Source organism: Ruegeria sp. CE8, assembly GCF_056537465.1.
The window spans coordinates 170,895-225,015 of record NZ_JBQFRP010000004.1; the positions used below are offsets into that span (position 1 = coordinate 170,895).

Consider the following 54,121-nt stretch of genomic DNA (forward strand, 5'->3'; position numbering starts at 1 on the left):
GGTGCAGGACCTGACCTATGGAGTAATCCTCGAAAAAGCGGCCCGGATTGGTTTTTGCCATTATTGCTGTCCCAGTTTCATGTCAGGTAAATAGTCGGCCTCGACCTCTTTGGTCACAGCCTGTGCGCAGCGCATCATGCGGCTGTTTTCGTCATAAGCGTAGGATGGGTCGCCATACAGCTCCCACCCTTTTGCCAGCGCATCTGACACTTTGTGGCAGAAAGCGGATGTGTCTTCCTCGGTCAACAGACGATAAAGTTTTGCCATGATGTCAAATCCTTACGAGGGGAACGGTGACGGACCGACCAACCCGTGAATGTATCCGATAACGCCCAGCAGCACGATCGAGGCCACAAAGAACATTGCGTCCTTGCCATAGGTTCCGGCTTCGCCGGGCGTCCAGTCGGGCTCGGCGCGGTTGATTGTGATCACCTCAACCACGGCCCAAGCCAGAAGGCCACCAAAGAGGATGATCGAGGCCAGATCGCCATTAACCAGCAAATGCGCGAAAGCCCACAACTTGAACCCGCCCAGCATTGGGTGGCGGACTTTGTTCAGCAAGCGTCCTTTGGTTCCGGCGGGGCTCATCATGAAGATCGCGATCAACACCAGCAGGTTGTTGATGTGAATCATGAAGCTCGGCGGTGCCCAGACGTAGATGAAATCGGTCATACGATAACCGAAGATCATCAACAGGATCGACGCCACCAGCGCCAGCGCGACCGCGCCCTTGCCTGCGTCGCCCATTGCCGCGCGCTGCGCTGGCATCACGCGTTTGAACAGATGTGCGGCCCACCATAGTGCCACACCAAGAATGAGAAGAACAAAGCCCATGCTGGCTTACCCCGCTTGCAAAGCTGTAATCGCCTCCGCTTTTGCCAGAATTTCTCGGGCAGTTACAACGTGCAGGTTTTCAACGATTTTGCCGTCGACCACGGCAACGCCCTGCCCTTGCGCTTCGACCTCTTCGAACGCGGCGATCTGGCGGCGGGCCAGATCAATCTCAGTCTCGGAGGGCGCATAGGCTGCGTTGGTCACGTCGACCTGCGCGGGGTGGATCAACGTTTTGCCGTCAAAGCCCATGTCGCGGCCCTGCGCGCATTCGGCGGCCAGACCTTCAGCGTCTTTAAATGCATTATATACGCCGTCGACGATGATCAGCCCCTCGGCCTTCGCAGCCAGCAGGCACAGGCCCAACGAGGTCATCAGCGGCAGGCGATCCGGACGGAAGCGCGTTTGCAGTTCCTTGGCCAGATCGTTGGTTCCCATGACAAAGCCTGCCATTAACGGATGGGCGGCGATCTCGGCGGCGTTCAGCATCCCGCGCGGGGTTTCCATCATCGCCCAGATCGGCAGGTCTCTGGTAATGGCAGCCAACGCGTCCACATCCGCAGCAGAATTCACCTTAGGCAGCAGAACAACGTCGGCGTCCATCTCACGCACAGCCTCGGCATCGGCGCGGCCCCACTCGGTGTCCAGCCCGTTGATGCGGACAATCTTAACCCGCTCGCCATAGCCACCCGCAGCCAGAGCCGCCTTGAGCGTTTCACGCGCATTATCCTTTTCGTCAGCGGCCACCGCGTCTTCGAGGTCAAAGATGATTGCGTCCACAGGCAAAGAGCGGGCCTTATCCAGCGCCCGGTCTTTTGAACCGGGGATATACAAAACAGAGCGATAGGGGCGCTGGCGCGGGTCCATTGGCTTCTCCCAGAGAAATAAAGTTGCGCGGAATGGGGCATTTTTTGTCGGAAAGTTCAAGCGCAAAATCGCCGCATTGCAGCATTTACGACGCAACGTGCGCTCACTTAACCGAATTTCGGCCTCCGGTCTCCACCCTGATCGCAGGTGGAATCGGAAAGGTTCAGAGATGAAAAAGACGCTGTACAAGATGACAATGGGCCTGGGAATCATGGTTTTGGCCGCGCAACAGGTTCACGCTCGCAACTGTGCGCCGCGTCATGAGGTTGTAAAACGGCTGACCGAGACCTACGGCGAAACGCGTCAAGGTATGGGCATCGCACGCCAGGGCGCCGTGATGGAGGTCTACGCTTCGAAACAAAGTGGTAGCTGGACCATCACGGTGACGCTCCCCGACGGGATGACATGCCTTGTGGCATTGGGACAGACCTATCAAGCGATGGCTGAAGCCTTACCGGCAAATGTCTGATCAGGTCAGCGCGTCCCAGATCAGTTTGCTGCCAGTCAGGGTCAGCAGAACATAGGCAATGCCGAAGAACACGCGTTCGGGCAGCATGAAATGCGCCCGGACGCCCAGCCAGGCACCAAGAACTGCGAAGGGTGCCAACAATAGATCAGCCCACGCAGTGTGCCATGTGAACATGCCGAGATACGCATAGGGCACAAATTTCGCGATGTTGATGACCCAAAAGACCAGAACTGTACTGGCCTGAAACTCGGTTTTCGACAGGCGCTGCGACAGTAGATACACGGCGGCGGGCGGACCGCCCGCATGGCTGACAAAGCTGGTGAACCCGGCGACAAGGCCCGCAAACAACCCGGCAGGCGGCGGAAGGCGATTAGCAAAACCACGAACCCAGCCGTTAGTCTGGGCGACATGCCACACGACAAAACCTACTGAAATGCAGCCAATAAGCAGGCGCAGCAGATCGTCATCCGTGGCGCGGAACAACCACGCCCCCAGAACTACGCCCGGAATGGCACCCAGCATCAGAAGGCGTGAATCCGGCCAGCTCCAGCGTTTCCAGTAGGGTCCAAGGGTGGCGACATCGATCACCATGAGGATTGGCAACATCAGGGCAAGCGCCTGCCCGGGATCCAATATCAAAGCCAGAATCGAAGAGGACGCAAAGGCCACGCCCGAGCCAAACCCGCCCTTAGAGATACCAGCAAAGATCACCGCCGGGATCGCCACAGCAAAAAACATCAGGTTCAATTCGAACATGCGGCGTCCCGGTTTAGGCTTGTGTCACTGGCCGTTTAGCGCAATCAGACCGGCCTGCGCAAACTGTATGCGGTTGCATGCCGCGCCGCTGAACCCTTGCGCGAACGCCATTTACCGAATAGCACAACCGCGATTCCAATTCCGACCGGAGATTTTCCAAATGGCCAGACCCAAGATTGCGCTGATCGGCGCGGGGAACATCGGCGGCACGCTTGCGCACCTCGCAGCTGTCAAAGAACTGGGTGACGTTGTCCTGTTCGACATCGCAGACGGACTGCCGCAGGGCAAGGCGCTCGACATCGCTGAATCCGGCCCTTCGGAAGGGTTCGACGCCGCTATGTCCGGCACCAGTGACTATGCCGATATCGCAGGCGCGGACGTCTGCATCGTGACCGCTGGCGTAGCCCGCAAACCGGGCATGAGCCGCGATGACCTGCTGGGCATTAACCTGAAAGTCATGAAGTCGGTTGGCGAAGGCATCGCAGCCCACGCACCCGACGCGTTCGTGATCTGCATCACCAACCCGCTGGACGCGATGGTGTGGGCTCTGCGCGAATTCTCGGGCCTGCCGCACAACAAAGTCTGCGGCATGGCAGGCGTTCTGGACTCGGCTCGTTTCGCACACTTCCTGTCGGAAGAGTTCAACGTTTCTATGCGCGACGTCACCGCCTTCGTTCTGGGCGGCCACGGCGATACCATGGTTCCTTCGGTTCGTTACTCGACCGTTGCTGGTATCCCGCTGCCCGATCTGGTCGAGATGGGCTGGACCACGCAGGACAAGCTGGACGCTATCGTTCAGCGTACCCGTGACGGCGGCGCCGAGATCGTTGGCCTGCTGAAAACCGGTTCTGCCTACTACGCGCCTGCGACTTCGGCGATCGAAATGGCCGAAGCGTATCTGAAAGACCAGAAACGCGTTCTGCCTTGCGCCGCCTATTGCAGCGGCGAGCTGGGAGTCGACGGCCTCTATGTCGGCGTTCCAACCGTGATCGGCGCCGGTGGTGTTGAGCGTATCGTCGACATCAAGCTGAACGAAGACGAACAGGCTGGCTTCGACAACTCGGTCAACGCCGTTAAGGGCCTGATCGAAGCTTGCAAGGGCATCGACGCCTCTCTGGCCTGATCTACCTGTTGCCAAACAATGGAACCCGGTTCACCGTAAGGTGGGCTGGGTTTTGTTTTGGATAATTGCTATGTCGCCTCAGGGTTTTGTAATTGCTGCTAGCGGTGAGCAGTACATAGAAACCGCGGTTGAAGCAGCGGTGTCGCTGAAGGCTGCGATGCCCGATGTTCTGGTCGACCTGTTCACCGATATCGAAGGCGCACCCGGAACCGAAGTGTTCGACCAGACCCACTTGCTGGAGAAAAGTTGGTTCCGCCCCAAGTTCGAAAGCCTCGTGCGGTCACGGTTCGACAAAACGGTCTATCTGGATGCCGATGTCCGGTGCCTGGCCGATATGTCCGACATCTTCACTGTTCTCGACCGCTTCGACATTGCGATGGTGCACGATCCTCTGCGTAATTCACCGCATGCGCAACGCATTTGGAAAACCGCCCTGCCCAACGCCTTTCCGCATCTGAACGGTGGCCTCGTTGGTATTCAGGCGTCAGACAGCGTTCTGGAGTTTCTGAGCGACGTGCAGGAGACGATCATCGCCGAAGATCTGAATTCCGATCAGGCTCTGATCCGCGAGAAACTCTTCGACAGCGACCTTCGTCTGGCCGTTTTGCCTCCGGAATACAATTTCCTCGACTACCGGCAAGCCGAGATGTTCGGTTTTTTGCACAGCGCCCCGCGCCTGCTGCACCACTACAAATTTCACAGCCGACATGACAAACGTCTCGATAGCGCGCGCTCGGTTGTTGGACTGGTTGGGCCCGATCTCGAACGCCACTTGCGCGCGTTGATCGCGGCAGATGCCCAATTGACACCGGGAACGACGAAAAAGGTGCGCCCATTGGTCGACAAAGGCGTGCTGGGCAAGTTGCGTAAACTGATTATGGCGGTCAAAAAGGGAATCGTGCGCTTGCGACGCAGCTAGGATTTAGTTTAGCGCTAGCTGAAATCTGTCTTTATTCTAAAGGGCGTTGACCGCAACGAATCAAGAGACGGTCCCCTCACGCATTTTGTGATCACACGCGAAAAAACTGTGATCACAAACAGTGAAAATCTTCGTGAAATACCGCTCTCCTTTCAAAAAAGCCTTTAAACTTGCCCCCTACAAACCCCTATAACGGTTTAATCGTAGTCAGACAGGACAGTTTCGATGAACATTCACGAATATCAGGCCAAAGCGCTTCTTCGCAGCTATGGCGCTCCGGTCTCCGAAGGTCGCGCGGTTCTGCGCGCCGAGGAAGCCAAAACCGCAGCCGGTGAACTGGATGGCCCTCTGTGGGTTGTCAAAGCACAGATCCACGCAGGTGGCCGCGGCAAAGGCTCGTTCAAAGAGGCCGACGCCGGTGAAAAGGGCGGTGTCCGTCTGACGAAATCGGTCGAAGAGGCCGCCCAAGAAGCCAAGAAGATGCTGGGCCGCACTCTAGTCACCCATCAGACCGGCCCCGCAGGCAAGCAGGTTAACCGTATCTATATCGAGGCCGGTTCGGGTATCGAGCGCGAGCTGTACCTGGCTCTGCTGGTTGACCGCCAGACCAGCCGCATCTCGTTCGTGTGCTCGACCGAGGGCGGCATGGACATCGAAGAAGTGGCCGCAGCGACGCCCGAGAAAATCCTGTCCTTCTCGGTCGATCCCGCGACAGGCTATCAGCCCTATCACGGCCGCCGCATCGCGTTCTCGCTGGGTCTGGAAGGCGCGCAGGTCAAGCAATGCGTCAAACTGATGAGCCAGCTCTATGCAGCCTTCGTCGAGAAGGACATGGAAATGCTGGAGATCAACCCTCTGATCATTTCGGACAAGGGCGACCTCAAGGTGCTGGACGCCAAGGTCGGCTTTGACGGCAACGCGGTTTACCGCCACCCCGACATCGCCGAACTGCGCGACACGACCGAGGAAGACCCCAAGGAACTGGAAGCCAGCAAATACGACCTGAACTACATCGCGCTGGATGGTGAGATCGGCTGCATGGTCAACGGTGCGGGTCTTGCAATGGCGACGATGGACATCATCAAGCTGTATGGTGCCGAGCCTGCCAACTTCCTCGACGTGGGCGGCGGCGCCACCAAAGAGAAAGTGACCGAGGCGTTCAAGATCATCACCTCGGACCCACAGGTCAAAGGCATTCTGGTCAACATCTTCGGCGGCATCATGCGCTGTGACGTCATCGCCGAGGGCGTTGTCGCCGCGGTGAAAGAGGTCGGTCTCAAGGTTCCGCTGGTCGTGCGCCTGGAAGGCACAAATGTCGAGAAAGGCAAAGAGATCATCAACACCTCTGGCCTGGACGTGATCGCGGCGGACAACCTGAAAGACGGTGCCGAGAAGATCGTGAAGGCCGTGAAGGGCTAAGCCCAATTCCGTGGAGTGGGTTTCGCCCCACTATTCCGAAGAATTCTGGCAGGCCTTGGCCCGCCTAAAACAGGAGAACGCCAAATGGCAGTCCTCATCGACGAAAATACCAAAGTGATCTGTCAGGGCTTTACCGGCTCGCAGGGCACATTCCACAGCGAACAGGCCATCGCCTATGGCACCAAGATGGTTGGCGGTGTGACCCCAGGCAAAGGCGGGATGACCCATCTCGACCTACCCGTGTTCAACTCGGTTCACGAAGCCAAGCATGTGACCGAAGCCAACGCGAGCGTGATCTATGTGCCACCGCCCTTCGCAGCGGACTCGATCCTCGAAGCGATCGATGCCGAGATGGAAGTGATCGTCTGCATCACCGAAGGCATCCCGGTTCTGGACATGATGAAAGTGAAGCGCGCGCTGGAAGACAGCAAATCGCGCCTAATCGGCCCGAACTGCCCCGGTGTCATCACGCCCGACGCCTGCAAGATCGGCATCATGCCCGGCCACATCCACAAGCGCGGCTCGGTCGGCGTTGTCTCGCGCTCGGGTACCCTGACCTATGAGGCCGTCAAGCAGACCACCGATGTGGGTCTGGGCCAGTCCACCTGCGTCGGCATCGGTGGCGACCCGATCAAGGGCACCGAGCATATCGACGTGCTGGAATGGTTCCTGGCCGATGACGAAACCGAGTCGATCATCATGATCGGTGAAATCGGTGGCTCGGCCGAGGAAGAAGCCGCACAGTTCCTGGCGGATGAGGCCAAGAAGGGTCGCAAGAAGCCGACCGCCGGTTTCATCGCAGGCCGCACAGCCCCTCCGGGCCGCCGCATGGGCCACGCGGGCGCGATCGTCGCCGGTGGCAAAGGTGGTGCCGAGGACAAGATCGAAGCCATGCGCTCGGCTGGTATCGTCGTGGCCGAAAGCCCGGCGCAGCTGGGTGAGGCTGTGTTGGAAGCGATTGGGTAAACACTCAATGCCAAAGAGTACGCAAGCATTCAATTTGACGAGGGCAGCCTTTGGGTCGGCCTTTGGATGCTTGCGTACAGTTTTCTTTTCTGCATTTTTTTCAGCGTTGAGCAGCGTTGCAACGGCTGAAGAGTTTTCGCTATCCGAACTAGAAACCTTGATCGACCTTTGCGTCGATGAAACCGATCTAAACTTTGAAAATCGTCCCGGTCTGCGGTCGCTAGATAGCAACTCCAAGTTTTCGGAAGTGCTATTGGACGAAGCCGAGCAATTCGCTGAAACGAGTAAAGCAAAATTATTGTTTCCAGAGGTAAGATGGCTCTTTGATCCTGAAGTCAGCAACAGTCTTCGGGCAGATATTCCCGAAGCAATGGCCAGAAAACTCCAACTTGATCTGGCTTTGGAGTACAACCTCAAAAATGTTAGGCGGCAGATTGAAGCCCACGCCAAGCTGAAAAGCTCTAATTCGCGCGATGGAGAGTGGAATGACTTTGGCATCGTTGGAGGCAGCGCTTGGTGGTATTCGAAAGAGGTCTCCGTCATTTGGAAAGACAGCGGGTTTATTGTCCCCGGCTCAGTTTGCGAAATTTTTGGCGTACCTGCTCAAATTGCGCGAAAATTTGTGGATGGCACAGAATGGCGCTTCGAAACCGAGAACCGGGGGCCTTTCACCTTATATACCGCGACAAAGAAGGCGTTCGCTCCCACGTCTCGAACGCTTGTCAGGTTAATTACTGGTGTTGGGAAGAAGCACCGTCTTCCTTCAGCCATAGTTGCGGCGATAGAGATCGAACCGGGGTTCGCGTCGGAAACGGATTCGGGCGAATGGGTTATCATAGTATCGGACAGCAGATATCATGACCTTCTCTGACGCCATACGCACCTGTTTCTCCAAGTTCTTCACCTTCTCGGGTCGTGCCTCGCGGCCCGAATACTGGTTCTTTTTCCTGTTCATCGTGATCTGGAACATCATCGCCGGGATCATTGACTGGCAGTTTTTCACGCAAGTCTCGGTCAGCCCGAGCGATGAGGTGAAATCCGTCACTGCCACGTCCTCTGCGCCGGTGCAAAGCATCGTCGGCCTGATCGTCTTTTTCCCGCATCTGGCCGTCGCGTGGCGGCGGATGCATGATACCGGGCGCAGCGGGCTTTACGCTCTGTTGCCGATCCTGCTGATCGTCGGGGCCGCTGGTGTTCTGATCTTTGGCATTGGCCTTGCCTCCAGTTTTCAGCACGGCGGCAATCTGGACATCCTGTTCACCCGCGCCACTTTGCTGGTCGTCCTTCCGACACTGCTTGTTTTGTTTGTGTCGCCCCTCCTGGTTCTGTGGTGGCTGACCCGCCCCAGCCAACCAGGCACCAACCAATACGGTCCCAACCCACATGAGGTAGCCCAATGACCGAACATACGCCCAACTCTGCCTTTCATGCCTCAAGCTTTATGCAGGGGCACAATGCGGAATATCTGGAGCAGCTCTATGCCCAGTATACCAAGGACCCGAACGCGGTGGATGCCGCCTGGGTCGAATTCTTTCGGGCGATGGGTGACGCCACACCGGATGTGCAGCGCGAGGCTGAAGGGCCGTCCTGGGCGCGGAGCGACTGGCCTCCGATGCCAGCGGATGACCTGACGGGCGCGTTGACGGGCGAATGGGCCGAGATTGACGCCAAGGCGGCGGGCAAGAAGATCAAGGACAAAGCGGCGGACAAAGGCGTCGCGGTCAGCGAAGATCAGGTCAAACGCGCAGTGCTGGACAGCCTGCGGGCCCTGATGCTGATCCGGGCTTATCGGATCCGCGGCCATCTGGCCGCCAATCTGGATCCGCTGGGTATGCGCGCCGCCAGCACACACCCCGAGCTGGACCCCAAGACCTATGGCTTTACCGAAGCCGACATGGACCGGCCGATCTTTATCGACAACGTGCTGGGCTTACAGATGGCCAGTATGCGCCAGATCGTCGAGATCGTGAAGCGGACCTACTGCGGTACATTTGCGCTGCAATACATGCATATCTCTGATCCCGAACAGGCCGCGTGGCTGAAAGAGCGGATCGAAGGCTACGGCAAGGAAATCGCCTTCACCAAGGAAGGCCGCAAGGCGATCCTGAACAAGATGGTCGAGGCCGAAGGTTTCGAAAAGTTCCTGCACGTCAAATATATGGGCACCAAGCGGTTCGGTCTGGACGGCGGTGAGGCCCTGATCCCCGCGATGGAGCAGATCATCAAGCGCGGCGGCGCCTTGGGGATCAAGGACATCGTCATCGGGATGCCGCACCGGGGCCGTCTGAATATCCTGGCCAACGTGATGAGCAAACCTTACCGCGCGATCTTCAACGAATTCCAGGGCGGCAGCTTCAAGCCCGAGGATGTGGACGGGTCGGGCGACGTAAAATACCACCTTGGCGCGTCCAGCGACCGCGAATTCGACGGCAATAGCGTGCACCTATCTCTGACTGCGAACCCCTCGCACCTTGAGGCGGTGAACCCGGTGGTTCTGGGCAAGGTCCGCGCCAAGCAGGATCAGCTGAACGACACGGACCGTACCGCGGTGATGGGCATCCTGCTGCATGGCGACGCGGCCTTTGCCGGCCAAGGTGTAGTGGCCGAAGGCTTCGGCCTGTCGGGTTTGCGCGGTCACAAGACCGGTGGCACCATGCATATCGTGGTCAACAACCAGATCGGTTTCACCACCGCGCCGCACTTCTCGCGCTCCAGCCCGTATCCCACCGATATCGCGCTGATGGTCGAGGCACCGATCTTCCACGTGAACGGCGACGACCCCGAGGCCGTGGTCCACGCCGCCAAGGTCGCGACCGAGTTCCGTCAGAAGTTCCACAAGGACGTGGTCATCGACATCTTCTGCTATCGCCGGTTTGGTCACAACGAGGGCGACGAGCCCATGTTCACCAACCCGATCATGTACAAGAAGATCAAGACACATAAGACTACGCTGTCTCTGTACACCGAACGCCTGGTCAAGGATGGCCTGATTCCGGAAGGTGAGATCGAGGACATGAAAGCCGCCTTCCAAGCGCATCTGAACGATGAGTTCGAAGCCGGCAAGGATTACAAGCCCAACAAGGCCGACTGGCTGGACGGGCGCTGGTCGCATTTGGACAAGAACAAAGAAGAATACGTGCGCGGCGAAACCGCGATCACTCCTGACACTCTGGCCGAGATCGGCAAGGCTCTGACGCACGCGCCTGAGGACGTTGCCTTGCACAAGACTGTGGGTCGTCTGCTGGATCACAAGAAACAGATGTTCGACAACGGAAAGGGCTTTGACTGGGCGACCGGTGAAGCGCTGGCCTTTGGCTCTTTGCTGACCGAAGGCTTCCCGGTTCGCCTGTCCGGTCAGGACGCGACACGCGGCACGTTCAGCCAACGCCACTCGGGCTTTGTGCACCAGGAAAACGAAGAGCGGTATTACCCACTGAACAACATCCGCGAAGGTCAGTCGAAGTACGAAGTCATCGACTCGATGCTGTCCGAGTATGCAGTGTTGGGCTTCGAATACGGCTACTCACTGGCAGAACCCAATGCACTGACCCTGTGGGAGGCGCAGTTCGGCGACTTCGCCAACGGCGCACAGATCATGTTCGACCAGTTCATCAGTTCGGGCGAAAGCAAGTGGCTGCGGATGTCCGGTCTGGTCACCCTGCTGCCGCACGGTTTCGAAGGGCAAGGCCCCGAGCACAGCTCGGCCCGTCTGGAACGGTTCCTGCAGATGTGCGGTCAGGACAACTGGATCGTGGCAAACTGTACGACGCCTGCGAACTACTTCCACATCCTGCGCCGTCAGCTGCATCGCACGTTCCGTAAGCCGCTGATTCTGGTGACTCCAAAATCGCTGCTGCGTCACAAATTGGCGGTCAGCACGGCCGACGATTTTACCACCGGCTCCAGTTTCCACCGGGTGTTGTGGGATGACGCGCAAAAGGGCAATTCGGACACCAAGCTGGTCAAGGATGACAAGATCAAGCGCGTCGTAATGTGTTCCGGCAAGGTCTATTATGACCTTCTGGAAGAACGTGACGCACGTGGTATCGACGACGTCTATCTGCTGCGGATCGAGCAGTTTTATCCCTTCCCGGCGCATTCGCTGATCAACGAACTTGAACGTTTCAAGGGCGCAGAGATGATCTGGTGTCAGGAAGAACCCAAGAACCAGGGTGCCTGGACCTTTATCGAGCCGAACATCGAGTGGGTTCTGACGCGCATCGGTGCCAAGCATACACGGCCGCACTATGTCGGCCGCGCCACATCGGCTTCACCCGCGACGGGTCTGGCCAGCCAACACAAAGCCCAACAAGAAGCGCTGGTCGACGAAGCGCTGAGCATTGAAGGAAAATAATCGATGTCCATTGAAGTTCGAGTTCCCACGCTTGGCGAATCGGTCACCGAAGCCACGGTTGCGACATGGTTCAAGAAACCCGGCGACGCCGTTGCCGTGGACGAAATGCTCTGTGAGTTGGAGACCGACAAGGTCACCGTCGAAGTCCCCTCGCCCACCGCTGGCGTGATGGGCGAGATCGTCGCCGCCGAAGGTGAAACCGTTGGTGTTGATGCGCTGCTGGCGACCATTGCTGCTGGTGAAGGCGCCGCGCCCACCCCTGCAGCTGCCCCGGCCCCGGCGGCTGCGGCGGAACCAGCCGCCTCCGGCGGAAGTGTCGACGTTATGGTGCCTACGCTAGGCGAATCCGTGACCGAGGCCACCGTTTCAACATGGTTCAAGCAAGTTGGCGACAGCGTCGCGCAGGACGAAATGCTATGCGAACTGGAAACCGACAAGGTTTCGGTCGAAGTTCCTTCTCCGGCTGCGGGCGTACTGGCTGAAATCGTGGCACCCGAAGGAGCCACAGTGGATGCGACGGCCAAGCTGGCGGTCATCTCCGGCGCGGCGGCAGGAGCAGCAGCGGCCCAGGCGGCAGCTACAGCAGCACCGGCAACGGCGGCCAGCACCGGCAAGGACGTTGCCAACGCGCCGTCCGCCGAGAAAGCCATGGCAGAGGCTGGTCTTTCGGCAGATCAGGTTACCGGCACTGGTCGCGATGGCCGCATCATGAAAGAAGACGTGGCCCGCGCGGTTGCAACGGCAGCGGCCCCGGCGCCTGCTGCAGCAGCACCCGCGCCCGCCGCACCGACACCGCGCGCTCCGGTCGCGGCAGAAGATGCATCGCGTGAGGAACGCGTGCGCATGACCCGTCTGCGCCAGACCATCGCTAAGCGTCTGAAAGATGCTCAAAACACCGCCGCGATCCTGACCACCTATAACGAGGTGGACATGACTGAAGTGATGGCTTTGCGCAATCAGTACAAGGACCAGTTCGAGAAGAAGCACGGCGTCCGTCTGGGCTTTATGTCCTTCTTCACCAAGGCTTGCTGCCACGCGCTGAAAGAGGTTCCCGAGGTCAACGCTGAGATTGACGGCACCGACATCGTCTACAAGAACTTCGTACACATGGGCGTTGCTGCCGGTACACCGCAGGGTCTGGTGGTTCCCGTCATCCGTGACGCCGACAGCATGTCCTTTGCCGCCATCGAAAAAGCGATCGCCGAAAAGGGCAGACGTGCCCGCGATGGCAAATTGTCCATGGCGGAAATGCAGGGCGGCACCTTCACCATCTCGAACGGTGGTGTCTATGGCTCGCTGATGTCCTCGCCGATTCTGAACCCCCCGCAGTCGGGTATTCTGGGCATGCACAAGATTCAGGACCGTCCGATGGTCATCAATGGTGAGATCAAGATCCGCCCGATGATGTATCTGGCGCTGTCCTATGACCACCGGATCGTGGACGGCAAAGGCGCCGTGACGTTCCTTGTCCGTGTAAAAGAGGCGCTGGAAGACCCGCGCCGCCTGCTGATGGATCTGTAATCATGGCGACACATGTACTCTGGCAGGCCGATGTGGCCGATTTCGATGCCTGGCTGAAAGTGTTCCGCGAGGACAAGCCGATGAGAGAGGCCGCGGGCATCCGCGACCTCCACATCTGGAAAGACCCGGATCAGAAAGATCACGCGGTTGCCATGTTCGAAGTTGCGGATCTGGACCGGGCCCAGGACTTTATGGAGTCTGAAGAGCTGGCCATGCACCACGAACGCGGTGGTGTGGCGCATATCCAGGTCAAGGTACTTCAACCTGTTTGATATTGGGTTCTGCGCCCCGGCTGGGGGGCGCAGAACCTACTGGTAACCTGATGCCTTTGGCGAACTCAAAGGAACCCCCCGGATGAACACGGAATTGACCGTCTTGTCCCTTGCCGCATTGCTTTGGGTCGCACAATTCGTGGCCTATCTGGTTGCCGGGCATGGGAAGATTGACCTTGGTCATGCCATCGGCCCCCGCGATGTACCTTTTGACAAGCCGGGGGTTTCCGGACGCTTGCACCGCGCTCTTTGCAATCACACCGAAGGCTTGGTTCTTTTTGGAATTGCTGCGCTTGTTCTGACGGTTTCCGGCCAGTCGAATAGTTTCACCGCCACCTGCAGCTGGGTCTATCTGATTGCCCGGCTTCTCTACGCTCCCGCCTACGCATTCGGATGGACGCCTTGGCGGACCGTAATCTGGATCGTCGGACTGGCGGCTACCACTGCAATGCTGCTGGCTACGCTTCTTTGATTCCGTCGCCAGCATAGATTAACAAAATGGGGAACGGCCCCGGCGCAAATAAAAACTGTCGCCATCCCCGCAAACGATAAGGACCTGACATATGGCAAACTATGACGTTATCGTAATCGGATCCGGCCCCGGCGGCTATGTCTGCGCCATCCGTTGCGCTCAGCTGGGCCTGAAAACCGCCTGTGTCGAAGGACGTGACACGCTTGGCGGCACCTGCCTGAACGTGGGCTGCATCCCCTCAAAGGCACTGTTGCACGCGTCGCATCAGCTGCATGAGGCCGAGCATAACTTTGCCAAGATGGGCCTGAAAGGCAAAAGCCCCTCGGTCGATTGGAAGCAGATGCAGGCCTACAAGCAGGAAACGATCGACGGCAACACCAAGGGTATCGAATTCCTGTTCAAAAAGAACAAGATCGACTGGTTGAAGGGCTGGGGTTCGATTCCTGCCGCCGGTCAGGTCAAGGTGGGGGATGAGATCCACACTGCTAAGAACATCATCATCGCTTCCGGGTCCGAGCCGTCCTCACTGCCCGGTGTTGAAGTCGACGAAAAGGTCGTCGTGACCTCGACCGGTGCGCTGTCGCTGGGCAAGATCCCGAAGAAGATGGTGGTCATCGGCGCGGGCGTGATCGGGCTGGAACTGGGCTCAGTCTATCAGCGATTGGGGGCCGAGGTTACGGTGATCGAATTCCTCGACGCAATCACTCCGGGCATGGACCCCGAAGTGCAGAAGACCTTCCAGCGTATTCTCAAGAAGCAGGGCCTGAAATTCGTCATGGGCGCGGCGGTTCAAAAGACCGAGGCGACCAAGACAAAGGCAAAAGTGACTTACAAGCTGCGTAAAGATGACAGCGAGCATGTGATAGACGCCGATACCGTGCTGGTCGCAACGGGCCGCAAACCCTACTCGGACGGTCTGGGTCTTGAGGCTCTGGGCGTCGAGATGTCGCCGCGAGGTCAGATCAAGGTTGGTGCCGACTGGCAAACCAACGTTCCGGGTATCTATGCAATTGGTGACGTAATTGACGGCCCGATGCTCGCCCATAAGGCCGAAGATGAAGGTATGGCCGCAGCCGAGCAAGTGGCAGGCAAGCATGGCCATGTGAACTATGGCGTCATCCCGGGTGTGATCTACACGTGGCCCGAGGTCGCCAATGTCGGCGAAACCGAAGAGACGCTGAAAGAACAAGGCCGCGCCTACAAGGTCGGCAAGTTCATGTTCATGGGCAACGGCCGCGCCAAGGCGAACTTGATGACGGACGGGTTTGTGAAAATCCTGGCCGACAAAGAGACGGACCGCATTCTGGGCTGTCACATTATCGGCCCAGCTGCGGGTGAACTGATCCACGAGGTCTGTGTGGCAATGGAGTTCGGTGCCTCGGCCGAAGATCTGGCTCTGACCTGTCATGCCCACCCAACCTATTCCGAGGCCGTACGCGAGGCCGCTTTGGCCTGTGGTGATGGGCCAATCCACAGCTGATAAGTTGACCCCGGCGGCCTTCAGCTGGCCGGGGTCAACCACGCATCAAGATAGATTTCCAATCTGTCCTTAAAGCTCTGGGATTCGTGCAGGGCGCAAAATTTCAACGACATCGACTGAATGGCGAAAGCCTGAACGCCCTCGGCCAGCAGGTCGGTGGAAATGTCTTTGCGGACTTTGGCGGTTTCCAGCCAGCCGGCGACCATGCGCACGTAACGTTCAAAGCACTGCGCGATCGGACCCACTTCGACGATTGCCGCAGCGCCTGAATAGCGAATGATCAGGTCAAACACGTATCGCTCCGAAGTCATGAATGTATGGATTGGTTCCAGCGCGGTTGCGATTTCCGGTGCCGTATGCGGAACTGGCCCCTGCTCGACCTGGTCAAAGCAGGCAACCAGCTTTTCTCCAATCAGGCGCTCCATCAAAGCGTCCTTGTCGCGAAAATGCGCGAAGAAGGTACCTTTGGCGACACCTGCTGCCTGAACCACTTCTTCTACCCGAAGCGCCTGATAGCCGTTCTTACGAATAACGTCCTCTGCAGCTTCGATCAGACGTGCGCGCGTTTTGAGGGTTCGTTTTTGAATTGTCTTTTGCATACACCCTGTTCGCATATTTTTTGACCACGGTCAAATTTGATATTGACCGTGGTCATTTTTTTAGCCTACAAAATGACCACGGTCACTTTTAGGAGATTCCCGATGCAAACTAAGAAAATACTGATCCTCGACGGACACCCCGGCGAAACCAGCCTGTCCCGTACTTTTGCCGAAACCTATGCCGATGCCGCGCGACAAAAGGGGCATGATGTACGCATGATCCATCTGAGCGAATTGCAGTTCGACCATGACTTTGGTCAGGGCAACTACGAAGATTTCAAACCGCTGGAGCCGGTGTTGGAGCACGTGCTTCAGGACCTGGAATGGAGCGAACACCTGGTTCTGACAGCACCGATGTGGTGGGGTGGCCTGCCCGCCAAACTGAAAGGTTTGATCGACCGGACATTCATCCCCGGGCGAACCTTCGACACACGGAACACGACCAAGATCGGCTTTCCGGCACCAATGCTGACCGGGCGCACGGCCCGGGTCATCCTGACATCGGACACGCCCGGCTGGTTCATGCGTCTGATTTACCGGCAAGCTCTGATCCGGCAGGTTCGCGACCAGATTCTGGGATTTGTCGGCTTCAAACCAACGCGGTTCACCTATTTCGCAGGTGCCAGCTATCCAAAACCCGGCAGCGTGGAGCGTTGGATTTCAAAGGTGGCCAAGATCGGCGCTGCGGCGGCCTGATCGCGGTGCTTACCACATTGTCTTCTCGGCGCGCGCGCCCCATTCCCGATCATAGCGCGCGCCACCTTCCTCACCATCGGACGCCTCGGCAAGGATTTCACCCACGGTGGGCAGATGTTCCGTCTCATCCCCGCTCGTCCAGGTGCGCGCTCGCATCAGCGCGCGAGCGCATTGCGTGTAAACCTCAGAGATCTCTATGACGATGACAGTAGCCGGGCGTTTGCCCTGCTTTTCAAACCGGGCTCGCAAGGAATCGTCGGTAGTAACGCGAGCGGCTCCATTCAGGCGCACCACATTGTTCGAACCCGGCACCATGAACATCAGCGACACTCGCGGATCGCGCACGATATTCCGCAAGCTGTCCAGCCGGTTGTTTCCGCGCCAATCCGGCATCGCCAGCGTTTGCGGATCAAGCTCCAGAACAACCGGGCCGTCATCGCCGCGCGGGCTGCTATCAACGCCCTCGGGGCCCACGGTAGAAAGCACGCACAGACGCGAGGCCATAATCCATTTGCGATAAAGCGGCGTCAGATGCCGCGCCACCTTTCGCAGCGAAGGCGCACCGGGCTTGCCGTACAGAGCTTCGAGCGTTTCGATGTCCTTAACGAATTCCATCCGGATCAAACCCCACTTCGCGCATCAACTCATTGGACCGCGTTTCGATAACGTCTTCGAGGCGCCCAAGAAATGCATTCCGTGCGATCCCCGGTTCGATTGGATCCAAAAAATCGACGATCGCCAGACCGGGTTTGCGCATCACCCCCGTCCGGGGCCAGAACACACCGGCGTTTGTGGCAACAGGAACGCAGGGAAAACCCAACCCCTCGTACAGAACCGCAGTCCCGACCTTGTACGGTTTATTCACCCCGGGCGCGACGCGCGTACCCTGCGGATAAATCACCAACTGACCAGGTTCCGAAAACTCTTTGGCCACGTCCTTGACCATCTTGGCCACTGCTGCACCCTTTTTGCCGCGATCGACCGGAATGCAGCCAAGGCGGCGGGCATAGAGGCCGATGATCGGCGTCCACAGCAACTCCTTCTTCATGATGAATTTACCGTGTGGAATGGCGTCGAAGATCATGATGATATCGAGGAACGACTGATGCTTGGCTCCGATCACGACCTCGTCGACAGGTGCCGTTCCACGCACTTCGCATCGGATACCCACCATCCATCCAGCCATCCAGATCGTCGTGCGCGCATATGTCTTGCAGGCCTGCAAGGCCCCGCGTTTGTTGAACAACGCATAAGGAGCAAACACGATACCCAGTATCAGCATCCACGCATAAATCACGATCATGAAGATCAATGAGCGGACCCATTGGATCGCTGTAGCCATCAGGAAAGCTCCTTTAATTTACGCGCTGCGGCTGTCCATGTGGCCAAAAACGCCACCGCAGCCCCCAGCAGGGGTATCAGCGCAGGCAACAGCCAGCCACCCCCCTGAAATCCCAACCCGGTCAGAAAGCCGCCCTCTTCCGCGGCTTCGGGCAATAGCAAAACGCCGGTCATGCCGAACAGCACCCCAACCAGAGAGCCAAAGAACGCACGGTAGGTGAAACGACGTACAAATGCACTGGCGATAAAACGGTCACGGGCTCCGACAAGGCGCAGCACCTCGATAATCTGCGCGTTGGCGGCAAGGGATGCATTGGCGGCTAGCGTGATCATGGCCGCCGTTGCGCCACCGATCAGCAGAATGGACACCCAGCCCAACCGCCGCAGTGAGGTCGCCGCATCCACCAGCGGTTCGCGCCAGCGCGAATGGTCGTCCAGCACGGCCCCCGGCACCTCTGCCCCCAGTCGCAGGCGCAGACCTGCAGCATCCAGACCCGGCGCACCCTCTACGATTTCAATCAGTTGTGGAACCGGCAGCGTGTCCAAGGGCAGATCGGGACCAAACCACGGAGACAGCAGGGCGACCTGTTCTTCCGCGCTTAACGCGCGGGCCGAAGCGACACCGGGCGTTTGGGCCAGAACTGTCAGCGCGGCCTCGGTCTGGGCGGCAAGCTGTTCAGCTGGCGCATTGATACGCAGTGTGGCGGCCCCGGCCAGTTCCGATGCCCAGCGGTCCGCAAGACGGCCCGACGCCAATGACAACGCAAGCGCAAAAACGGCCAGAAACGCCATCGCGCCCGCCACGAATAATGTCAGTTGCGCCGTATAGCCCGACGGCGGCACAACCCTGTCGGCGCGCTTGTCCCGGGTTAGCATGCTGCGGATGGTGCCCTTGCTCATAGGTCCGCCCCCGCCAGTTGAATCTGGCGCTGCGAAATACGCAAGACGCGGGCCTGAACCTGACTTTTTGTGGCTCGGATCAGGCTGAGGTCATGGGTCGCGATCAACACGGTCTTACCCATCTTGTTCAGTTCGACCAGCAGCCGCAGAAGGCGCTGAGACATCTCCCAATCGACATTGCCGGTCGGTTCATCTGCCAACACAACGTCCGGTGACAGGATCACCGCACGCGCCAGCGCCGCGCGTTGACGTTCGCCGCCAGACAGCTCGGGTGGGAGCGCATCAAGCCGTGTGCCCAGCCCCACCCAGCTCAGCAACTCCAGCAGGTCCTCTTTCTGGGCGTTCTCACCTTTTCCTGAAACCATCAGCGGCAGAGAGACGTTTTCGGCCAGGGTCATGTGATCCAGGAAACGACAATCCTGATGCACGACCCCGATCCGGCGTCGCAGCAATGCCATCTGGTCGCGGTCAAGGCGCGCAATGTCCTGTTCAAAGGCATTCAACCGCCCCGACGTGGGCAACAACGCACCGTAGCACAGCTTGAGCAGAGTGGTCTTTCCCGCACCGGACGGCCCGGTCAGAAAGTGGAACGAACCCGGCTGCAACTGAAGCGACACATCGCTCAGCAATTCACCATCACCATAGGTGTAGCTGACGTTTTCCAGCTCGATCACAGGGGCCCCCGTTCTTGTTGCCGCTCTTCTTGCCCGAGCGCGGTCGTGGTTTCAATGCCTGCACCGGGTCGAATTGGTGACACTTGCCGTGTGAAACCGAAAACACCCTTTGCGGTCAGGTCTTAACGGAATATCATCCCTGAAAAAACTATTATCAGGTCGACACCCCGACCGGGAGGCAGCATGCGTCTTACTTGTCCGAATTGTGGCGCTCAGTACGAAGTACCAGACGAGGTCATTCCCGAGGAAGGCCGCGATGTGCAGTGTTCCAACTGCGAAAAGACCTGGTTCCAGGCAAAGCATCCCGAAACTGAGGCTGAACCGGTAAAAACGGAACCTGCAGCGCCAGTTGCTGAACCCGCGGAAAAGGCTGCAAAGCAGGAACCAGAAGAAAAGCCCGCTGAAGACCCCAAACCAGCGCCCGAGCCCGCCGAGGCATCCTCGACCGGGAATGTCGATCCCGCTGTCGCCAATATCCTCAAAGAGGAAGCCGAACGTGAGGCTGGCCTGCGCGCGCAAGAGGGCGGTAGCCTTGAGACGCAGACAGATTTGGCCCTGGACGCTCCGCCCGAAGCGGAAAAAGTCGCCAAGGACCTGATCGCCACAGAAACCGCCAAGGATTCAGGTCAGAAGGACGCGTTGCCGGATGTCGAGGCGATCAATTCCAGCCTGCGCAGCGACGAACCCATATCGGAAGTGGAAGAGGATGAGCCTCTGCCGCGTAAATCCGGAGGCTTCCGGCGCGGATTTCTTTTGGTCCTGATTATCGGTGTGGTCCTGTTTCTGATCTACGGCAATGCCCAAAAGATCTCCGAAGCGGTTCCGCAGGCCGATCCAGTGCTGAACAGCTATGTCTCGCTGGTCGATCAGGCGCGCGTCTGGCTTGAGACGCAGGCCGGTACCAGCACGACATCGAACTGACGGAAGCGATCAGAACCGCTCCAGCAAGCGTTTGAGGTATTCCAACTCGATCTGGGGGCGATCCGTTTCACCGGTACGGCGGCGGATTTCATCCAGCAATTCGCGCGCACGGCGATAGACGTCTTCGCCCTGCAGCAGGTTTTCATCGGTTGAGATTGACCCGTTCGCGCCCGGGCTGCGTCCCAGAGGGTCGCGGTTGTTGGCCTGCATATCGCCGTCCTGTGATCCCTGGCCCGGCTGGTTTTGCTGGTTTTGCGCCAGCGCTTCGCCCAATGAGCGCATACCTTCACGCAGGGCCTCCATCGCCTCGGATTGGCGGTCGATGGCTTCGGCCAGATCGTCACTTCGCAACGCCTCTTCGGCACCATCCATGGCCCGTCCCGCACGGTCCAGCGCGTCGCGTGCGGCATCACCTTCGGGGGTTCCGGCGCCAGGCAGACCTTGTTGCTGGCGGCTCAGCTCATCGCGCAAGGCCTGTTGGCGATCCGCCAGTGATCCCTGACCCTGCTGACCGCCACCGCCTTGTTCCGATCCCTGACCCTGATTGCCCTGTCCTTCATGGCTTTGCCCACGGCCCTGACCGCCCGAGCGCCCTTCGTTGCCCTGGCTTTCACCAGCCTGCGCACCGGGGTTGAACTGTTCCTGCAAGTCGCGGAACGCCTGATCGCTCAGACCCTGCTGTTCGCGCAGAGTTTCGGCCAACCCCTCCATCGCCTGCTGGCCTTCTGATTGCTGGCCCTGGCCCTGACCTTGGGTGACGCGCATGTTTTCCATCATCTGCTGGAACTCTTCCAGCGCCTGCTGCGCCTCGGCCATGCGACCCTGTTCCATCAGCTCTTGAATGCGGTCCATCATGCGTTGCAGATCATCCTGCGTCATCTGAATGGACTCGCCATTCTGGCCCTGTTGGTTCTCGTCGAATTCGCCGTTCTCCTGTGCCAGGCGCTGCAGTTGGCGCATATAGTCCTGCGTTGCCTCACGAAGTTCCTGCATCAGTTCGGCGATCTCTTCGTCACTTGCACCGTTCTTCATCGCTTCGGACAGACGTTCCTGCGCACGGCGCATCCGTTCAAGCGCATCCGCAAGCGTGCCGTCTTCGATCAGAACGCCAAGCTCCCACAGGGCTTCTGCGATCTCCGCCTGTTGCTCTGGCTTAAGGCCGTAGTCGTTGAACGTCTCCAACCGGCGCAGGATCACGCGCAGACGCAGATAGGCGGTATCGGAACGGAAAAGGTCTTCGGGCAGATGCGAAACCGCGCGCAGGATCTGAGCAACCCGAGTGGCGTTATCGCGCGTCCACAGAAGATCCCGGCGCTGTTCAATCACGGCCGCCGCCAGCGGGTCAAAGAAGCGACGTGCGGGCAGCGCGGTCATATAAGGTTCGGATTGCCCTTCCTGATCAGCGGCATCGCGAGTCAACAGGGTGATTTTTACAGGCAGATGCGCCCATGGGTGCTGAGAAAAGTCTTCGATCAGGTCCTCGCTGAAATCAGCCCGGTCGCCCGTAATGGGCATCGGCAGCTCGACCTCGATCACCTCGCGCGACTCAGGGGCGGTGGTCAGACCATAACGGCGGTCCACAGATGGCAGATCAAGCTCAATCAGTGCGGAACCGGACACAACGCCATAATCGTCGCTGGCGGCAAAGGGCAGTTTCATTTGTCCACCGGCTTCAGCCTCGGCCACACCGGCGACACCGACTTTAGGCGGCATATCCGCCATCACGTTCAGCGCCCAGTTGCGGCCGGATGGGCCATCGATCGTCAACTGCCCGGTCTGTTCGGCGACAAAGTCCTGTTCCGGCTGGGTCGCGCCATCAGTTCCCAGAGGCGTAATTGTTTCCGTCAGGCTGTGCGCGCCGACCTCGCCGTAGAACCGCAAAGTAATTCGGCTGCCTTGCGGGACCGTCAACGTCGGATCGGATTGATCAGCCAGATAGAGCGTCGGCAACCCGGTATATCTGGGTGGCTCGACCCAGCCTTCCCAGCTTGGCCCCTGCCCTGCCACTGCAGCGCCCGGAGTCATTTCAGCCACCGAACCAATCCGCCAGAACGAGCCGAACATCGCGGCGATCACCAACGCCAACAAAGCTGAATAGCGCAGTGCGTAAGGATCGCGACTGGCCAGCCGCAGGTCCGGTTTGACCGGTTCGGCCTTAGCGACACGCTGCGCCATTCGGTTCTGATGCGCATGCCACAATGCCACCGAATCCGCGTCCATCGCGCCGATGGCCTGTTCATCCATCAAGGCCTGAATGGGCCGCCCCGGAAGGGCCGCATCCAGCCGCATCAGCGCCTCGGCCCGCGTGGGGAAATGGAATCGCCTTGCGCCGACGAACAGCGCGGCGACCAAGCCCAACAGCGCCAACGCCCCGAAACCCCAAACGATTTCAACCCTGACTTCGTCCTGCAAGCCCAGCATCAAAGCCGCCAGAATTGCCATCAAAACCGAGAAAAACGGCCAAAATGCGCGCAAAACCTGCTCGGCCAGCATCCCTGCGTGCGTCAGCCACAGGGACAGTCTTGGGATCGGCAGGTTCTGTCTTGCGCTCAAGGCGGGCCTCCTGACCGGGCCCGCGCGCCTATCGCGTCAAAGCCACGTAGGTATGGTATCGCGGTTTATGATTTCGTCAAAGCTTGGGCGTTCACGAATAACTGCAAATTGATCCCCATGCACCAGAACCTCGGGGATCAGGGGGCGCGTGTTGTATTCGCTTGCCATCACCGCGCCATAGGCCCCGGCACTGCGGAAAGCGACCAGATCGCCTGGTTCCAGCGGTGGCATATTGCGTTGTTTGGCGAAGGTATCGCCGGTTTCGCAGACCGGACCCACAATGTCATAAGGCTGTTGTTCCGCGCCCGGTGCGGGTTCCTGCACGGCGACGATGTCGTGATGCGCCTCGTACATGGCAGGACGGATCAAGTCGTTCATCGCGCCGTCGAGGATCAGGAAATCGCGACCTTCGCCTGATTTCACATATATAACCTTGCTGACCATCAATCCGGCATTGCCGGCGATCAGACGGCCGGGTTCGATCTCGATCTCGCAATCCAGATGACCCAGCGTTTTCTTGATCAGCGCTCCGTACTCAACGGGCAGCGGCGGCGCATCATTCGAACGCGTGTAGGGAATCCCCAAACCGCCGCCCAGATCAAGTCGACGGATATTGTGCCCTTCTGAGCGCAGCTTTTCGGTCAGTTCGGCCACTTTGGTATAGGCCAGCTCGAACGGCTCCAGCTCAGTCAATTGTGAGCCGATATGGACGTCGATCCCGATCACTTCCAAACCCGGCAGGCTGGCAGCGTGGGCGTACACCTCGGACGCGCGGGCGATGGGGATGCCGAACTTGTTCTCGGACTTGCCGGTCGCGATCTTGGCGTGGGTCTTGGCATCCACGTCCGGGTTCACCCGCACGGTGATCGGGGCAACCACGCCCAGCTCCAAGGCAACGGCATTGATCACTTCCATCTCGGGCTCAGATTCCACGTTGAACTGGCGGATACCGCCAGTCAGCGCGGTGCGGATTTCGTCCGCCGTTTTGCCAACGCCCGAGAACACGATCTTTTCGCCAGGTACTCCGGCGGCCTTGGCGCGCAGGTATTCCCCACCCGACACCACATCCATCCCCGCGCCCGCCTGTGCGAGCGTTTTCAGGATCGCCTGATTGCTGGCCGCCTTCATCGCATAGCAGACAAGATGATCGGTGCCCTCCAGCGCATCGTCGAACAGCTGAAAGTGCCGCGACAACGTCGCGGTGGAATAGACATAGAACGGAGTTCCGACCGCGGCTGCGATTTCGGAAATCGGGACATCCTCGGCGTAAAGCGCGCCGTCGCGGTAGAGAAAGTGATCCATGACTGCGCGCTTAGACCAAAATGGCCTCGCGGATCAATGGATTCTGCGCGAGTCGCGGTGTTGCATCAGTTGGACGTTGAGACGCCAACGCGGCCATAGCCCGATACTTTGATGCCGGATCCGCTTGATGTGTCCGAAGGTTCAGGACTGGGTTTGTACGAAGGGTCGCAAGCCGCCAGAACAGCAAGGGAAAGAATCAGGCCGATGATTTTCATTTTTTGGTCTTCTTTTCAGAACTTGGCGCAACGCCGTTACGCCCGGTAAATGGGCATAACCACAGCGAAATGCAAATTTTCGATTACAGCCCCAGGAAAACGCCAAACCCGCCACGCTGCAGGCCCACGCCGACGCCGCCATAGGTGCCGCTGCTGCCGACACCGATATTGGCGCTCATCGAGGGCTGAATGGGTTCGCCATCCACACCGCACCCGGCCAGGGCAATCCCGGCCGAGATCAGAAGGACCACACGTAGTAATTGCATCACACCAGCGCCTTCCATCGCTCAATCTGGGCGCGGACCTGATCGGGTGCCGTGCCACCATAGGATTGGCGGGAGTTTACTGAATTTTCCACGGTAAGGACAGAATAGACATCATCGGTGATGTCCGCATGAACCGATTGCATGTCTTCCAGCGTCAGATCCGGCAGATCGCAGCCCTTGCTTTCGGCCATCGCCACCAATGATCCGGTGACATGGTGCGCATCGCGGAACGGCAGCCCCAGCACCCGCACCAGCCAGTCGGCCAGATCGGTCGCGGTCGAGAAACCCGAGCCCGCTGCCGCAGCAAGACTGTCGCGGTTGGCGGTCATGTCCTTAACCATGCCTTCCATCGCCGCCAGCGCCAGCATCCAGTTGTCGGCCGCATCAAAGACCTGTTCCTTGTCTTCCTGCATGTCCTTGGAATAGGCTAGCGGCAGGCCCTTCATTACCATCATCAGCGCGGTATTCGCACCGTAGATCCGGCCCACCTTGGCGCGGATCAGTTCCGCCGCATCGGGGTTTTTCTTCTGCGGCATGATCGACGACCCGGTTGAGAATCGATCGGATAGCGTCACAAACCGGAACTGGGCCGAGGACCAGATCACCAGTTCTTCGGCGAAGCGCGACAGGTGCACGGCACAGATCGAAGCCGTCGACAGGAACTCCAACGCAAAATCGCGGTCGCTGACCGCATCCAGCGAGTTCGCGGCGGGGCGGTCAAAGCCCAGCGCTTCGGCTGTCATCTGACGGTCGATTGGGAAAGACGTTCCGGCCAACGCCGCAGCACCCAACGGGGATTCGTTCATCCGAGCGCGAGCATCGCGGACGCGGCTCAGGTCACGACCAAACATCTCGACATAAGCCATCATGTGGTGGCCCCATGTCACCGGCTGCGCCGTCTGCAGGTGGGTAAAGCCAGGCATGACCCAATCGGCGCCTGCTTCGGCCTGCGCCAAAAGCGCGCGGATCAGGGCCAAAAGGCCTGATTCCGCCGCGTCCAACTGATCACGCACCCACAGTTTGAAATCGGTCGCAACCTGGTCATTCCGCGACCGACCTGTGTGCAAACGGCCTGCCGGCTCGCCAATGACCTCTTTTAGCCGCGCCTCGACATTCATATGGATGTCTTCCAGCGCGGTCGAAAACTGAAATTCTCCGTTCTGGATTTCTGACAAAACGGTGAGCAGCCCTTCCCGAATAGCCTGCGCATCACTATCAGTTATAACGCCTGTGGCCGCGAGCATGGCGGCATGGGCGCGCGAGCCTGCGATGTCCTGGGCTGCCATCCGCTGATCGAACCCGATCGAGGCATTGATCGCCTCCATGATCGCGTCTGGACCAGCGGCAAAGCGGCCGCCCCACATCTGGTTCGAGGATTGATCGGTCATGTTGGAAAACCCGGAGTTGATATGCGCCTATTTCGTCTGATCCCCCTTTATATGGCCCTTGCGCTGGGTGCAAACGCGGCTTTGGCCACGGATGCCGAAACTCTGGCCCCGCTGCGCGACGGCACACTGAAGCGGCTGATCCTGCACAAAGAGCCCAAACCCGTCGAAGCGGTAGATTTCCAGCTTGAAGATGATGGCGGCGTTGCGACGCTGGAGGATTACAAGGGTAAGTATGTCCTGCTGAACTTCTGGGCCACATGGTGCGCACCCTGCCGCAAGGAAATGCCTCAGATTGCGGAACTGCAGGAGGAATTCGGCGGCGACAAGTTCGAAGTTCTGACGCTGGCAACCGGGCGCAATTCGCCAGCCGGGATCAAGAAGTTCTTCGAGGAAAACGGCATCGACAACCTGCCGCGTCATCAGGACCCCAAATCGGCCGTCGCGCGGGAAATGGGTGTTATCGCCTTGCCCATCACGGTCATTCTGGACCCCGATGGCAATGAAATCGCACGCCTGATCGGCGACGCCGAGTGGAATTCGGACAGTGCCAAGGCAATCGTGGCGACCCTCGTGGGCGCTGAAAGCTAACCTACCAGCGAAACACGGCGAATGGTGGTATCCTCCTGGCGTTTTAACCAGGAGGATTTTTATGAGACGCTTGAGCGCTGTGGTCGTGCTGGCCAGCCTTTCTTTGATCGCTGCCGGATCTGCCGGGGCGAAAGATCTTCGCAAAGAAAATCAGTTTATGGAGGCTGTTGCCGGGAAAAAACTGGTCAGTGGCGACACCTGGCTGGTCATTACCCCTGACGGGAAAATTGACGGTGTTGGCCGCAACAATGCCAAGCGTACCGGTGCGTGGGTGTGGAACAAGAGGTTCTTTTGTCGAAACGTTGTGGTCGGTCAAAAGGCGTTTCCCCAAGACTGCCTGACAGTTTCGGTCGACGGCAACCAGATGCAGTTCAAAAGGAACAAGGGCAAAGGTGACGCCATTGTCTATACCGTCTCCAACTAAGGCGGCGGCACAGTTTCTTTTTTTGTGATACTCTGAAACCGGCCCCAACGGGCCGGTTTTCGTTTGCGACTTGAAGGAAGGGAGAGTGCGATGAAACCGGTAGTTCTGTTGATTGGGAAACTGCCCAATGTAATTGGAGATGTCGCGCGCCAACTGGATCACCTGCCGATTCAATGGCTTGGTGCGCACGATCAGGAAGAAGTCAGGCGACAATTGGACGAAGAACCACGCATTTCCTGTGCGATCATGGGCGCCGGACTTGACGACAAGGTCCGCGGAGAGATGGTGGGTATCATTGCGGCACGCAGGCCAGATATCTGCATCCACCTCAAGGATCGCGCCTCGGGCCCGGATGGGTTGGTGCCCTTTGTCCAGCGCGTTGTTCAGTATGAGATTTTGGACAGTCTCGAACATAGCTGACGCCACGCCACCTTTGACAGTTTGCCTGCTGCTTTGCACTCTGCCGGGCGGGAGGACGGAATGCCGCTTGAAATTCTATTGGTTCTGGTGGTCGGAGGTATCGCCGGGATAACAGTGATGTTGCATCTGACGGGCAAATCGCGCTTACGCGTGCTGACACCCGAAAGTGCGCGGTCGGAATGGCTGCGCCACGCGCCCGATGACGCAGTCATCGACGTCACTGTTTCGCATGACGGTCATGCGGCATTGATCCGAACCGATGCCGGTAACGGGCTGCTGTGGTCTTTCGGCGCGGACACCGTCGCCCGGCACCTTCTGGATTTTGATTTGCTGGAGCATCCGCAAGGTTTTGAGGTTCAGTTCCACGAATTCGGAACGCCCAAAGCGATCATCCACCTCGACGAACTCGAACGCCGCCATTGGCAGCACCTGATGGAGCCCGCATGACGGACCAAGTGACTTTCCCGGACGCCGTGCAGTGGGCTGTCCCTTTCTTCATTGCTGCCATTCTGGCCGAGTTTCTGTGGATCGCCGTCAAAGGCAAAGGCGGGCGGTATGAGACGCGGGACGCCGTAACTTCTCTGATTATGGGCGCAGGCAACATCGCCTCGGGCTTTCTGCTGGGCTTTATCGCCTACGCGTTCTTCATGTGGCTATGGCAGATCACGCCTCTGAACCTGGGCACGTCGATCCCCGTCATCATCTTGTGCTTTGTACTGGACGATCTGCGCTATTACTGGGTGCATCGCTTTGGCCACCGGATCCGCTGGGTCTGGGCCAGCCATGTGAACCACCACAGTTCGCAGCATTACAACCTGACCACGGCGCTGCGGCAGACATGGACCTATACGTTCACATTCATGATGGTTGTCCGCGCGCCGTTGATTCTGTTGGGTTTTCACCCCGCGATGGTGCTATTCTGCGGTGGCCTGAACCTGATCTACCAGTTCTGGATCCACACCGAGGCCATTGGCAAGATGCCCCGCTGGTTCGAGGCTGTGATGAATACCCCCAGCCATCACCGCGCCCATCATGGTCGCAACGCCCGGTATCTGGACTGCAACTATGCCGGCGTGTTCATCATCTGGGACAAGATGTTCGGAACTTTTGTACCCGAACAGGAAGATGACCGCGTCGACTATGGCCTGGTACACAATATCGGCTCGTTCAACCCGCTGCGTGTGGCCTTCCACGAATGGGTCGGTATCTGGCATGATGCGACGCAGCCGGGTCTGACACTGCGTCAGCGGCTGGCCTATTGTTTTGCGCCTCCGGGCTACAGCCACGATGGCAGCAGGGACAATTCCAAGCAGATCAAAGCCAAGCATCTGGCCCGCCACCCCGAAGATCGCGGAACGCCCGGATTCGAGCAATGTGAGGCCAAACAGCCCAATACACAGGCAAAACAGGCCTGATCCCGCCGAGCCGTCCGACCCGATTCTTGAAATCCGGCCCTCACGCCCCATATCCACCCGATGTGCAAAGTGTGAGTAACCGGAGGCCCAGATGACCAGATTGACAACCCTGTCCACCGTTATGGGTCTGACTGGTATGGTGCTGGCCATGCTGACGGCTCTGGCCAGCGGCGCGGCTGCAATTGTCGCATTGGGCTTTGGCATGATGCTTTTAGGCTTCATGGGCGCAGTTGTCGGCGGGTTCGCCGCACTCGGACGAATTTGGGAAACATCCCGCTAATCCGACGCATCCACCTGCAACTGAGTTTGTCTTAACCGCAGATTCATACCTTTCCCCTGAAATCGTCACCGAACCGGCGACATATAGGGAAACGGGTTGCGCATGCGGAAAAAGGAACTGGCAGATTTGCCCGAAGGTGGGGACAGCCCGCTGAACGCGGCCGTCAAATCCCGCGACGCATCCACAGTCGATATGGCGACCGAGGCCGTAAAGCACAAACAGTGCAAACTGGCCTTCCAACCGGTCATGCAAGCCAACGCTCCACATGAGGTCGCCTTTTATGAGGGCTTCATACGCGTTCTCGACGAAACCGGTCGGGTCATCCCCGCGCGTGAGTTCATGCCGCAGCTGGAAAATACGCCCATCGGTCGCGAGCTGGACTGCGTAGCGCTTGAAATGGGTCTCCGCACACTCACCAAAAACCCGGACATTCGCCTGTCGATCAACATGTCTGCCCGCTCGATCGGGTATGCCCGCTGGTCGCGGGTTCTGGAACGGTTTCTGAAAAAGGACGCCGGAATAGGCGAAAGGCTTATTTTGGAAATCTCGGAAAGTTCGGCCATGACGGTGCCGGAATTGGTTATCGATTTCATGGATCGCCTGCAGCCGCGCGGCATCGCCTTTGCTCTGGACGACTTTGGCGCCAGCAATTTCAGCTTTCGCCACTTCCGCGAGTTTTTCTTTGATGCCGCCAAGATCGACGGCCAGTTCATCCACGGTATCAGCGAAAACCCGGACAATCAGGCTCTGGTCCGGGCTCTGATCGCCGTAGCGCGCGAATTCGAAATTCTTGTCACCGCCGAATCAGTCGAATCCCGACAGGATGCCGAATTCCTGATCGCCAACGGTGTAGACTGCCTGCAGGGCTTCCTGTTCGGCGCCCCAACTGTATCTGCCCCGTGGAAGGCGGAAAACCGCAAGCGTACAGCCAGTTAGAGTGAATTTCCCGGTCCACAACCCGCCTGAGACAAGCTGACCGTTGCTGCAACTGCAGCGTTGCGTTATTCCATGAGGAGTTGGAGCGGGGAACATGAGGCGCTCTTGCTATCACAGGGCTCTCTCTGTGCGATCCGCGCCGTCGAATATCCCGCAGGACCTTGACGGTAAAGGATTGTCTAAATGACCAACGTAGTAATCGCATCCGCCGCGCGTACCGGTGTCGGCAGCTTTGGCGGCTCGTTTGCAAACACACCCGCGCATGATCTGGGCGCCGCCGTGCTGGAGGCCGTGGTCGAACGCGCAGGCGTGGACAAGGGCGAAGTCAGCGAAACCATTATGGGCCAGGTGCTGACGGCCGCTCAGGGTCAGAACCCCGCCCGTCAGGCACATATCAATGCAGGTCTGCCGCAGGAAAGCGCGGCCTGGGGCATCAATCAGGTTTGCGGTTCGGGTCTGCGCGCTGTGGCTTTGGGCGCACAGCACATCCAGTTAGGCGATGCCGACATCGTCGCTGCGGGCGGTCAGGAAAACATGACGCTCTCGCCCCATGCCGCTGCTCTGCGCGCGGGTCACAAGATGGGCGACATGAAGTACATCGACACGATGATCCGCGACGGTTTGTGGGATGCATTCAACGGCTATCACATGGGCCAGACCGCCGAGAACGTCGCCGAGAAGTGGCAGATCAGCCGCGACATGCAGGACGAATTCGCCGTTGCATCGCAGAACAAAGCCGAAGCCGCACAAAAAGCCGGCAAATTCGCAGATGAGATCGTGCCCTTCACCATCAAAACCCGCAAGGGCGACATCGTGATGGACAGCGACGAATACATCCGCCACGGCGCGACCATCGAAGCAATGGGTAAACTGCGTCCGGCCTTCGCCAAGGACGGCTCGGTCACGGCCGCAAACGCTTCTGGCCTGAACGACGGCGCCGCGGCAACTTTGCTGATGTCCGCCGAGAACGCTGAAAAGCGCGGTATTGAACCTCTGGCCCGCATCGCATCTTACGCCACCGCCGGTCTGGACCCGTCGATTATGGGTGTTGGCCCGATCTACGCGTCGCGCAAAGCGCTGGAAAAAGCAGGTTGGTCGGTTGACGATCTGGATCTGGTTGAAGCCAACGAAGCCTTTGCAGCACAGGCCTGTGCTGTGAACAAGGACATGGGCTGGGACCCGTCGATCGTGAACGTGAACGGCGGCGCTATCGCCATCGGTCACCCGATTGGTGCTTCGGGTTGCCGCGTTCTGAACACGCTTCTGTTCGAAATGAAGCGCCGCGACGCTAAGAAAGGTCTGGCGACCCTCTGCATCGGTGGCGGCATGGGCGTTGCCCTGTGCGTGGAGCGCGACTAAGTGCTTTGACAACCAAATAGAAAAGGGCGTCCGCTGGGCGCCCTTTTTTGTTACATTGGGGTTCCACCCCTTAGATGCGACGATATTGCTAACTGGAATTTTTAGATTCATGACGAAACAATATTGCGCACGATCACCTCTCAAAGTAACAGCATTACCAAGACGACTTAAATTGGAGGATTCCTAAATGGCACGTACAGCACTCGTTACCGGCGGCTCCCGGGGCATCGGCGCAGCAATTTCCAAGGCGCTCAAGGCCGAAGGGTACAACGTTGCAGCCACCTATGCGGGGAACGACGAAGCCGCCGCGAAGTTCACCGAAGAGACCGGCATCGCGACCTACAAGTGGAACGTCGCCGACTATGACGAGTCCAAGGCCGGAATCGAAAAGGTTGAGGCCGAGGTGGGCCCGATCGACATCGTCGTGGCAAATGCCGGCATCACACGCGACGCGCCGTTCCACAAGATGACACCGGAACAGTGGCATCAGGTGATCGACACCAACCTGACCGGCGTGTTCAACACCGTGCACCCCGTCTGGAACGGCATGCGCGAGCGTAAGTTTGGCCGCGTCATCGTCATCAGCTCGATCAACGGTCAGAAAGGCCAGTTCGCGCAGGTGAACTATGCCGCGACCAAAGCGGGCGATCTGGGCATCGTGAAATCGCTGGCGCAGGAAGGTGCGCGTGCAGGCATCACCGCAAACGCCATCTGCCCCGGCTACATCGCGACCGAGATGGTCATGGCGGTTCCGGAAAAAGTCCGCGAATCCATCATCGGCCAAATCCCGGCTGGCCGTTTGGGTGAGCCGGAAGAAATCGCCCGCTGTGTGGCGTTCCTGGCGTCCGATGATTCTCAGTTCATCAACGGTTCGACGATCTCGGCCAACGGCGCGCAGTTCTTCGTCTGATCCAAGGCGCAGTAAAGACAACGGGCCGGTCCTTGCGGACCGGCCCTTTTTTATCCCGTAAGAACGCGCGCGCTGCGCTCAGCGGGAACCGAAAAGCCAATTCAGGGCTTGTTTGATCATCTTTCCGCGTTCGGCATGGGCCCGCTGAAAGGCGCGGGCGGCGGCTGGGTTGGTCGTCATCTCGATCATCGCAGTCCTCCTTTCAGTTCAGCTTTGTTTGACTTGCACCCAATATGAAGCTTATCAATTAAGGCGGCAAACGAGCTTTTTTCCGACTTCAGTTAAGAAAAATTTACGCAACATGAGCGACTATCTCCCCCCTCTTACCGCCTTGCGCGCCTTTGATGCCGCTGCGCGCCATATGTCCTTTGCCAAGGCTGCGGAAGAGCTGCACGTAACCCCCGCCGCACTTTCATTCCAGATCAAATCGCTTGAGGAACATCTAGGCCGCCCTTTGTTTCGTCGCCTGAATCGGGCGGTGGAATTGACCGAAGCCGGCCGCGCCCTTGCCCCCGGAGCAGCAGAGGGTTTCGGCGCGCTGCAGACGGCCTGGCAAGCCGCAAGGCGTCAGGGCAACGACACCAGCCTGACCGTTACCGCAGGGCCTGCGCTAACGGCGAAGTGGCTGGCTCCGCGTCTGTATGAGTTTGCGAGGGCGCATCCCGAGATCGACCTCAAGTTCTCGGCAACGTTGCGAATCATGGACCTTGAACGGGACGATGTGGATGTCGCCATCCGGTTCGGCTATGGCGGCGATGAGGGGCTGTATTCCCTTCCGGTCCGCAAAGAGTGGCTGACCCCTGTGATGACCCCGGAACTTGCCGCCCAGTTCCCAACTCCGGAGAGCCTGAAAGAAGCCCCCCTGATCTTTGACGATTCGATCGCTTTCCTGCAGCCCCCCAGCGACTGGCCAACTTGGTTCCGGGCCGTGGGGGTGGACTTTGCGCCCACGCACGGTGCGCATTTCTCGAACGCGGATCATGCCATTGACGCCGCTGTCGCAGGCGTTGGGGCGGTGCTGGGCCGTCGGGCGATGATCATCAAGGACTTGACCGAAGGTCGCCTTGTCGCCCCCTTCAAAACGGCTATCGAAACGCAGGGCCGGTTTCGCTTTCTGTGCCTGCCGGGTGCGGAAAACCGGCCACAGATCGCGGCATTCCGTAACTGGTTCATGTCCGAGATTGAAAAGACCGCACATATCTCGGATGAGTTCGACATTATCCCGGTGGAACAGGTTCCGGCCCCATGACCAGAACGCGCGCTACCGCCATCGGATTTGTCGCCGTTTTGCTGTGGTCTCTGCTGGCGCTGTTTACTGTTGGTTCCTCGCCAACGCCGCCGCTGTTGTTGAATGCCATCTGCTTCTCAATCGGAGGCACACTGGGTCTGATTTGGACCTGGAATACCGGCGGCCTGCGCAAGTTGCGCGAGGTTCCGTGGACCACCTATCTGTTTGGCACTGTTGGCCTGTTTGGATACCACGCGCTGTATTTTTCTGCGCTGCGAATGGCTCCGGCAGCTGAGGCCGGATTGATCGCCTATCTCTGGCCCCTGTTGATCGTGCTGTTTTCGGGGCTACTGCCGGGAGAGCACTTGCGCATCGGACATTTGATCGGCGCATGCCTGGGTTTCGCCGGAGCTGCCGTAATCATCGCCGGTGGCGGCACAGGGTTTCAGATCCAGCATCTGCCGGGATATGCGTTGGCCTTGCTGTGCGCCCTAACGTGGTCTGGCTACTCGGTCCTGTCGCGCCGTCTGGGCGATACACCGACCAGCTCTGTAGCTGTATTCTGCATTGCCACGGCAGTCGCATCCGGTGCACTACACCTTGCCATCGAAGACACCGTATGGCCCGACAGCGCCTTCGGCTGGGCATCGGTCATTGCATTGGGGCTGGGGCCTGTTGGGCTGGCGTTCTATGTCTGGGATATCGGGGTAAAGCAGGGTGACATACAGGTCTTGGGCACGGCTTCTTACGCGGCACCCCTGTTGTCTACGCTTGCTTTGGTTTTGGCCGGGATCGCCGCCCCGTCGTGGGGTCTGGCGATCGCGGCCTTATTGATAACTGGCGGCGCGGCGATTGCCGCGCGGGCTAGTATGGAACGCTAGTTAGACAGGCGCTCGATCTCTTCCTTCAGCTTTAGTTTTTGCTTTTTGAGTTGAGCGATATGGAGATCATCGATGCCTGGCGAGCGTTGGGCTTGTTCAACTTCAAGACCGAGATTTTCGTGCTTTTTCTTCAGTTCGGTCAGGTGTGCGCTCACGCTCATGGCGATACTCCTTTGTTGGTGTCTGAGTTTCACGTAGGAAGTTGACCACATCGTTTCCACCCTGTCACGCCGCAGACGCACAGAATCTGTTATAAATCCGACAATTTCGGCTGGTTAATGCCTATTGGTTGAAAAAACCGGGTAACGCTGCCCCCTCACGTAGTACAGCCGATACCCGTGGCGCATAGCTTTCGCCGTCTTTTTCATGCCGGTCCCCGCTGTGCAAAATCAACGGCGCGTGCAACTGAAACGCCGCTTTTCCCCCTTTTTTGGCGCGTAAAATCACCAATTCAGCCTTTCGACCGGTCCGGGCAGCAAGAGGCAAGACCTCGACCGACCCCAAGCGCCCGTCGCATGCTGTTATCATATCGGGCAGACGGTCGGCTTTTTGAATCATGTGCAGATACCCACGCGGCGCGAGACGTTTGGACGCAGCGTCGAACCACTGACCCAGCGGCGTTTGTTCGCCCAAAGCAACACTGCGCCCTGTGTCAGAGGCTGAACTGTGCGCCCCCGCACGATAATAGGGGGGGTTGGCAATCACATGGTCGAATTGCCGCTGTTTGAGGTCTGCAGGCAGGGCACTAAGGTTCGCCTCGACCACCTCCAGATGTGCTGTATTCTCAGCAGCGTTTCGACGCGCCAGATCGGCATAGTCCTCCTGAAGTTCGACCCCGACACCATGCAGCCCCGGAACGCGGGCCATCAGGCACAGGATTGCGGCACCGGCACCACAGCCCAGCTCCAGTATGGTGTGACCACGTGTCGCCGGGACCGCAGCCGCCAGCAAGACCGGATCGACTCCGGCACGATATCCCGATCGCGGCTGCAGCAGTCGGACGCGCCCGCCCAAAAAGTCGTTTCGGGTCAGTTCATTGTCGGAAAACAGGCTCATCTGCCCAACGGGATGTCGTTGTCGCGCATCACCCTTTCCGCGCGGGTCAAGTCATCCGCTCGCACCATCAGGCGCCGCGGGAAGATTCCGATGCCTCCTTCGAGGATGCTCATATTTACGTCCATCTGAAAGCAGTCTATATCCTCGCCTTCAAGAAGGGCGGATGCAAAGGCCAGGATCGTCGGATCGGTGCTGCGCAAAAGTTCTTTCATGGGGATGGATGTAAGGGCAAGGTGCGCAGGAAGTCGAGCCTTGTATCAGGAGTGTGATGAATATCGACACGATCTCGAAACCGCATGAACGACTGGCAGAAATTCTGGCTGGCGAAATGGATGCAGTTAATGAACTGATCCGCACGCGGATGGCCTCGGAGCATGCGCCGCGCATTCCTGAAGTGACTGCGCATCTGGTCGAGGCGGGCGGCAAGCGCCTGCGCCCCATGCTGACGTTGGCTGCTGCACGTCTGTTTGGATACGCGGGCGATCACCACGTACGTCTGGCCGCGACTGTCGAGTTCATTCACACAGCGACCCTTTTGCATGATGACGTGGTCGACGAAAGCGCCCAGAGGCGCGGTCGACCGACGGCCAATCTGTTGTGGGACAACAAATCCAGCGTTCTGGTGGGCGACTACCTGTTTTCCCGTAGTTTCCAGCTGATGGTTGAAACCGGATCCTTGCGCGTTCTGGACATCCTGGCCAATGCGTCGGCCACGATCGCCGAGGGCGAAGTACTGCAGATGACCGCAGCCACCGATCTGGGCACGACCGAAGCGATCTATCTGCAGGTTGTGCGCGGCAAGACCGCAGCGTTGTTCTCTGCCGCGACCGAGGTGGGCGGCGTGATCGCCGGTGCCTCAGAGCCTCAGGTCAAGGCACTGTACGACTATGGCGATGCTTTGGGTATCGCGTTCCAGATTGCCGATGACCTGTTGGATTATCAGGGTGACAGCAAGGCGACCGGAAAGAATGTCGGCGACGACTTCCGTGAACGCAAACTGACACTGCCGGTGATCAAGGCCATTGCTCAGGCAACTCCGGACGAGCACGCGTTCTGGGAACGCACAATCGGTCGGGGGCGTCAGGAGGATGGCGATCTGGACCATGCGCTGAGCCTGATGAACAAGTACGGCACGCTTGAAGCCACTCGGTCAGATGCGTTCGGCTGGGCAGCCAAGGCCAAGGTCGCATTGGACGGGTTGCCGGACCACGAAATCCGCACCCTGCTAAGCGATCTGGCAGATTACGTGGTTTCGCGCCTCAATTAAGCTGCGTCGCGCGGCACCACCAATCCGGATGGGCCGCGCCAATCTCATAGGCGGCAAAATGCGCCGCCTTAATCGTCGGATATAGCGCGAAACAGGTTGAGCCTGAACCGGACATGCGGGCCAGCAAAGCGTCCTTTGTATCCGTCAATTCATCCAGCACACTGGCCACCTCTGGGGCGAGACCTTTTGTTGGGGGCTCTAGATCGTTACGCTGCTCCCGTAGCCAATCCGCGCAGGTTTGTGGCGTCTCAATAGGCGGAATATCGTCGGGCATGGGCGGGTTGTCGCGGCACTTCAATGCCGAAAAAACCGCTCCGGTCGGAACTTCGACACCCGGATTGACCAGCAGCGCGGGCAATTTCGGCAAACCAACCGGCTCCAGTCGTTCGCCAATTCCGCGCATTCGGGTGGCACGCGCAGCCATACATACGGGGATGTCCGCCCCCAGAGACAGGGCGGCCCCCTCTGGAATCGCAATACTCTGATCCGCAATCATACGCAGCGTGGCGGCTGCATCGGAAGAACCGCCACCTATCCCCCCGCCATGCGGCAGAACTTTGTTCAGGTTGATATGCCCTGCCCAGCCGGCTAACTCAGCCGCCTTCCAGACCAGATTTCGGTCATCTGCCGGGACGCCGGCCGCATGCTCACCCGTGACGGTCATCGATAGCTCTGACCCCGGCGCAAAATCCAGCGTGTCACCGACATCCGCAAAGGCCACCAGGGAATCCAACAGATGATAACCGTCATCGCGTCGACCGGTCACATGCAGGGTCAGGTTGATCTTGGCGGGCGCGAAGGCCTTAATTGCCATCGGCGACCTTCAGCGGCTCGGCCCCTTCCTCGGCCAGAACCGCGTCCAGCCCAATCTCAAGCTTGCGGCGGATGCGGTCCGGGTCGGCCTCGCCGTCGGTATCCGAGGGGTCGACGAAGGAAAGCGCACGTTTCCACTGGAATTCAGCCTCACGCGCGCGGCCTACAGCCCAGTACACGTCGCCCAGATGATCGTTGACCACCGGGTCGACGGGCATCAGTTCAACCGCGCGTTCCATATGGCCCACGGCCTCGTCATAGCGGCCCAGACGGAACAAAACCCAGCCAAGACTGTCGACGATGTACCCACTGTCAGGGCGCGTCGCGACGGCCCGTTCAATCATGTTCAGGGCTTCATCCAGTTTTTCCTGACGCTCGACCAGCGAATAGCCCAGGTAATTCAGCACCTGTGGCTGATCGGGATTCAACTCCAGCGCGCGTCGGAAATCAGCCTCGGCCAATTCCCAATTCTTAAGACGCTCATGCGAGATTCCGCGGGCATAATACAGAAACCAATTGCCGCTGACCCCTTGTTCGGTCAGTTCGATGGCAGTGTCATAGGTCGCCACTGCAGCGGTGTAGTTTTCCTCACGCCTTTGCAGATCGGCCAACGCCACATGGACGCTAGGCAAATTGGGGCTTTGCGCTGCAAGGTTCTGCAGAACTTCCGCCGCAGCATCCGTTTTGCCGGAACGACCGAGAACCTCGGCCCGGCCCAGTTCGGCCGCGTGATAATCAGTGCTGGTATTGGGCACCATCCGATAGGCTTCCACGGCCAGATCATATTGTTCCAGCGCATCCAAAAGCTCTGCGCTCAGAAGGATTGCGTCCACATGGTCCGGTCGCAAGAATGCGGCAATCCGGGCGTAGAGGAGAACATAATCCTGGGACGCCTCGCTGCTGAGCGCGGCACCGACGGAAAAAAACACCTCAGCCATGCCATCCCGCGCCGACTGAACATGCGTAAAGGGCAGCGTTTCGCCAGCCTGCAGACGGGCTACATAGCCTTCGATGGACGGGTCACTGCCTGCCGCGAACACGTCATCGAGGTATTGCAGCGCATCTTCGTTGCGGTCCAGCTGGGACAGGACCTCGGTCCGGGCCAAAGCGGCGCGGCGCGAGAACCGGGAAACGGCACCATTGTTGGCCGCAAAAATCTCTTCGGCGCCTTCGAAGTCACCAATCGAAGCCAATGCCAACGCCTTGTGGAACATGGCGAATTCACGCAGCCCCTCTTGCGTGCTGACCTCGTCGAACTTTTCCATCGCTTTGGTCATGGCACCCTGCGCCACGTGAACCCAGCCCAGGATCAACCCGTCGACCAACGGCCCGACGCCTTGTGTTTCCGGATCGCGCGCCAGCAATTCATCCAGCTTATCGTCAGCGATCAGGTTGGCCATGATGATCATTTTCGCCGCCTGACTTGGCAGCTCGAGCGCTTCGATCGATTGGGCGACCGGCAGCGCACGTTCAATCTCGCCTAGCGCAAGACGTGCGACGACGACGTTTTCAAGCAACTTGCCATTTTCAGGGTCGGCACTCAGGGCCTGCGCATAGTATTTCTCAGCGGAAATATAGTCGCTCTGGTAGATCGCCTGACGTCCAGCCAGATAAGCCCCAGATCCAGTATCCGACAGGACCGGGAGTGCAAATGACGAGGTTAACAGCACAGCCAATGCCGTGCGACGAACGAGGGAAGCCACCAAAATCCTGCCTTGCTATCGTTGACTGGGCAACAAGCTAGGGCTTTGACCACAAAGAGGCAATGGCAGAGCCTTCACGACCCTGCCATTGCCCATGATTTCGCTTACATGTTGGGGTAGTTCGGTCCATCCCCACCCTGCGGCGTGGTCCAGGTGATGTTCTGGCTGGGATCCTTGATATCGCAGGTTTTGCAGTGGACACAGTTCTGGAAGTTGATGACGAATCGCGGACCGTCTTCGTCCTCGACCATCTCGTACACGCCTGCCGGGCAATAGCGCTGCGCCGGTTCGTCGTACTTGGGCAGATTCACTTTGACCGGGATTTCCGGGTCCGCCAGCTTCAGGTGGCAGGGCTGGCTTTCCTCGTGGTTGGTCATCGCGAAGGACACGTTGGTCAGGCGGTCAAAGGACAGCGTGCCATCGGGTTTCGGATAGTCGATGGGCTGATGCTTGCTGGCCTCTTCGGTCGACTCGGCATCGTTCTTGCCATGGCCCAGCGTGCCCAGCAGCGAGAAGCCCAGCGTGTTGGTCCACATATCCATGCCGCCCAGCACCAACGAGGCGGTCAGGCCGTATTTCGACCACAGCGGTTTGACGTTGCGCACCTTTTTCAGGTCGTCGCCGATGGCACCGTCGCGCACGTCGACTTCGTAGGCGGTCAGTTCGTCACCCGAACGGTCTGCCTTAATTGCGTCGTAAGCGGCCTCGGCTGCTGCCTTACCCGACAGCATCGCGTTGTGGTTGCCTTTGATGCGCGGCACGTTGACCATGCCCGCTGAACAACCCAGCAGCGCCACACCGGGCGCGACCAGTTTCGGCATCGACTGCCAGCCACCTTCGGTGATTGCACGCGCGCCATAGGCCACACGCTTACCGCCTTTCAGCAGGTCGGCCACCACCGGGTGGTGCTTGAAGCGCTGGAATTCCATGTAGGGATACAGGTGCGGGTTCTTATAGTTCAGGTGAACCACGAAGCCGACATAGACCTGATTGTTTTCAAGGTGATAGATAAACGATCCACCGCCCGCGTTGCTGCCCAGCGGCCAGCCCATCGTGTGCGTGACGCTGCCTTCCTTGTGCTTGGCCGGGTCGATCTCCCAGATCTCTTTCATGCCAACGCCGTATTTCTGCGGCTCTTTACCGGCAGACAGGTCGTACTTGGCAATGACTTCCTTTGACAGCGAACCGCGTACACCTTCCGACAGGAAGACGTATTTGCCGTGCAACTCCATGCCCGGCTCGGTCTGCGGACCATATGATCCGTCGGGCTCCAGACCGAAGACACCAGCGACAACGCCTTTGACTTCGCCATTGTCGCCATAGACCAGTTCGGAACAAGCCATGCCGGGGAAGATTTCCACGCCCAGCTCTTCGGCCTGCTCGGCCATCCAGCGGCAGACATTCCCCATAGAGACAATGTAGTTTCCGTGGTTGTTCATCAGCGGCGGCATCGGGAAGTTGGGGATGCGGATCTTGCCCGCCTCGCCCAGCATGTAGAAGTTATCTTCATGCACCGGCACGTTTAGCGGCGCACCTTTTTCCTTCCAATCCGGGATCAGAGCGTCCAGACCGCAGGGATCCAGAACCGCGCCCGAAAGGATATGCGCGCCCACTTCCGAGCCCTTTTCCAGAACCACGACATTCAGGTCGGCATCCAGCTGTTTCAGACGGATGGCCGCCGACAGGCCCGCGGGGCCTGCCCCCACGATCACCACATCGTATTCCATCGCTTCGCGTTCAATCTCGGCCATCGCGGGCTCCTTAGCTAACTTTCCGAATTGGCGCTTTCACTGCGTGGTCTGCGCAATATTGTTTCACGGCTGATTACATGGTCACAAAGACCTTGGTCAATCAAAACACGGCGTAACATTGCTGCAATGCGGCAGTTATGTATCCGGAGCGTCACCCATCAGGTATCTGGGACCGCTACCATGCGACTTGGCGCGGTCATCGGGGTTGTAAAGGGCGCATTTCGGCAGGCTAAGGCACCCGCAGCCGATGCAGCCGTCCAGATTGTCGCGCAACCGCATCAGGGTGTCGATTCGCTGGTCCAGATGCGCCCTCAGCCCTTTGCTGATATCTTGCCAATCCCGCGGTGTGGGTGTGCGGTTACCGGGCAGTCCTGAGAGCACTTCGCGAATCTCGGGCAGGGTCAGACCGAATTGCTGCGCGATCATGACAAAACTCAGCCGCCGGATGTCGGCGCGCTGATAGCGCCTTTGCCCGCCTGCATTACGCCAGGGCGCGATCAGACCCTGCGCCTCATAGTATCGAATGGCTGAAACCGCCAATCCGGTACGTTTTGCTAATGCGCCGATTGCCAGTCCTTCGGAAGCCGCCATTTCAACCTCGTAGAAAATTACCTTGACCTAAAGTTAGGTTTAGAAATTACGGTGAGTCGGGACAAGCCTCAAGACCGAAAAGGAGATCCCATGATGGCGACACTTGAACATACCAATTTCACCGTACGCGACCCCAAGGCTTCGGCGGCCTGGATGCAACAGGTGTTCGGATGGAAAACACGTTGGGAGGGCCCCGCCATCGCAGGCGGCTATACGGTCCATGTCGGCAGCCAACACACCTATCTGGCGCTTTATGCTCCCAGTGATCCGCAGCCATCCGGCGAAAGCAGTTATGATATCGTCGGCGGGCTGAACCATGTGGGCGTTCTGGTCGAAGATATCGACGCGACTGAGGACAAAGTGAAAAAGGCCGGGTTTACCCCTAAGTCCCATGCGGATTATGAACCAGGGCGGCGGTTTTACTTCAATGACGACAATGACATCGAATTCGAAGTGATTAGCTACGACTAGGCCGTAATCCGCGCGTCGCGCGACCAAGCCCCCTTGCAATTCACGCCTCATTTGGGTCAGGTATTTGACGACCCATCAAATCGCCCCGACGCTTGTCTCATGCGGCGGGGCGAAACAATTTATGCGTGGACGACAAGAACATGGAAAAAATTCCAATGACGCCTGCGGGCAATGCCGCTCTTGCGGCGGAGCTGAAAAACCTCAAGTCGGTCGAGCGCCCGGCGATCATCGAAGCTATTGCCACAGCGCGCGAACTGGGCGACCTGAAGGAAAACGCCGAGTATCACTCGGCCCGTGAAAAGCAGGGCTTCATCGAAGGTCGTATCAAAGAGCTGGAAGGCATACTGTCACTGGCTGACGTGATCGACCCCGCCAAGCTGACCGGCGCGATCAAGTTCGGTGCCAAGGTCACGTTGGTGGACGAGGACACGGACGAGGAAAAAACCTGGCAAATCGTTGGAGAGTACGAGGCCAATATTGAAAACGGCCTGCTCAACATCAAATCACCAATTGCACGCGCCCTGATCGGCAAGGAAGAGGGTGACAGCGTCGAAGTGCGCACTCCAGGTGGTGTGCGTTCTTATGAAGTTCTAAGTATCGAGTACGCCTGACCGGAGCGTTGACAATGTCAGAGCCCAAGCCAGAACAGGAGCCCGAACGGCCGACACCGCTGGGCATATATGATAAGCCAGCACAGCCTTCGGTGACCGCGATCGAGATCGTAGCCATTGCGCTCAGCCTGGTGTGGCTGATCGTGTCGGTCGTGTTTCTGGTACTGCCTGACAACGTCGATGGCGGAGGGTTCGTCGTGACCCTGCTGGCCGTGTTCATGCCAGTGGCGATGATCTGGGTCGCCGCTACCGCCATGCGCGCCAGCCGCGTCATGCGCGAGGAAAGCGCCCGGTTGCAAACCGCGATCGACGCGATCCGTCAGGCCTATGTCATCCAGCAACAGCGCTCGGCCAGTTTTCAGGAACGGGGCGTCAGCAAAAAGCTGGACGAAATCGCCGAAGCCACCAAAAAGACCGAAAGCGCACTGGCGACGTTTTCTTCGAAACGCACCGAGCCCGTACGCGATGGCGTTCCTGTCGAAGCCGGCAACCAAACATCTTTGGAGTTGGGAACCCCGGCTGAAGACATTGCGCCGCCCCTGACGACCGACATCTTTATCCGCGCGCTGAACTTTCCGGAAACGCAGGATGATACTGAAGGGTTCGACGCATTGCGGCTGGCGCTTCAGGATCGCAAGGTTGCGCAACTGGTGCAGGCCTCACAGGATGTTCTGACACTGCTGAGCCAGGAAGGTATCTATATGGACGATTTGCGCCCGGATATGGCCCGCCCGGAGATCTGGCGGCAGTTCGCGCAAGGTGGCCGGGGACGCGCTGTAGCAGCGCTGGGTGGGATCAGGGACCGGTCCTCGCTGGCGCTGACGGCGGCACGGATGAAGCAGGACCCGATCTTCCGGGACGCGGCGCATCATTTCCTGCGCCGCTTTGACCATATGATCGTCGAGTTCGAACCGGATGCCAGCGATGCCGACCTGACGGCCTTGGGCGACACAAGAACTGCGCGGGCCTTCATGCTTTTGGGGCGGGTCGCCGGGACCTTCGATTAACTAAAGCCCAAAGCTGCCGTACGGAATGAACCGGACCGGATCACCCGGCTGTATGTGACGCGCGCCATCCTCAATCTCGACCAACCCCTCGGCCCAACTGAGGCCGCTGATCCGGCCCGATCCTTCTGAAGCGAATACCTCGACCCGCCCATCGCGGACACGAGCACGCAGATATTCGCGCCGCCCCGGTTTCTTACGCTTTTCGAAATTGGCCGGCAGGTCGAAGCCCATCGGTTCGGACCACCCTTCCCCCGCCATCAGGCCCAGTGCCGGGCGGGCAAAGATCAACGTGCAGACTTTGGCGGCCACCGGGTTCCCTGGCAGGCCGAAAACGGGCGTGCCATCCCACATTCCAAGTGCCAGCGGTCGACCAGGTTTCAGCGCAATCCGCCATTCCTGCATTGCTCCCGCTTCGCGCAATAGGGCCGAGACGTGGTCTTCATCCCCAGCTGACGCTCCGCCACTGGTCAGGATCACATCCGCCAGTTCCGCCGCTTTGTTCAATCTGTTGCGCAGGTCCTCTCGGTCGTCCGAGACTCGCCCCATATCCACGGGCTGGAACCCCATCCTCTCCAACAAAGACAGCAACATCGGGCGGTTCGCGTCGAATATCTGACCGGGTCCAGCGGCGTCACCGGGCTCCACCAGTTCGTCTCCGGTCGAAACCACGGCGACCCGCAGCGTTTTGCGCAAAGGTACGTCAGAAATCCCCGTCGCTGAAAGCAACGCCAGATCGGCCGGGGTCAGCCTGCGCCCGGCTGGCAGAACCAAATCACCCATCGAGACATCCTCGCCCGCCTTGCGGGTGTTGGCGCCTTGTTTCAAAGGTCCGTGAAATGCGATGTGACCGTCCTGCACCGTCACGTCCTCTTCCAGTATCACCGTATCCACCCCAGGAGGCAGTGCCGCGCCGGTCAACACGCGCAATGCCGCACCCTGCTGCACGACACCGTCAAAAGGAATCCCTGCGGCTGCGCGACCTTCCTGCAAGGGTATTACCTGCGGACCACGCGGGGCAGCCCCGGCAAAGCCGTATCCATCAACTGCGGTGTTCGGCTGCGGAGGGTTCGACCGTTTGGCAAAAACACCTTCCGCCAATATTCGCCCCGTCGCCTGCGCCAGAGGTGCGGTTTCGACGGGCGTCACCACCGTCAGCCGATCCCGCAACAAGGCCAACGCATCGTCCACAGGTGTCCAGTTCACCCCAGCGGGCAAAGCGAAGCAGTCATTGCGCAGTGGCGGAGGAGAGATGTCCGGTTTGCTCATAATCCGACCTCTTGCAGGATGAAGTCTGCAATCGCCGCTGTATCATTCAGATCAAACACCGGAATATTTAGCTCCAGTGGCGTATCGCTGGCAACCGCTCGAACCGAGTCGTTTTCGTTGGCGATCAGCGGGTTGTTTGCTACGGCCCGAAATGCCTCGACCTTGGGGTGAGGTTCTCGTTTGAACCCTTCTATCAGCACCATATCGACCGGAGACAGACGAGACAGAAGTTCACTCAGAGACGGCTCAGGGGCACCGCGCAGCTCTTGCATCAGGGCGATGCGCTGACCCGAGGCCAAAAGCACCTCGGACGCGCCGGCCGCCCGATGGCGATAACTGTCCGTGCCGGGCTGGTCGACATCAACGGCGTGATGCGCATGTTTGACTGTCGAAACCGTATAGCCGCGCTCCGTGATTTCCGTTACCAGCCGCTCCATCAAGCCGGTCTTGCCCGCGTTCTTCCAACCGGTGATGCCGTAAACCCTCATGCCTGCTCCAGCAGTTCTTGCGCCCGTGCCAGATCGTCGGGTGTGTTCACGTTGAAGAATGGGTCGAACGGCTCGGCATCGAACAATGCCTCGCGCCCGTCATGCTTGTCGGTCCACAGCACAACCTTGCGCAGCCCGTGGTTCAAAGCCGCCCGCAAGTCATCGCGCAGAGCAACGGGCCACAGGCCAAAGGTCGGGTGCCGGTTGACCCGTTTGCCGCCGCCCGATTTCAGCGCCTCGTCACCGGTACGAGGTGTGGTCGCCAGAACCAATGGATGTACCTGCCCCTCGGCGGCCTGCATCAATCGCTCGGTCAGGTCGCACGGGAAAAAAGGCGTATCGGCGGCGGCGGTTACGATGCTGTCGGCCCCCTGCTCAGCCGCCCAGTCCAGCCCGGCCAAAACGCCAGCCAGTGGTCCAGCGAACCCTTCTATCGTGTCAGGCAGGACAGGCAGGTTCAGGTCTGCGAACCGCTCAGGGTCGCCATTGGCGTTCAACGCCAGCCTACCCACCTGCGGGCTCAAACGATCGATCACATGCGACAGCAGGCTTTGCCCGCCGATAGTCAGCAGGCCTTTATCCCCTCCGCCCATTCGGGTGGCGAGACCGCCAGCGAGGATTACTCCGAGAGGGGTAGTCATTGCTGCACCATGTTGCTTGCATCCAAGTGATCAATTGTTCGCAACTTTGTAGATCGAACTCAATTCAATTGGAACGCGGTTGGGTGCAGATGATGCAGGACAAACAGCCACAGGATCAACGTCCCTACCGCCAGGAACGACGTCGCGGACACTATGTGAGCTGCTAGCTGAGGCTCCTGATCGTAATGCTTGGCCAAAAGGAAAATGCTCTTCGCCGTGGGCGCTGCCGCAGAGACAGTCGCCGCAATGGTCCAAAGCGGATCCAGCCCAATCAGATGTGCCGCAAGCAGCACGAGCCCTGGAACAACGAGAAGTTTCATTACCGTCAGAAACAGGATCATCGGACCCGTCTGAACGATTGTGCGCACACTTGTCGTGAACCCGATCGCGAACAGAGCGACAGCTGCCAGCGCCTGGCTCATCAGTTCCAGATAGTCAGACACAGCCTCAGAAAACCCAATGCCCGTGAAGGAATATAAAACCCCCAACAAAGTCGCTGCGATAATCGGATTCTTCAGGACATTGAGAACGATCTTGTAGATGGGGGTCTTGGCACTTGCCTTGTGCCCCGCCGAGGTTTCGAGAACGGTGGTCATGATCAACAGCAGAATGGCGACAACAAGGTTCGCCAATACCGCCGGAAGCGCGCCCTTTGACCCGAAAATCGCATGGAGGATCGGCAACGCAACCAACGCAGTATTCGAGGCCACACCAGCGAACGCCAAAACGGTGGCCGAGCCGACCTGAAAACTTGTCAGCGCTTTCAGACCGATGAACAAGACAGCGAAGAGTGCCAGTATCGTACCGCCGTAGGACAAGTAGAAACCGTAGTTCAGAAGGTTCTCAAATTCCTCCTGACCAATCAGGTAAAACATGATGGCGGGGATCAGGACGTAAACCGCGAATTGCACCAGGGCATCCGACGTGTCCTCGCTCAGAAGTTTCGTCCACGAAAACACATACCCTGTCAGGATCACCGCGAAGACCGGTGCAATTAGGCTGATTAACTCCATAGCGTCCTTAGGTTGCTGACACCCGATGTTGCACTTCGATTTCCATCACCTTAGGGCATATCTTTTGGAATTCGCAGAGTTTTTTGAGAAAGACCGCGAGTTGAACGGAATTCAGGACTGAGAGCTTTTCCGTTTGTGCTTTTTATCTTCCACCGCAACGGTAGACGGATCCACATCGCGCACCAGACGATCTTCGCCTGACAAACACACAAATCGCTGCCCCCGCATGCGACCGATCAGGGTCAACCCGACTTCGCGCGCGATCTCGACACCCCACGCGGTGAAACCCGATCGAGAAGCCAGCACAGGAATACCCATCATCGCCGTTTTGATCACCATTTCCGATGTCAGACGGCCGGTCGTGTAAAGGATTTTATCCTCGGCCCCCTCGCCTTCGGACAGCATCCAGCCTGCGATCTTGTCGACTGCGTTGTGACGGCCAACATCCTCCATATAGACCAGAGGACGGCTTTCGTGGCACAGCACCGTGCCATGGATCGCACCGGCCTCAAGATACAGCGACGGGGTGCGGTTAATCTTGGCGGCCAGGTCATAGAGCCATGAGGTACGAACCTGAACCTGCGGCAGGCGCACGTCCTCAAGGCCCTCCATCATATCTCCGAATACGGTGCCCACGGCGCAGCCGCTGGTGCGGGTCTTTTTCTTCAGCTTGTCCTCATACGAGGTCTCGCGCGCCGTGCGAACGATCACGGTTTCCAGATCGTCATCGTAATCGACGCGCGTGATCTCATCATCGGCCAGCAACATCCCCTGATTGCGCAGGAACCCCAGCGCCAGGTATTCGGGATAGTCCCCAATTGTCATTGCCGTCACGATTTCCTGCGAATTCAGAAAGATCGTCAGCGGGCGCTCCTCAACCACCGAAATCTGGCTGATCTCGCCATTCTGATCGACACCTTCGACTGCGCGGGTCAGGCGGGCTGCGCCGGGATCGGGGGCGATGATGTAGTCTGACAGGTTCAGTTCCGTGGCCAATTGCAACCCTTTCCCAAGACGGCTACTGCTGCGGGGATCACCATAGGATTTTGCCATGGCAGACACCACATCCAAGTCATACTTCTGGAGGGGATTTCGCGACGGGACCCCGTTCATTTTTGTAGCGATCCCCTTTGGCACCCTGTTCGGCGTCTTCGCAACCGAGGCCGGTCTGAACATCGTGCAAACTATGGCATTCACGTCGACCGTCTTTGCAGGAGCTGCCCAGTTTGCCGCCCTGCAACTGCTGCAGGATCAGACACCCACGGCGATCATCCTTGTTTCTGCGCTGGCGGTGAACCTGCGGATGGCGATGTACTCTGCGTCGCTGACGCCCTATTTGGGGGCCGCCCCGATGTGGCAACGGGCGTTCGCCGCTTATCTGACCGTCGATCAATCCTACGCCTGCTCGATCGTGCAGTTCGAAAAAGAACCCAAGATGACCGTACCGCAACGCATGGCTTATTTCGTGGGCTCCGTCACGCCCATCACGCCGCTGTGGATACTCGCCACATATCTGGGGGCAGTGCTGGGGACTCGAATCCCGGAAAGCTGGGCACTGGATTTTGCTTTGCCGATCACGTTTCTGGCCATGATCGGCCCAATGATGCGAACCATGCCGCATGTCGTGGCTGCGCTGGTTGCTATTGTCGTGTCGTTGCTGACCGTCGCCATCCCTTACAATCTGGGCCTGCTGATCGCAGGGTGCGCAGGCATGATGGCCGGCGCACAGGCCGAATTGTTCGTCGAACGCAGAAAGGCCACGGCATGACTCCTGTTGATCCAGTCACAATCTGGACCATCATCATCGGGCTTGCCATTGGCAGCTATGGCCTGCGCTTTGTCTTCATCGGCCTGGTCGGAGATCGTCCGATGCCACCATGGCTGCTGCGCCACCTGCGCTATACCGCCGTGGCAATCCTGCCCGCTTTGATTGCGCCATTGGTTGTGTGGCCGACGGCAACCGAAGGCCAACCCGACATTCCCCGCATGGCTGCAGCGGCCGTAGCACTGACCGTCGGGCTGGTCACTAAGAACGTCTTGGCGGCAATCTTTAGCGGTGCTGGAACCCTGTACGGGTTGCTGTACTTACTGGGTTAAGGCCGTATCCAGTTGATTCAGGCGCGCGTTGTTGAAGGCCAAGCCTTTTTGCAGGTCGGCGTCGTCGTTTTCACGATATTCGGTTGTAACAACACCCGGCAACTGACCGAACTGTTCTGACAGTTTGTTCGGGAAAAAAGTCACGTCGATCTGTTCAAGCCCCGGAACCTGTTGCAGCAAACTGGCGGTAGAGTTCGCACAGAAAGACCCCGCAACCGGGCCGGATTGCTTGGCCAGCTGCAACGCAATCTCAGCCTGCTGAGGGCTCACCTCAATCGTTTGAATACGTGCGAAATGCGTTTCGCGCGCGTGCGAGCTGCGATAAGCGCGTTCAACAGCCGGCGTGATGCCGTACAACACGTCGTCCTTGACGGGCACGATATCCGCGCGGAATGACCCCGCAGGGTCAAAGATCACGCGCTCGCTGCCGCTGATCATCAGCGATGTATGCGCACCTGACCCGCTACGCGTATTGACCATCGTATATAGCGTCAGCGTCGAGGGTCCCGGATCACGATAGGATCGGGAAATAATCTCTGCCTTGTCGGCCTGTGGACGCTGCGAGCCTGTGCAGCCAGTAACAGTTGCTGCCAGCAGGCAGGCAATCAGAATCCGGATCACGGTGAACCCCGTTTTGGATTAAGAGGCGAAGACCGCCAGGAACAGGCAAAGGAAGACAATAGCAACCACGCACCATGTGGTGGCCTTGATGAACCCTTCAAAGGTCTTGGTTTGAACGGTGATGTCCATTTCGCCGTGCTTGTATTCAGCCATGAGTCTCAGATTCCCAGTTCGCGTATTTCAAATGTTGGATAATGGAAAATCCGAGGCCTGTCACCACGTCATTCGCGCGCAGGGGACAAAGCTTGAAACACCGAACAGCCCGGATAGCCGAAACCCCACCGCCAGGGCAGGCCCGAGCAGGGCGCGCCGCCGAATCGGACGGCGGTATACATCGCCTCGGCTGTGACGGAATGCGCAGTGCGAATCTGCGCGGCTGTCATGTCATAGCGTTCCGCATATTCCTCGGCATGGTCTTCTCCGTGCTGCGTGACACAGGCGCGCAACGTCTCATCTGCGGAAAGACGCGCGTCATAGCTGTCTTCTGCTCGCAACCCTCCGCCCGCGTGGTGATAGGCGCGATCATGGATCACGCAGCAGTATTCCCAAGGTGGGTGCGCCTCGTAGAGCGCCTGAAAGCTGGGAAAGGTGTCTGCAACAAATCGCCAACTGGTCGACAGCCCGCCCGAACAGCCATCCGTTTCGAACGGGGTCAGCTCCCCGTCACCGCGCTGTGCCATCAAAGCCCGATGCGCCGGCAGCTCGAAACTGCGCATAAAGTCCTGCGCAACTGCCGGGCCAGCCATCAGCAAGAGGATGACCGCAAGATTAAGGGCTTTCATCGCGCATAACCTCGGTATCAACGGACATGCCGAAGGTGGTCGCCATCCACAGCAGCAACCGCTCTGCCGGTCCCATTTCCGCACGCACACGCAGAACTTCATTTGCCATCGCAGGGCGGTCGGTGATCAACCCATCCACCCCCATCGAGGCCATGGCGGACATTTGCAGCGGATCGTTCACCGTCCAGACATAGATATCCTTGCCTGCCGCGTGGACCGAATTTACCAAACCCGGCGTCGCCATCGCTGCGTTCACGGCAACGAAATCGCCCTCAAGCCCAGACAGATCGCCCACGGCGGTCGCGGCCAGAACCCCGGCCCGCCAGTCGGGGCGAATTGACTTCATCTTTTGTACCGCGGGGTACTTCAGCGACATCGTGGCAATGTCGTCCTGCATGCCAAGCTCCTCGACAATGGCGACAACGCGGTTCTCCAGATCGACGTCGTGACCATAATACTTGAGCTCGATGATGACCTTTGCCTTGCCTTTGGCGACCTCCAGAACATCGCGCAGGGTCGGCGTCCGTTCATCCGCATATTCGGGGCCAAACCAACTGCCGATATCGATCTCCGCCACGTCCTCCATAGTCGCGTCCCAGACCTTGAGGTTCACGCCTGCCAGCTTCATGAAATCGCTGTCATGGGCGACAATCACCACACCATCCACCGTTTCCTGAACATCAATCTCGACCCAATCCGCCCCGTCCTCAATCGCCTTGAGGACCGCGGCCATGGTGTTTTCTGGCCGTAACGCCGCTGCTCCGCGATGGCCGATGACCTCGGCCCGGTCGGGGGCTTGCACCCGTTCCAAGAGGTGCTGACCGGACCACAACCCGATCAAGACCGCGACGGCTGCCGCGCCAACGGCCGCGAACAATGGGATTCGCAGACTGCCCGGCTCAGGATGGGGCGGTTCCGATGTTTCAGTCTCAAAGAACCCATCCAGCAACACGGCCAGTGCGCCAAGCGCTGTGGCCGCCAGAACCAAACCGGCCAGCGACCAGATTCCGGCAACGCCAAGGCTGTAGATCAACGCCAGCCTTAGGTTTGCCGCCCCCTGAAGCGGCACCAGCGCGAACAAAAGCCCCGCCACCCAGGCGATCAGCGCGGCAATGACAAGGCGCATCCCCAGCCATATGGCCAATTCTGTTTTGAGACGACCGCGTTTGCCCTCCATCCGGTTGGCGCTGATGTTGAACGCATGCCCCGGATGGACGCTTTCGAACAGAACCAGATGCAGGGACAGAGCCCAGGCCGACAATCTGCGGATCAGCACCCAAGCCATCAGCAGCACAACGACACCGATCAGGATAACTGCCACCCAGAATGAGGGTGGATGGAAAGTGAGGTAGTAGTTGATGTCGTATTCGGTCAGCGTCCACCAGGCGATGACCGCAGAAACAACCGCGAAGGGTAGGATCAACAGCAAAACGCGTAGGACAAAGCGTACAGCGAACCCAAACAGCGCAGGCAGGCGTGACAGGATCAGTCCGATGGCGGAACTGCCCGCCCGCCATGGATCGGATTCGCCCATACGCAATGAGCCCGCCATGACCGAGAACACAAAGACCTCGGCCAGCAGGAACAGGCTGAGGACGGCAATGGCCGCGATGAAACCGGCCGGCGACAGGATGAACGCTGCAATAGCCTGATCCGTCAGCGCGGTTTGATTGGATAAGCTCACCGCCAGGTTCACGGCAATGGCCACACCTGGTGCGATCAGGGCAACCAGCAGCAGGCGCACGACGATATAGATCGGCACAAAGACGCGACGGCGCGCCCATGCCCGTCTGTAGGCAGTTGAAACGGCTGAGAAATGTGTCACGCGCTGCGCCCCCTCGAATGGTGCGCTCATTCAAGGCTGCGCAGACGTGAATTGCAAGTCAGGCGATCAGCTTTCTTCCAGATCGGCCGCCAGCCGGAAACCGATGCGATTTGCGGGCTTGTCCTCGACCGATTTGGGCAAGGCCCGCAGCATCACGTTCAACTGGCTGACATGCTGCACCAGCTGGGTTCGCGCACCCGTCGCATCCGATCCGTAAAAGGTGATGATATCGGGGTCGAAATACCCCATGCCTTCGATCCGCATGACCCCGGCATCGCCGCCGGTGAACCCCATGGCGACCTCTTGATCGCCGGTCAGGGTCTTTTCGAAATTCTGGATATAGAGGATCAGGCGTTCATATGCCCATTGAGCCGGGCTTTTGGTCTCAACCGGCTTTTGCAGCGGACCGGGTAAGTCCTTGGCACCAGACGGCGATTCAGGGTTCGCATGCACCTCGTAGCAACGCGGCAAGGCCGCGGCTTCGGCGGCTTCGGCCGATGTTTCGATCTGATCCTGCATGGCTTTACCCTTTGCGTTGAAACTCCCACGCCCCGTCCGCGCGACGCGTCCGGGTGACAGTTCCAATGTGGTAAAGATGGTTCAGATGTGCAACCGCTTCGACCAGCGCGAGGCCATACTCGCCCTCGCTGATCTGCCGTTTGAACAAGGGCATAAAGCATTCGGCAGCGGTTTTGGGCTGATCCAGATAGTCCTGCAAACGATCCAGCGCGCCATGGTGGTTGGCGATCAGTTGCTTCATCCGCGTAGGCAATCCGGTGAACGGCAGTTTGTGCCCGCCCAGCGCCAGATGATCCGGTCGCGCCAAACCCTGCAGCCGCTCGCAGGCCTCAAGCCATTCGGCAACCGGGTCGGCCAGAGGTTCAGTGACATAGACACCTAGGTTCGGACTGATCGAGCTGAGAACCTGGTCGCCAGTGATCACAAGATTGTCGTCACGGCTCCAGAAGGTCGCGTGTTCGGGCGCGTGGCCATTGCCCATGTGCACATCCCAGTCGCGACCGCCTATGCGGATGACACTGCCCTGCTTGATCCGGGTAAAGCCCAGCGGCATGGGATAGACCGTATCGCAGTAGTTGAATGGGCGCTCGGCCATCCGCTTGGCCAGAACTTCTGGTGCCATACCGGCGCTGCGGTAATAGTCCAGCGTTTCCTGCGGCCAGCTTTCCTGAACGTCCAGTTGCAGCATGCGGGAAAACAACCAAGACGTCCGCGACGCGACCAGTTCTACGCCGTGCTCGGACTGAAACCAGCCCGCATTTCCCACATGGTCGGGATGGTGATGCGTCACCACAACCCGGTTGATCGGCTTGCCGCCAAGTGGGCCCGACATCAGCTTTTCCCAGATGCGCCGG

Annotated in this window: 64 protein-coding genes (2 of these 64 only partly in view); 31 read left to right on the forward strand and 33 right to left on the reverse strand. The window is 58.8% G+C overall.

The window, feature by feature from the left end; all coding sequences use genetic code 11:
* The 4 genes in view from ACR0AA_RS09260 to ACR0AA_RS09275 are tightly spaced (at most 12 nt apart) and all read right to left on the reverse strand, a layout consistent with a single transcriptional unit that may run on beyond the window.
* On the reverse strand, positions 1-61 hold the start of the coding sequence (locus tag ACR0AA_RS09260; RefSeq protein WP_480755891.1) for a MaoC family dehydratase. It extends 968 nt beyond the left edge of the window; 61 of the gene's 1,029 nt are visible here — the first part of the coding sequence; the start codon lies at positions 59-61; the stop codon falls past the left edge of the window.
* Positions 61-267 carry a DUF1737 domain-containing protein gene (locus ACR0AA_RS09265; protein WP_480755892.1) on the reverse strand — a complete coding sequence of 69 codons (207 nt, stop codon included), beginning with the start codon at positions 265-267 and terminating at the stop codon, positions 61-63. Before ACR0AA_RS09265 ends, ACR0AA_RS09260 begins: the two co-directional genes overlap by 1 nt.
* Before the next feature lie 12 nt (positions 268-279).
* Positions 280-834: an NnrU family protein gene (locus ACR0AA_RS09270; protein WP_480664133.1), complete on the reverse strand. Its 555-nt coding sequence runs from the start codon at positions 832-834 to the stop codon at positions 280-282.
* A gap of 6 nt (positions 835-840) precedes the next feature.
* On the reverse strand, positions 841-1,698 hold the full coding sequence (locus tag ACR0AA_RS09275) for an HpcH/HpaI aldolase/citrate lyase family protein (RefSeq protein WP_480664135.1): 858 nt from the start codon (positions 1,696-1,698) through the stop codon (positions 841-843).
* 169 nt (positions 1,699-1,867) lie between these two features.
* Between ACR0AA_RS09275 and ACR0AA_RS09280 the strand changes: the two genes are divergently transcribed.
* Positions 1,868-2,167: a hypothetical protein gene (locus tag ACR0AA_RS09280; RefSeq protein WP_480664137.1), complete on the forward strand. Its 300-nt coding sequence runs from the start codon at positions 1,868-1,870 to the stop codon at positions 2,165-2,167.
* Here the strand turns inward: ACR0AA_RS09280 and ACR0AA_RS09285 are convergent, their stop codons facing one another.
* Positions 2,168-2,923 (reverse strand): sulfite exporter TauE/SafE family protein, encoded by a 756-nt coding sequence (locus ACR0AA_RS09285; protein ID WP_480664139.1) that lies wholly within the window; start codon positions 2,921-2,923, stop codon positions 2,168-2,170.
* 160 nt (positions 2,924-3,083) lie between these two features.
* Between ACR0AA_RS09285 and mdh the strand changes: the two genes are divergently transcribed.
* The 11 genes from mdh (at position 3,084) to lpdA (ending at position 15,449) form a co-directional block, all read left to right on the forward strand.
* Entirely contained in the window at positions 3,084-4,046 is a 963-nt protein-coding gene (gene mdh / locus ACR0AA_RS09290; protein WP_170427021.1) for a malate dehydrogenase, read from the forward strand.
* A gap of 70 nt (positions 4,047-4,116) precedes the next feature.
* Complete coding sequence (locus ACR0AA_RS09295) at positions 4,117-4,965, forward strand: hypothetical protein (protein WP_480664141.1); 849 nt, start codon at positions 4,117-4,119, stop codon at positions 4,963-4,965.
* Between the two features lie 225 nt (positions 4,966-5,190).
* Entirely contained in the window at positions 5,191-6,384 is a 1,194-nt protein-coding gene (gene sucC / locus ACR0AA_RS09300; protein WP_480664143.1) for an ADP-forming succinate--CoA ligase subunit beta, read from the forward strand.
* 84 nt (positions 6,385-6,468) lie between these two features.
* The gene (gene sucD, locus ACR0AA_RS09305; RefSeq protein WP_480664145.1) at positions 6,469-7,350 is read left to right on the forward strand and encodes a succinate--CoA ligase subunit alpha; all 882 of its coding nucleotides are present in this window, start codon (positions 6,469-6,471) and stop codon (positions 7,348-7,350) included.
* Positions 7,351-7,357: 7 nt separating this feature from the next.
* The gene (locus ACR0AA_RS09310; RefSeq protein ID WP_480664147.1) at positions 7,358-8,221 is read left to right on the forward strand and encodes a hypothetical protein; all 864 of its coding nucleotides are present in this window, start codon (positions 7,358-7,360) and stop codon (positions 8,219-8,221) included.
* The gene (locus tag ACR0AA_RS09315) at positions 8,208-8,750 is read left to right on the forward strand and encodes a DUF805 domain-containing protein (protein ID WP_480664149.1); all 543 of its coding nucleotides are present in this window, start codon (positions 8,208-8,210) and stop codon (positions 8,748-8,750) included. Before ACR0AA_RS09310 ends, ACR0AA_RS09315 begins: the two co-directional genes overlap by 14 nt.
* Entirely contained in the window at positions 8,747-11,704 is a 2,958-nt protein-coding gene (locus ACR0AA_RS09320) for a 2-oxoglutarate dehydrogenase E1 component (RefSeq protein ID WP_480664151.1), read from the forward strand. Before ACR0AA_RS09315 ends, ACR0AA_RS09320 begins: the two co-directional genes overlap by 4 nt.
* A gap of 3 nt (positions 11,705-11,707) precedes the next feature.
* On the forward strand, positions 11,708-13,225 hold the full coding sequence (gene odhB / locus ACR0AA_RS09325) for a 2-oxoglutarate dehydrogenase complex dihydrolipoyllysine-residue succinyltransferase (protein ID WP_480755893.1): 1,518 nt from the start codon (positions 11,708-11,710) through the stop codon (positions 13,223-13,225).
* Between the two features lie 2 nt (positions 13,226-13,227).
* Complete coding sequence (locus ACR0AA_RS09330) at positions 13,228-13,497, forward strand: hypothetical protein (RefSeq protein ID WP_480664155.1); 270 nt, start codon at positions 13,228-13,230, stop codon at positions 13,495-13,497.
* Positions 13,498-13,579: 82 nt separating this feature from the next.
* On the forward strand, positions 13,580-13,969 hold the full coding sequence (locus ACR0AA_RS09335; protein WP_480664157.1) for an MAPEG family protein: 390 nt from the start codon (positions 13,580-13,582) through the stop codon (positions 13,967-13,969).
* A 91-nt stretch (positions 13,970-14,060) separates the two neighbouring features.
* Entirely contained in the window at positions 14,061-15,449 is a 1,389-nt protein-coding gene (gene lpdA, locus ACR0AA_RS09340; protein ID WP_480664159.1) for a dihydrolipoyl dehydrogenase, read from the forward strand.
* Between the two features lie 20 nt (positions 15,450-15,469).
* On the opposite strand, the gene ACR0AA_RS09345 is transcribed toward lpdA, so the two are convergent.
* A complete protein-coding gene (locus ACR0AA_RS09345) occupies positions 15,470-16,048 on the reverse strand; it encodes a TetR/AcrR family transcriptional regulator (protein ID WP_480664161.1) in 579 nt (192 codons plus the stop codon).
* Between the two features lie 102 nt (positions 16,049-16,150).
* On the opposite strand from ACR0AA_RS09345, the gene ACR0AA_RS09350 reads away from it, so the two are divergent.
* Complete coding sequence (locus tag ACR0AA_RS09350; protein ID WP_480664163.1) at positions 16,151-16,744, forward strand: NAD(P)H-dependent oxidoreductase; 594 nt, start codon at positions 16,151-16,153, stop codon at positions 16,742-16,744.
* A 9-nt stretch (positions 16,745-16,753) separates the two neighbouring features.
* On the opposite strand, the gene ACR0AA_RS09355 is transcribed toward ACR0AA_RS09350, so the two are convergent.
* From ACR0AA_RS09355 to ACR0AA_RS09370, 4 genes are read right to left on the reverse strand one after another with little or no spacing between them, the layout of a single operon-like run.
* Positions 16,754-17,359 carry a pyridoxamine 5'-phosphate oxidase family protein gene (locus ACR0AA_RS09355; RefSeq protein ID WP_480664165.1) on the reverse strand — a complete coding sequence of 202 codons (606 nt, stop codon included), beginning with the start codon at positions 17,357-17,359 and terminating at the stop codon, positions 16,754-16,756.
* The gene (locus ACR0AA_RS09360) at positions 17,346-18,086 is read right to left on the reverse strand and encodes a lysophospholipid acyltransferase family protein (protein ID WP_480664167.1); all 741 of its coding nucleotides are present in this window, start codon (positions 18,084-18,086) and stop codon (positions 17,346-17,348) included. Before ACR0AA_RS09360 ends, ACR0AA_RS09355 begins: the two co-directional genes overlap by 14 nt.
* Positions 18,086-18,985, reverse strand: a complete 900-nt coding sequence (locus ACR0AA_RS09365; RefSeq protein ID WP_480664169.1) for a cell division protein FtsX — start codon at positions 18,983-18,985, stop codon at positions 18,086-18,088. Before ACR0AA_RS09365 ends, ACR0AA_RS09360 begins: the two co-directional genes overlap by 1 nt.
* Positions 18,982-19,659: a cell division ATP-binding protein FtsE gene (locus tag ACR0AA_RS09370; RefSeq protein WP_480664171.1), complete on the reverse strand. Its 678-nt coding sequence runs from the start codon at positions 19,657-19,659 to the stop codon at positions 18,982-18,984. The genes ACR0AA_RS09365 and ACR0AA_RS09370 overlap by 4 nt, the downstream gene beginning before the upstream one ends.
* A gap of 183 nt (positions 19,660-19,842) precedes the next feature.
* Between ACR0AA_RS09370 and ACR0AA_RS09375 the strand changes: the two genes are divergently transcribed.
* Positions 19,843-20,580 (forward strand): zinc-ribbon domain-containing protein, encoded by a 738-nt coding sequence (locus tag ACR0AA_RS09375; RefSeq protein ID WP_480664173.1) that lies wholly within the window; start codon positions 19,843-19,845, stop codon positions 20,578-20,580.
* 9 nt (positions 20,581-20,589) lie between these two features.
* On the opposite strand, the gene ACR0AA_RS09380 is transcribed toward ACR0AA_RS09375, so the two are convergent.
* The 5 genes from ACR0AA_RS09380 to argH form a co-directional block, all read right to left on the reverse strand.
* A complete protein-coding gene (locus tag ACR0AA_RS09380; RefSeq protein WP_480664175.1) occupies positions 20,590-23,133 on the reverse strand; it encodes a TIGR02302 family protein in 2,544 nt (847 codons plus the stop codon).
* A gap of 36 nt (positions 23,134-23,169) precedes the next feature.
* Positions 23,170-24,435: a diaminopimelate decarboxylase gene (gene lysA, locus ACR0AA_RS09385; RefSeq protein WP_480664177.1), complete on the reverse strand. Its 1,266-nt coding sequence runs from the start codon at positions 24,433-24,435 to the stop codon at positions 23,170-23,172.
* 65 nt (positions 24,436-24,500) lie between these two features.
* Positions 24,501-24,650 (reverse strand): hypothetical protein, encoded by a 150-nt coding sequence (locus ACR0AA_RS09390; protein ID WP_480664179.1) that lies wholly within the window; start codon positions 24,648-24,650, stop codon positions 24,501-24,503.
* An 83-nt stretch (positions 24,651-24,733) separates the two neighbouring features.
* Positions 24,734-24,916 carry an argininosuccinate lyase gene (locus tag ACR0AA_RS09395; RefSeq protein ID WP_480664181.1) on the reverse strand — a complete coding sequence of 61 codons (183 nt, stop codon included), beginning with the start codon at positions 24,914-24,916 and terminating at the stop codon, positions 24,734-24,736.
* Entirely contained in the window at positions 24,916-26,304 is a 1,389-nt protein-coding gene (gene argH / locus ACR0AA_RS09400) for an argininosuccinate lyase (RefSeq protein ID WP_480664183.1), read from the reverse strand. Before argH ends, ACR0AA_RS09395 begins: the two co-directional genes overlap by 1 nt.
* 21 nt (positions 26,305-26,325) lie before the next feature.
* On the opposite strand from argH, the gene ACR0AA_RS09405 reads away from it, so the two are divergent.
* From ACR0AA_RS09405 to yddG, 11 genes are all read left to right on the forward strand, one after another.
* Entirely contained in the window at positions 26,326-26,892 is a 567-nt protein-coding gene (locus tag ACR0AA_RS09405) for a TlpA disulfide reductase family protein (RefSeq protein ID WP_480664185.1), read from the forward strand.
* Positions 26,893-26,953: 61 nt separating this feature from the next.
* Complete coding sequence (locus ACR0AA_RS09410) at positions 26,954-27,316, forward strand: hypothetical protein (RefSeq protein ID WP_480664188.1); 363 nt, start codon at positions 26,954-26,956, stop codon at positions 27,314-27,316.
* A 90-nt stretch (positions 27,317-27,406) separates the two neighbouring features.
* On the forward strand, positions 27,407-27,736 hold the full coding sequence (locus ACR0AA_RS09415; protein ID WP_239339030.1) for a hypothetical protein: 330 nt from the start codon (positions 27,407-27,409) through the stop codon (positions 27,734-27,736).
* A gap of 60 nt (positions 27,737-27,796) precedes the next feature.
* The gene (locus tag ACR0AA_RS09420) at positions 27,797-28,183 is read left to right on the forward strand and encodes a hypothetical protein (protein WP_480664190.1); all 387 of its coding nucleotides are present in this window, start codon (positions 27,797-27,799) and stop codon (positions 28,181-28,183) included.
* Positions 28,180-29,151 carry a sterol desaturase family protein gene (locus ACR0AA_RS09425; protein ID WP_480664192.1) on the forward strand — a complete coding sequence of 324 codons (972 nt, stop codon included), beginning with the start codon at positions 28,180-28,182 and terminating at the stop codon, positions 29,149-29,151. Before ACR0AA_RS09420 ends, ACR0AA_RS09425 begins: the two co-directional genes overlap by 4 nt.
* A 91-nt stretch (positions 29,152-29,242) precedes the next feature.
* Entirely contained in the window at positions 29,243-29,431 is a 189-nt protein-coding gene (locus ACR0AA_RS09430) for a hypothetical protein (protein WP_480664193.1), read from the forward strand.
* A 102-nt stretch (positions 29,432-29,533) separates the two neighbouring features.
* Positions 29,534-30,367: an EAL domain-containing protein gene (locus ACR0AA_RS09435; RefSeq protein ID WP_480664195.1), complete on the forward strand. Its 834-nt coding sequence runs from the start codon at positions 29,534-29,536 to the stop codon at positions 30,365-30,367.
* Between the two features lie 183 nt (positions 30,368-30,550).
* Complete coding sequence (locus tag ACR0AA_RS09440; RefSeq protein WP_480664197.1) at positions 30,551-31,726, forward strand: acetyl-CoA C-acetyltransferase; 1,176 nt, start codon at positions 30,551-30,553, stop codon at positions 31,724-31,726.
* A gap of 187 nt (positions 31,727-31,913) precedes the next feature.
* Positions 31,914-32,636: an acetoacetyl-CoA reductase gene (gene phbB / locus ACR0AA_RS09445; RefSeq protein ID WP_155149791.1), complete on the forward strand. Its 723-nt coding sequence runs from the start codon at positions 31,914-31,916 to the stop codon at positions 32,634-32,636.
* A gap of 301 nt (positions 32,637-32,937) precedes the next feature.
* Positions 32,938-33,885 (forward strand): transcriptional regulator GcvA, encoded by a 948-nt coding sequence (locus ACR0AA_RS09450; protein WP_480664199.1) that lies wholly within the window; start codon positions 32,938-32,940, stop codon positions 33,883-33,885.
* The gene (gene yddG, locus ACR0AA_RS09455; RefSeq protein WP_480664201.1) at positions 33,882-34,745 is read left to right on the forward strand and encodes an aromatic amino acid exporter YddG; all 864 of its coding nucleotides are present in this window, start codon (positions 33,882-33,884) and stop codon (positions 34,743-34,745) included. Before ACR0AA_RS09450 ends, yddG begins: the two co-directional genes overlap by 4 nt.
* On the opposite strand, the gene ACR0AA_RS09460 is transcribed toward yddG, so the two are convergent.
* The 3 genes from ACR0AA_RS09460 to ACR0AA_RS09470 all read right to left on the reverse strand — a co-directional run bounded on the left by ACR0AA_RS09460 (position 34,742) and on the right by ACR0AA_RS09470 (position 36,013).
* A complete protein-coding gene (locus tag ACR0AA_RS09460) occupies positions 34,742-34,906 on the reverse strand; it encodes a YdcH family protein (protein WP_170742008.1) in 165 nt (54 codons plus the stop codon). The genes yddG and ACR0AA_RS09460 overlap by 4 nt on opposite strands.
* A gap of 121 nt (positions 34,907-35,027) precedes the next feature.
* Positions 35,028-35,801 carry a tRNA1(Val) (adenine(37)-N6)-methyltransferase gene (locus ACR0AA_RS09465; RefSeq protein ID WP_480755894.1) on the reverse strand — a complete coding sequence of 258 codons (774 nt, stop codon included), beginning with the start codon at positions 35,799-35,801 and terminating at the stop codon, positions 35,028-35,030.
* Entirely contained in the window at positions 35,798-36,013 is a 216-nt protein-coding gene (locus tag ACR0AA_RS09470; protein ID WP_170387439.1) for a putative signal transducing protein, read from the reverse strand. The genes ACR0AA_RS09465 and ACR0AA_RS09470 overlap by 4 nt, the downstream gene beginning before the upstream one ends.
* 56 nt (positions 36,014-36,069) lie before the next feature.
* Here ACR0AA_RS09470 and ACR0AA_RS09475 point away from each other — a divergent pair, with 56 nt between their 5' ends.
* On the forward strand, positions 36,070-37,068 hold the full coding sequence (locus ACR0AA_RS09475) for a polyprenyl synthetase family protein (protein WP_480664205.1): 999 nt from the start codon (positions 36,070-36,072) through the stop codon (positions 37,066-37,068).
* On the opposite strand, the gene ACR0AA_RS09480 is transcribed toward ACR0AA_RS09475, so the two are convergent.
* The 4 genes from ACR0AA_RS09480 to soxR all read right to left on the reverse strand — a co-directional run bounded on the left by ACR0AA_RS09480 (position 37,061) and on the right by soxR (position 41,926).
* A complete protein-coding gene (locus ACR0AA_RS09480; RefSeq protein WP_480664207.1) occupies positions 37,061-37,882 on the reverse strand; it encodes a 4-(cytidine 5'-diphospho)-2-C-methyl-D-erythritol kinase in 822 nt (273 codons plus the stop codon). The genes ACR0AA_RS09475 and ACR0AA_RS09480 overlap by 8 nt on opposite strands.
* Positions 37,872-39,584 carry a tetratricopeptide repeat protein gene (locus tag ACR0AA_RS09485; RefSeq protein WP_480664209.1) on the reverse strand — a complete coding sequence of 571 codons (1,713 nt, stop codon included), beginning with the start codon at positions 39,582-39,584 and terminating at the stop codon, positions 37,872-37,874. Before ACR0AA_RS09485 ends, ACR0AA_RS09480 begins: the two co-directional genes overlap by 11 nt.
* Before the next feature lie 104 nt (positions 39,585-39,688).
* The gene (locus ACR0AA_RS09490; RefSeq protein ID WP_480755895.1) at positions 39,689-41,335 is read right to left on the reverse strand and encodes an electron transfer flavoprotein-ubiquinone oxidoreductase; all 1,647 of its coding nucleotides are present in this window, start codon (positions 41,333-41,335) and stop codon (positions 39,689-39,691) included.
* A 135-nt stretch (positions 41,336-41,470) separates the two neighbouring features.
* Complete coding sequence (soxR, locus tag ACR0AA_RS09495) at positions 41,471-41,926, reverse strand: redox-sensitive transcriptional activator SoxR (RefSeq protein ID WP_480664213.1); 456 nt, start codon at positions 41,924-41,926, stop codon at positions 41,471-41,473.
* Positions 41,927-42,016: 90 nt separating this feature from the next.
* Between soxR and ACR0AA_RS09500 the strand changes: the two genes are divergently transcribed.
* From ACR0AA_RS09500 to ACR0AA_RS09510, 3 genes are all read left to right on the forward strand, one after another.
* A complete protein-coding gene (locus ACR0AA_RS09500) occupies positions 42,017-42,397 on the forward strand; it encodes a VOC family protein (RefSeq protein ID WP_480664215.1) in 381 nt (126 codons plus the stop codon).
* Positions 42,398-42,537: 140 nt separating this feature from the next.
* A complete protein-coding gene (gene greA / locus ACR0AA_RS09505) occupies positions 42,538-43,008 on the forward strand; it encodes a transcription elongation factor GreA (protein WP_480664217.1) in 471 nt (156 codons plus the stop codon).
* 14 nt (positions 43,009-43,022) lie between these two features.
* On the forward strand, positions 43,023-44,015 hold the full coding sequence (locus ACR0AA_RS09510; protein WP_480755896.1) for a hypothetical protein: 993 nt from the start codon (positions 43,023-43,025) through the stop codon (positions 44,013-44,015).
* On the opposite strand, the gene ACR0AA_RS09515 is transcribed toward ACR0AA_RS09510, so the two are convergent.
* The 5 genes from ACR0AA_RS09515 to ACR0AA_RS09535 all read right to left on the reverse strand — a co-directional run bounded on the left by ACR0AA_RS09515 (position 44,016) and on the right by ACR0AA_RS09535 (position 48,476).
* Positions 44,016-45,281 carry a molybdenum cofactor synthesis domain-containing protein gene (locus tag ACR0AA_RS09515; protein WP_480755897.1) on the reverse strand — a complete coding sequence of 422 codons (1,266 nt, stop codon included), beginning with the start codon at positions 45,279-45,281 and terminating at the stop codon, positions 44,016-44,018.
* Positions 45,278-45,769: a molybdopterin-guanine dinucleotide biosynthesis protein B gene (mobB, locus tag ACR0AA_RS09520; RefSeq protein WP_480755898.1), complete on the reverse strand. Its 492-nt coding sequence runs from the start codon at positions 45,767-45,769 to the stop codon at positions 45,278-45,280. Before mobB ends, ACR0AA_RS09515 begins: the two co-directional genes overlap by 4 nt.
* Positions 45,766-46,410, reverse strand: a complete 645-nt coding sequence (gene mobA, locus ACR0AA_RS09525; protein WP_480755899.1) for a molybdenum cofactor guanylyltransferase MobA — start codon at positions 46,408-46,410, stop codon at positions 45,766-45,768. Before mobA ends, mobB begins: the two co-directional genes overlap by 4 nt.
* Before the next feature lie 59 nt (positions 46,411-46,469).
* Entirely contained in the window at positions 46,470-47,423 is a 954-nt protein-coding gene (locus tag ACR0AA_RS09530) for an AEC family transporter (RefSeq protein WP_480755900.1), read from the reverse strand.
* A gap of 111 nt (positions 47,424-47,534) precedes the next feature.
* Complete coding sequence (locus tag ACR0AA_RS09535; RefSeq protein WP_480755901.1) at positions 47,535-48,476, reverse strand: formate dehydrogenase accessory sulfurtransferase FdhD; 942 nt, start codon at positions 48,474-48,476, stop codon at positions 47,535-47,537.
* Between ACR0AA_RS09535 and ACR0AA_RS09540 the strand changes: the two genes are divergently transcribed.
* Both ACR0AA_RS09540 and ACR0AA_RS09545 read left to right on the forward strand, forming a co-directional pair.
* Entirely contained in the window at positions 48,475-49,191 is a 717-nt protein-coding gene (locus tag ACR0AA_RS09540; protein ID WP_480664231.1) for an AzlC family ABC transporter permease, read from the forward strand. The two genes, ACR0AA_RS09535 and ACR0AA_RS09540, sit on opposite strands and share 2 nt — an antisense overlap.
* The gene (locus tag ACR0AA_RS09545; protein WP_480755902.1) at positions 49,188-49,520 is read left to right on the forward strand and encodes an AzlD domain-containing protein; all 333 of its coding nucleotides are present in this window, start codon (positions 49,188-49,190) and stop codon (positions 49,518-49,520) included. The genes ACR0AA_RS09540 and ACR0AA_RS09545 overlap by 4 nt, the downstream gene beginning before the upstream one ends.
* On the opposite strand, the gene ACR0AA_RS09550 is transcribed toward ACR0AA_RS09545, so the two are convergent.
* The 6 genes from ACR0AA_RS09550 to ACR0AA_RS09575 all read right to left on the reverse strand — a co-directional run.
* Complete coding sequence (locus ACR0AA_RS09550; protein ID WP_480664234.1) at positions 49,509-50,141, reverse strand: hypothetical protein; 633 nt, start codon at positions 50,139-50,141, stop codon at positions 49,509-49,511. The genes ACR0AA_RS09545 and ACR0AA_RS09550 overlap by 12 nt on opposite strands.
* Before the next feature lie 18 nt (positions 50,142-50,159).
* The gene (locus tag ACR0AA_RS09555) at positions 50,160-50,294 is read right to left on the reverse strand and encodes an aa3-type cytochrome c oxidase subunit IV (RefSeq protein WP_480664236.1); all 135 of its coding nucleotides are present in this window, start codon (positions 50,292-50,294) and stop codon (positions 50,160-50,162) included.
* Between the two features lie 68 nt (positions 50,295-50,362).
* Positions 50,363-50,923 (reverse strand): hypothetical protein, encoded by a 561-nt coding sequence (locus tag ACR0AA_RS09560; protein WP_480755903.1) that lies wholly within the window; start codon positions 50,921-50,923, stop codon positions 50,363-50,365.
* Complete coding sequence (locus ACR0AA_RS09565; RefSeq protein ID WP_480755904.1) at positions 50,910-52,778, reverse strand: glycerophosphodiester phosphodiesterase family protein; 1,869 nt, start codon at positions 52,776-52,778, stop codon at positions 50,910-50,912. Before ACR0AA_RS09565 ends, ACR0AA_RS09560 begins: the two co-directional genes overlap by 14 nt.
* 36 nt (positions 52,779-52,814) lie before the next feature.
* Entirely contained in the window at positions 52,815-53,267 is a 453-nt protein-coding gene (locus ACR0AA_RS09570) for a DUF6173 family protein (protein WP_480664243.1), read from the reverse strand.
* Between the two features lie 4 nt (positions 53,268-53,271).
* Positions 53,272-54,121, reverse strand: the 3' portion of a protein-coding gene (locus ACR0AA_RS09575) for an MBL fold metallo-hydrolase (RefSeq protein WP_480755905.1). The gene runs 197 nt beyond the window's last position; the window shows 850 of its 1,047 coding nt (coding positions 198-1,047); its start codon lies off the right edge, out of view — the gene reads right to left on this strand; its stop codon occupies positions 53,272-53,274.

Bases quoted from the DNA above. Each gene is read 5' to 3' on its own strand.
- lpdA (WP_480664159.1), top strand. From the start codon at position 14,061: ATGGCAAACTATGACGTTATCGTAATCGGATCCGGCCCCGGCGGCTAT.
- ACR0AA_RS09515 (WP_480755897.1), bottom strand. From the start codon at position 45,281: ATGAGCAAACCGGACATCTCTCCTCCGCCACTGCGCAATGACTGCTTC.
- ACR0AA_RS09440 (WP_480664197.1), top strand. From the start codon at position 30,551: ATGACCAACGTAGTAATCGCATCCGCCGCGCGTACCGGTGTCGGCAGC.
- odhB (WP_480755893.1), top strand. From the start codon at position 11,708: ATGTCCATTGAAGTTCGAGTTCCCACGCTTGGCGAATCGGTCACCGAA.
- ACR0AA_RS09555 (WP_480664236.1), bottom strand. From the start codon at position 50,294: ATGGCTGAATACAAGCACGGCGAAATGGACATCACCGTTCAAACCAAG.
- ACR0AA_RS09350 (WP_480664163.1), top strand. From the start codon at position 16,151: ATGCAAACTAAGAAAATACTGATCCTCGACGGACACCCCGGCGAAACC.
- ACR0AA_RS09320 (WP_480664151.1), top strand. From the start codon at position 8,747: ATGACCGAACATACGCCCAACTCTGCCTTTCATGCCTCAAGCTTTATG.
- ACR0AA_RS09395 (WP_480664181.1), bottom strand. From the start codon at position 24,916: ATGCAATTACTACGTGTGGTCCTTCTGATCTCGGCCGGGATTGCCCTG.
- lysA (WP_480664177.1), bottom strand. From the start codon at position 24,435: ATGGATCACTTTCTCTACCGCGACGGCGCGCTTTACGCCGAGGATGTC.
- ACR0AA_RS09465 (WP_480755894.1), bottom strand. From the start codon at position 35,801: ATGAGCCTGTTTTCCGACAATGAACTGACCCGAAACGACTTTTTGGGC.
- greA (WP_480664217.1), top strand. From the start codon at position 42,538: ATGGAAAAAATTCCAATGACGCCTGCGGGCAATGCCGCTCTTGCGGCG.
- ACR0AA_RS09345 (WP_480664161.1), bottom strand. From the start codon at position 16,048: ATGCAAAAGACAATTCAAAAACGAACCCTCAAAACGCGCGCACGTCTG.
- soxR (WP_480664213.1), bottom strand. From the start codon at position 41,926: ATGGCGGCTTCCGAAGGACTGGCAATCGGCGCATTAGCAAAACGTACC.
- ACR0AA_RS09460 (WP_170742008.1), bottom strand. From the start codon at position 34,906: ATGAGCGTGAGCGCACACCTGACCGAACTGAAGAAAAAGCACGAAAAT.
- ACR0AA_RS09270 (WP_480664133.1), bottom strand. From the start codon at position 834: ATGGGCTTTGTTCTTCTCATTCTTGGTGTGGCACTATGGTGGGCCGCA.
- ACR0AA_RS09415 (WP_239339030.1), top strand. From the start codon at position 27,407: ATGAAACCGGTAGTTCTGTTGATTGGGAAACTGCCCAATGTAATTGGA.
- ACR0AA_RS09500 (WP_480664215.1), top strand. From the start codon at position 42,017: ATGATGGCGACACTTGAACATACCAATTTCACCGTACGCGACCCCAAG.
- ACR0AA_RS09490 (WP_480755895.1), bottom strand. From the start codon at position 41,335: ATGGCCGAGATTGAACGCGAAGCGATGGAATACGATGTGGTGATCGTG.
- ACR0AA_RS09315 (WP_480664149.1), top strand. From the start codon at position 8,208: ATGACCTTCTCTGACGCCATACGCACCTGTTTCTCCAAGTTCTTCACC.
- ACR0AA_RS09375 (WP_480664173.1), top strand. From the start codon at position 19,843: ATGCGTCTTACTTGTCCGAATTGTGGCGCTCAGTACGAAGTACCAGAC.
- ACR0AA_RS09265 (WP_480755892.1), bottom strand. From the start codon at position 267: ATGGCAAAACTTTATCGTCTGTTGACCGAGGAAGACACATCCGCTTTC.
- ACR0AA_RS09310 (WP_480664147.1), top strand. From the start codon at position 7,358: ATGCCAAAGAGTACGCAAGCATTCAATTTGACGAGGGCAGCCTTTGGG.
- mdh (WP_170427021.1), top strand. From the start codon at position 3,084: ATGGCCAGACCCAAGATTGCGCTGATCGGCGCGGGGAACATCGGCGGC.
- argH (WP_480664183.1), bottom strand. From the start codon at position 26,304: ATGACCGATCAATCCTCGAACCAGATGTGGGGCGGCCGCTTTGCCGCT.
- mobB (WP_480755898.1), bottom strand. From the start codon at position 45,769: ATGAGGGTTTACGGCATCACCGGTTGGAAGAACGCGGGCAAGACCGGC.
- ACR0AA_RS09365 (WP_480664169.1), bottom strand. From the start codon at position 18,985: ATGAGCAAGGGCACCATCCGCAGCATGCTAACCCGGGACAAGCGCGCC.
- ACR0AA_RS09335 (WP_480664157.1), top strand. From the start codon at position 13,580: ATGAACACGGAATTGACCGTCTTGTCCCTTGCCGCATTGCTTTGGGTC.
- ACR0AA_RS09275 (WP_480664135.1), bottom strand. From the start codon at position 1,698: ATGGACCCGCGCCAGCGCCCCTATCGCTCTGTTTTGTATATCCCCGGT.
- ACR0AA_RS09420 (WP_480664190.1), top strand. From the start codon at position 27,797: ATGCCGCTTGAAATTCTATTGGTTCTGGTGGTCGGAGGTATCGCCGGG.
- ACR0AA_RS09530 (WP_480755900.1), bottom strand. From the start codon at position 47,423: ATGGAGTTAATCAGCCTAATTGCACCGGTCTTCGCGGTGATCCTGACA.
- ACR0AA_RS09560 (WP_480755903.1), bottom strand. From the start codon at position 50,923: ATGAAAGCCCTTAATCTTGCGGTCATCCTCTTGCTGATGGCTGGCCCG.
- mobA (WP_480755899.1), bottom strand. From the start codon at position 46,410: ATGACTACCCCTCTCGGAGTAATCCTCGCTGGCGGTCTCGCCACCCGA.
- ACR0AA_RS09470 (WP_170387439.1), bottom strand. From the start codon at position 36,013: ATGAAAGAACTTTTGCGCAGCACCGATCCGACGATCCTGGCCTTTGCA.
- ACR0AA_RS09285 (WP_480664139.1), bottom strand. From the start codon at position 2,923: ATGTTCGAATTGAACCTGATGTTTTTTGCTGTGGCGATCCCGGCGGTG.
- ACR0AA_RS09425 (WP_480664192.1), top strand. From the start codon at position 28,180: ATGACGGACCAAGTGACTTTCCCGGACGCCGTGCAGTGGGCTGTCCCT.
- ACR0AA_RS09430 (WP_480664193.1), top strand. From the start codon at position 29,243: ATGACCAGATTGACAACCCTGTCCACCGTTATGGGTCTGACTGGTATG.
- ACR0AA_RS09540 (WP_480664231.1), top strand. From the start codon at position 48,475: ATGGCAGACACCACATCCAAGTCATACTTCTGGAGGGGATTTCGCGAC.
- ACR0AA_RS09565 (WP_480755904.1), bottom strand. From the start codon at position 52,778: ATGAGCGCACCATTCGAGGGGGCGCAGCGCGTGACACATTTCTCAGCC.
- yddG (WP_480664201.1), top strand. From the start codon at position 33,882: ATGACCAGAACGCGCGCTACCGCCATCGGATTTGTCGCCGTTTTGCTG.
- sucD (WP_480664145.1), top strand. From the start codon at position 6,469: ATGGCAGTCCTCATCGACGAAAATACCAAAGTGATCTGTCAGGGCTTT.
- ACR0AA_RS09480 (WP_480664207.1), bottom strand. From the start codon at position 37,882: ATGGCAATTAAGGCCTTCGCGCCCGCCAAGATCAACCTGACCCTGCAT.
- ACR0AA_RS09510 (WP_480755896.1), top strand. From the start codon at position 43,023: ATGTCAGAGCCCAAGCCAGAACAGGAGCCCGAACGGCCGACACCGCTG.
- ACR0AA_RS09410 (WP_480664188.1), top strand. From the start codon at position 26,954: ATGAGACGCTTGAGCGCTGTGGTCGTGCTGGCCAGCCTTTCTTTGATC.
- sucC (WP_480664143.1), top strand. From the start codon at position 5,191: ATGAACATTCACGAATATCAGGCCAAAGCGCTTCTTCGCAGCTATGGC.
- ACR0AA_RS09280 (WP_480664137.1), top strand. From the start codon at position 1,868: ATGAAAAAGACGCTGTACAAGATGACAATGGGCCTGGGAATCATGGTT.
- ACR0AA_RS09535 (WP_480755901.1), bottom strand. From the start codon at position 48,476: ATGGCAAAATCCTATGGTGATCCCCGCAGCAGTAGCCGTCTTGGGAAA.
- ACR0AA_RS09450 (WP_480664199.1), top strand. From the start codon at position 32,938: ATGAGCGACTATCTCCCCCCTCTTACCGCCTTGCGCGCCTTTGATGCC.
- ACR0AA_RS09360 (WP_480664167.1), bottom strand. From the start codon at position 18,086: ATGGCTACAGCGATCCAATGGGTCCGCTCATTGATCTTCATGATCGTG.
- ACR0AA_RS09330 (WP_480664155.1), top strand. From the start codon at position 13,228: ATGGCGACACATGTACTCTGGCAGGCCGATGTGGCCGATTTCGATGCC.
- ACR0AA_RS09405 (WP_480664185.1), top strand. From the start codon at position 26,326: ATGCGCCTATTTCGTCTGATCCCCCTTTATATGGCCCTTGCGCTGGGT.
- ACR0AA_RS09355 (WP_480664165.1), bottom strand. From the start codon at position 17,359: ATGGAATTCGTTAAGGACATCGAAACGCTCGAAGCTCTGTACGGCAAG.
- ACR0AA_RS09545 (WP_480755902.1), top strand. From the start codon at position 49,188: ATGACTCCTGTTGATCCAGTCACAATCTGGACCATCATCATCGGGCTT.
- ACR0AA_RS09390 (WP_480664179.1), bottom strand. From the start codon at position 24,650: ATGAAAATCATCGGCCTGATTCTTTCCCTTGCTGTTCTGGCGGCTTGC.
- ACR0AA_RS09435 (WP_480664195.1), top strand. From the start codon at position 29,534: ATGCGGAAAAAGGAACTGGCAGATTTGCCCGAAGGTGGGGACAGCCCG.
- ACR0AA_RS09295 (WP_480664141.1), top strand. From the start codon at position 4,117: ATGTCGCCTCAGGGTTTTGTAATTGCTGCTAGCGGTGAGCAGTACATA.
- phbB (WP_155149791.1), top strand. From the start codon at position 31,914: ATGGCACGTACAGCACTCGTTACCGGCGGCTCCCGGGGCATCGGCGCA.
- ACR0AA_RS09570 (WP_480664243.1), bottom strand. From the start codon at position 53,267: ATGCAGGATCAGATCGAAACATCGGCCGAAGCCGCCGAAGCCGCGGCC.
- ACR0AA_RS09475 (WP_480664205.1), top strand. From the start codon at position 36,070: ATGAATATCGACACGATCTCGAAACCGCATGAACGACTGGCAGAAATT.